We start from the raw sequence: 56,003 nt of genomic DNA on the forward strand, positions 1-56,003 counted from the left end.
CCACCTGCCGACGGGCCTTGCTGTGGCCTCGCAGGTCACGCGCAGCCAGATCAAGAACCACGACATCGCCCTCCAAATCTTGAAGCAGCGCCTGTATGACATCGAGGTCAAGAAGCGTGAGGCCGAGGAAGCCAAGGCGCGCGGCGAGCAGAAGAAGATCGAGTGGGGCAGCCAGATTCGCAGTTATGTGTTGGACAAGCAGTACATCAAAGACCACCGCACCGGCGTCATGAAGCACAATCCCGCCGACGTGCTGGACGGCGATCTGGACGATCTGATGTGGGCTGGCCTGGAATGGATGGCTGGCAAACGCGTCGCTGAGGAAAGTACCGACGACGAGTGACCAGCATTCATCCTGAGCAGAGAGTGGGCAGTGATTCAGCCCACTCTCCCTTTATTATCAGTCTGGCATGAGATGCCTCCTGCACGCTGTTTCGTGCGAGACAAGCCGTGGGTGACTCATACTGTCACGGTCCAGTCAGGATAAGAATGGTTTAATAGGACCTGATCCCCACTTCAGAATCTCCTGCCACTTCTTTATTCTCATCACGCCTGACCCTGCCTCAAGAGTTGCCCCATGACTGAATCCGATACCCGCACCATTCCTGGCTACACCCTGAACCGCACCCTGGGACGTGGGAACACCTCTCTGGTGCGGCTGGCCGTGGGCCGGGAAGGCCAGGAGGTGGCGCTCAAGATTCCGCACGAGGTAACCCTAGGCAATCAGGAGGCGGCGGAGCGCTTCGGCAACGAGGTCCGGCTGACCCTGCAATTCCGCCACCCCCATGTGGTCCAGGGCTACGCGGGCACAGCTTTTGGGCCAGGGGCGTTTCTGGCCATTCGCTACTACCCGGAGGGCGCGCTGAATGAGCAACTGGCCCGCATTCCGGGCCGGACCTTGCCGTTCAAGGATGGTCTGCGGGTTCTGGCAGATCTGGCCTCGGCGCTGGCGTACCTGCACCATCTGGGAGCAGTGCATCAGGACCTCAAAACACATAACGTTTACGTGGACGAAGAGGGACGGGCGGCGCTGGGCGATCTGGGCAACACGTATTTCGTGGCGCAGGGCGGACAGGTCAGCGGCAGTCCGTACTACATGGCCCCGGAGATCTACCACGGCGAGAGCAGCAGCGCCGCCAGCGACGTGTACAGCCTGGGAATTCTAATGTACGAGTTGCTGTCGGGAGACCGCCCCTACCAGGGCAACTCCTACGAGGAACTGATGGTCTCACACATGACCCGCTTTCCCGCTCCACTGACCCACCTGAATCCGGCGGTCTCCCGGCCCCTTTCGCGGCTGGCCGAACAGGCGCTGGCCAAGCGCCCCGGCGAGCGCCCACGCGCCGACGCCATCCGGCGCGCTCTGCTCACCGATCTGGGCGAAACTCCCCACGACGAGGTCTATGAGGATTCCCGAGGCTCGCAGGCAACGCAGGATATGGATACGGGCCGCACCACGACGGCGCTGATGGGGCGACATGGACCGTCACAGCCGCGCAGCGCCCCAGCCGAGACCAAGCCGGAAGCCCAACCCGAAGCTCAGCGCGGCGCGGGCTGGAATCCGTTCAAGCGGCGCAGCAAATAGTCGCCGGACATTCACTTTTTGGGTGCAGACCTGCTGGAGAATTGACGGTGGGGCGACAGGCAGGCATTGAACCTTTTGCCGCCCGTGTCCCGTACCCCTTCTCAGGAGGTTCCACCATGACCTACAAGACTGTTTCCGCCCTTGCTGTCGCCCTGCTGCTCGCCGCCGCCGGGGCAAGCGCCACCAAGCCCACCGAACCCAAAATGATGGACGCCAAAATGGTCCATTACCTGCCCTACACCAAGGCCGCTTACGATGCCGCCAGCGGGATGAAACGGGTGCTGTTCTTTCACGCCACCTGGTGCCCCAATTGCAGGGCCGCCGACGCCGATATCCTTAAGAAACTGGACGAGATTCCAGCGGACGTGGTGATCTTCAAGACCGATTACGACAAGGAAGTCGCACTGAAAAAGCAGTATGGTATCACCGCCCAGCACACTTTCGTGCTGGTGGATGAGGGCGGCAAGGCCCTGAAGAAGTGGGCGGGCGGCAAGCTCAGCACCATTATCAGCAAGACCCAGAACTAGAGATGTTGCTGCTGCTGGTGGCCTTTGCGGGCGGCTTGTTGACCGTGCTGTCGCCGTGCGTGCTGCCCGTGTTGCCGGTGCTACTGTCCGGCGCGGTGGGCGGGCGTGGGCGGCCCCTGGGCATCATCGCCGGGTTCATCGGCTCGTTCGTGCTGCTGACGCTGTTTCTAGCGACGCTGGTGAACGTCCTGGGCCTGAGCGTGGAGGCGTTGCGCTGGGGCGCGGTGGCGCTCCTGCTGCTGTTCGGCCTGACGCTGGCCGTGCCCGCCCTGCAACTGCGCTTTGAACTGCTGGCGGCGCGTGCCCTGCCGCAAGGCACAGGCAAAGGCGGCGACGGCTTTCTGGGTGGCGTGCTGGTGGGTGCCACCCTGGGCGTGGTCTGGACCCCCTGCGTCGGCCCGATCCTGGCGGGTGTCACGACGCTGGCCCTCAGCGGACAGGTGACTGGCTTCGCGGCTGCCGTCACGCTGGCCTACGCACTGGGCGTGGCAATCCCGATGCTGGGCGTGATGTGGGGAGGCCGCAAGCTGCTGCACCGCCCAGCCCTGATGAACCGCCTGAACCAGATTCAACAGGCGTTCGGCGTGGTGTTGATGCTGTTCGCCGTGGGCATGGTTTTTGGCGTGGACCGCCAGATCCAGACCGCGCTGGTGGACAATCTGCCCGCGCTCCAGCAACTGACCTTTCTGGAGGAGACGCCCGCCGTGCAGCGGCAGTTGGAACAGACACTCCCGTAAAGCAACAAGAGGGCGGCCCCGGCAATTCAACGCCGGGGCCGCCATCTTGTTGCCGTATTACTTCTGGACGAGGTAAGCGTTCTGGATCACGTCGGTGGTTCCAGGCATGCCGGGCTGGATGCGGGTCAGCTTGTCCAGCACATCCAGCCCCTCCACGACTTTGCCAAAGACAGTGTGCTTGCCGTCCAGGTGCGGGGTGGCGGTAAAGGTGATGAAGAACTGGCTGCCGTTGGTGCCTGGTCCAGCGTTGGCCATGCTCAGCACGCCCTTGCCGCTGTGGCGGTGCGAGGAACCGAACTCGTCCTCGAACTTGTAGCCGGGGCCGCCGGAGCCGGTGCCGGTGGGATCACCGGTCTGGGCCATGAAGCCGTCGATGACGCGGTGGAACTTGATGCCGTCGTAGTAGTGGTGACGCAGCAGGTACGCAAACGAGTTGACGGTCACGGGGGCGTCGTCGGGGTACAGCTCGACAACCAGACGGCCCTTGCTGGTTTCCAGCACGGCGCGGTACTCCTTGCCGGGTTCGATACCCGCACCCAGTTCGGGGGCGCTGGAAAACTTGGTCTGGCGCTCGGCGCTCAGTTCGGGGGCTTGCTGAAATCCATCGGCGGTGTAGGTGTCAGACATGGGATGCATTGTAGCGGGGGAAGGTTGAAGCGCGCGAAAACGGTTCCCTCACGTGGCCTCATCCAGAAAGATGTCCAGAAACTGTCACTGGATCACTCAACCAGAGTCTGGAAATCCCCTGATAGCCACTCCCACCAGCGAACGTTCGAGGCTCGCCGCATCCAGCGCCGTCAAAACCCGCGAGGTCATCCAAGATAGGTAGGGCGCAGCTACGTCGCGGCCTCGTGGCGGTCACCGCTCATCCGAAGCTAGGAAGAGTTGAGCGGTTGCGCGTGTGCCAGAACCAGAAAAAGCACCAGAACAGTCAGATCAAGGCTGCCAGCCTCTCCTCTCAGATCACCCATTCCCCGCCGCGCATCAGCGGCTCGCGTTCGCCGGATACCGTGATTCCGTCCACATCTGTCTCGGGCGTGCCGATCATCCAGTCCACATGGATCAGGCTGTCGTTGCCGCCCGCTGCACTCAGAGTCTGCTCGTCCTCGCCGCCCTGCACGTTGGTGGGGTAGCAGCGTCCCAGCGCGATGTGGCTGGCGGCGTTCTCGTCGAACAGGGTGTTCAGGAACAGCGTACCCGTCTGCGCCACGGGGGCGGAGGCAGGGACCAGCGCCACCTCGCCCAGCCGGGCCGCGCCGTCGTCGGTGGCGATCAGGGCTTTGAGGGTGTCCTCGCCCCTGTCTGCGCTGACCTCCACGGCCACGCCATTCTCGAAGCGCACGCGAATACCCTCAATCAACTGTCCACGGGCGCTGAGGGCCTTGGAGGCCACCGCCACGCCATCCACCCGGTTCTTATGGGGCGCGGTGAAGACTTCATCGGTGGGCAGGTTGGGCACTCCATAAATGCCGTTTCGGGCCGCCTCTCCCCCGCCCTGCCAGATGTGGTTTTCGGCCAGCCCCACGGTCAGATCGGTGCCCAGTTCGCTACGGAAATGGACGGCGGTGTACTGCTTCCCGGTCAGGAGGTCAGTCAGGCGTTTAAGCTGCGCCAGATGCGCGTCCCAGGCAGCCACCGGATCGGGGGTGTCGGCGCGCGTGACCTTGAAGATATCGCCCCACAGGCGCGCAACAGCCTCCGCCTCGGCAAGCTCGGGGTAGACACGGGTGGCCCAGGCGGGGGTGGACATGGCGGCCACAGTCCAGTTGACATGAAACCCGCCGATGGCCTCGCTGACCTTGCGGGTGGCCCCGGCCTGCAATTTGCTGCGCCGCGCCACGCGCTCGGGGTCGACGCCGGACAGCAAAGAGGGATCGCTGCCGATGATCGAAATAAAGGCATACCCGTCCTCCACCATATGCAGGGACTCTTCCGAAATCCAGGAAGGCAGGTACTCCACCGCCGCCTCGCTGCCGTCCTCATACAATGCGAGGGCCAGATGCTGATCGTTGTAATCGACGCGCACGTTCTCGGCTCCGGCCCGGTATGCCTCGCGCGCCACCAGCCGGGCCAGTTGGGCGGCCTCGACGGGCGCGTTAATCAGCACCTTGCCCCCTGCGGGCAGGTTGACGCCGGTGCGGACCAGCAGTTCAGCGTAGCGGGCGAGGAGGCTCTGGAAGGCTTGCGAGCCGTCATGGACTGGGGAAGTCATGGCCCCATTCTACGGCTGGGAGGATGCGGCCAGGTTCGCCGTGACGCGCCGCCCCACACCGACTAGCTCCTTCGGCCCACCTACAACCAGCGGTCCCCACCCGCCTGTTTGGCGGCATACATCCGGCGGTCCGCCAGATTAACCAGCTCATCGCGCACCTGGGCTTCGGAGGCGAAGGCCAGCCCGGCACTGACCGTTAGGCCCAGCAGCCCGCCCACCCGGAGTGTTCGGATGGCCTCCAGCAGGCGGCTGGCCGCCGCATACGCTTCCTGGGGTTCCAGATCCGGCCACACCACCAGAAACTCCTCGCCGCCCCAGCGGGTGACCGTGGCCTCCGGCCCTGCCGCGGCCTGCACCGCACGCGCCACCTGGGTCAGCACCTCGTCACCCAGCGCGTGTCCATGGGTGTCGTTGATGCCCTTGAAGCGGTCAATATCCAGCAACATGGCCGCTGCCCGTGTGCCAGACCCCTGTGTGCCAGACCCTTGGGCCAGCACTTCGTCCAGATGTTGCCCGCCCCCCCGGCGATTGAGGACTCCCGTCAGGGGATCGGTATGGGCCTGGGTGCGGAGCAGTTCACCGCGCACCCGTTCAGTGTGAACAGACTGGCCATACAGCGCCAGAAAGGCGATCATGCCCACCAGAAAGAGGGCGTACAGCAACAGCGGGATGTCCAGCGGCGCGAGCAGCAACACCGCCGCGCCCACACCCGAGAGCATCAGGGCCGTGACCACGAAGGCTCGGAGGGTGGGCAGCGAGCTGAAGATCACCACGGTCACAATGCCCACCGTCAGGTAATACTCCTGCGGGATCCCCTGTCCAGTCAGGGCACTGCGCAGCACCTCCGCCACCAGCCACAGCGGCAGCCCGTAGGACAGCAGCACCGCCAGCAACAGGGCCGGAACCCGGCGCAATGCGATCAGGGCTGCCATGACCACGCTGACACCCAGACCGATACCCAACACGCCGAGTTGCTGACGGGCGTGGGTCAGCTCGAACAGCAGCAGCGCGGCGTGGGTCGCCGTGGACAGCAGCGCCAGCGTCAGGTGCGCGCGCCGGACTCCATTCTCCAGATCGGTGGGCGGCGGTGAGAGGCGAATGCGGGGGGCCATCTGAACCAGAGTGTACGGCGGGGACTCTTACGCTCTCCTGCCACCTGCTGCCTGCGTTCCCATGAAGCCGGATTTCCACCAACCCAGATCTACAGGAATCCAGACCTACCAGCCCTCAATCTGCCGCCCAGCCTCGAAAGCTGCCGCACCCGCCGCCACCGCCAGATTCAGGCTGCGGCCCACGCCCGGCTGCGGCAGCTTCAGCGCACTCAGACCCTCGCGCAACCACACCGGCAGGCCACGCGATTCCGGGCCGAACAGCAGATAATCGCCGCGCCGGAAGCCCGCCCGCGTGTGCAGCGTAGTGGCGTACGTGGAAAAGGCAAACACCCGTGCCCCCGCCTCCAGCCCAGCCTGAAAGGCGGTCCAGTTGACGTGTTCGTGCAGGGTCACGCCCTCCAGGTAATCCATCACCGCCCGCCGGAATTCGCGGTCATGCAGGTGGAACCCGAAGGGACGGATCAGGTGCAGTTCCGCACCCAGCACAGCGCAGGTACGCGCCACGTTGCCCACGTTCCCGGCTTTTTCCGGCTCGTACAGGACGATCCGCAGCAGCGGCAGACTGGACGACGGCCCGCTGGGACTCAGCTCGCTCAACCCCCAGTCCGCGACAGCAGCGCCGTGGCCCGCGTCTGCACATGCGCCGGGGCCAGCCCCTCGGAGGTCTTGAAGCTGACGCCGACCTCGCTTTCCGGGAGGCCCAGCAACGCCGCCACGTTGCAGGCGATCTGGGCGCGCAGCGGCCCCAGCTTGGGCTTGTCCAGGGTAACCACCAGGGCAATGTTGACCGGCGCGTACCCGCGTTCGCGCACCAGATCCAGCACCCGGCCCAGGATCGCGCGCGAGTCCAGCCCGGCCCACAGTGGATCGGTGTCGGGAAAATAGTCACCGATATCGCCCAGCGCCAGCCCCGAGAGCAGCGCGTCAGCCACCGCGTGCAGCACGGCGTCACCGTCACTGTGGGCCACCGTTCCCAGGGCCGCGCCAGGAATGGAGACGCCACCCAGAATCAGGGAGTGACCTGCGGCCAGTCGGTGCGCGTCCTCGCCGTAACCGACGCGAAGCAGGGGTCCTGTCGGGTCAGGTGAAAAAACCATGTGAGAAAGATAGTCGAAATGTGGATTAGAAGATATTCGTTGCGGAGCGCACTTCATGGGCTGGGGCAGGACTGCGCCTGAGCATGGAAGCGAGGAGGCAACCTCCCACGGCATCTTTGCCGCAGTTGTCAATATGCCGCCGCTCTCGCAGCCTGTTCAGTGCTGGACAGAACTGCGGGTTGCACGGGCTTGCAAGGCATCACCATAAATCTTGATCAATTGCTCGTAGTTGCGCTCGGGCGAATAGGTATCGTGGAAGGTCTGGAGCGCGCCGTCCCGCATGCGCTGGCGTTCTCCGGGATGCTCCCACAGCCAGCGCACCTGGGCGGCCAGATCGCCCGCATCTCCGGGCCGGAACAGCAGGCCGTTTTCTCCGGGCCGGATCATGGACGACATCGCGCCCAGATCACTGGCCACCGCTGGCAAGCCCACACCCCAGCCCTCGATCATGGTGAGCGGTCCGCCCTCGTACCACACCGAGGGCACCGTCAGGACAGCGGCTCCGCGCATCTGCTCGCGGACCTCGGCAGAGTCCAGTTTGCCCAGCCAGCTCACGCCCGGGACCGTTCGTGCGGCCTCTGCCACCTGATCCGCCAGCGGACCGTCGCCCACAATCCGCAGCGGAATGGTTGCGCCCAGTTCAGCCCAGGCTTGCAGCAGGGTCTCGATTCCTTTTTCCGGCGACAGGCGGCCCACGAACAGCGCGTAGCCCCCGTCTCCGGTGCCAGGAGCCGGACGCTCCTCCAGAAAGTTGGGCTTGACTGCGATGCGCTCAGGAGGCAGCCCCCCCGCGATGAACTTGTCCCGTGCAAATCCGGTCAGGGCGATGTAGACGTCCACGCCTGTACGGTACGTCCCCGCCGCGCGGTGAACCGTCTGCATGGCCGCCACCACTGCCGACGCACTGCGGCTGCCCCGGTAACAACTGTGCTGCACAGCCGCAAGAGGCAGCTTGCCAAGACAGTCCTCGCAGATCTGGCCGTCACGCAGCAGCAGGGCATTGGCGCAGAGCAGCCGGAAGTTGTGCAGGGTCTGCACCACGGCGGCTCCGCCCACATGCGCCCCCTTGTACACGGCAGGCGAGAGCATGGGAAAGGTATTGTGAAAATGCACGATCTCTGAGCTGTGTTCGCGGACCAGCGCCGTGACTTTGCGCGCCATCCGGGCATTCCAGACCGTCTGGGCAGCGGCCTGAAGGCGGGGAGTCTGCTCGATCAAGTCATTGCTGACGGCGAAGGTCTGCACGTCGTGGCCGTGGCGGCGCAGCAGGGCTGTTTCGGCGCGGAAGACCACGTCCTCGCCGCCCGCCTGCTGATAGAAATTGTGAACCGTCAGAATCTTTACGGCCTCTCTCCTCTCTGAGCAGCTTGCTTCTCCTGACCCGCCTCCTGTTTCTGGCCACCTTGCAGGACGCCCAGATAGCAGCGGCGGTATCCCTGCGCCATTCCCTCCAGATTGAAGCGCTGAACGATCCCCGGCTGCTGTGCGGCCACGACCCCGGCGTAATGCTCATACGCCCCGATAGCTTCGGCCAGCGTGCGGGCCAGCGCGGGCACGTCACCTGAGGGGCACAGCAGCGGGTATCCAGGGGGAAAAATCTCGTTCAGACCCCTGACCCGCGTGGCGATCACGGGCATGCCCGCCATTAACGCCTCGACGGCCACCAGACACAGTCCCTCGAAGCGCGAAGGCACCAGCATCAGATCGTAGTCGCCCAGATGTGCGGCCAGATTGGCCACCGGCTCGGCCAGTGTGATGGTCCAGGGCAGGGTCTGGGTCCGGGTCCACTGTTTCAGCGTTTCTTCCAGCGAACCGCGTCCCAGGAGGGTCACCTCCACCGGACGGGTGGTCAGGGCCGAGGCGGCGGTCAGCAGTTTGGGCAACAGGTCTACACCCTTCTGCGGCTCTAGCCGGCCCGCGAACAGCACCCGGATGGGACGGTCCGCCGGACGGGCATCCTGCCGTGACACGGCGCGCTGCGGAGTCGAGACGCCGTTGTAGACCACCCGCGTCTGGTCCCCGGGGGTCAGGGGCAGGTGCTGGGCCGCCTGAAATTCCCACAACCCGGCCAGACAGGCTTCCGAAACCCCCACCGCCGTGGCGCGGCGCAACCGGGGTTCTACCAGCCGCCCGATCCGCTGCCACGCGGGCCAGATTTCAGAGTTGTGGACCGTGCGGACGATCCGGGTCCCGGCAGGCAGGCCCAACACAGAGGCGACGGCGAAGGTGGTCTCAGGGATCTCGGTGTGCAGGTGGACGATCTCGGGCCGCGTCTTCCAGATCAGGCGGTTCAGGCGCACTCCGGCCTGGGCCAGTCCACCGCGCTTGAAGCCCAGGGCCGTGCCGCTGTGGACCGGAATCTGCAAGCGCTCCAGTCGCCGGGCCATCTCCTGGCCCACCGGGTTATCGGCCACACCGCCCACCGCGAAGAAAGAGAAGTTGAATTCGGGATGCAGCGCCTCGGACAGCGAGATCGCCACATTCTCGGCCCCGCCCATATCCAGATGGGTAATGACCTGCAAGACGCGGGGGTGGGCCGGATGCGGCATGGCGGTCATTGGAGAACAGGCACAGAATCACGCTGCCACAGCCAGGAAAAGTGCAAAACGAGGGAGGACAGAATCATCATGACAGAGGGTACCGTCTCAGTACGCCCCGGAACCGCGCAGGACCACGCCCACGGTCCGCATCAGGATCACCATGTCCAGCCAGATCGACCAGTTGCGCACGTAATACGGGTCCCAGCGTTCCATGCCCAGGTTGCCCGCCTCCGAGCGGCCCGACACCTGCCACAGCCCAGTCATGCCAGGGCGCACCAGCACGCGCAGGCGCTGGGCCGGGGCCGAGAGCTGGTCCTGGTGGTAAGCGGGCAGGGGGCGCGGTCCCACCAGCGACATATGGCCCAGCACCACGTTCACGAGCTGGGGCAATTCGTCCAGACTGGTCTTGCGCAGCAGCCCGCCAATCCGCGTGATGCGGGGATCGCGGCGCAGCTTGAAATGCGTTTCCCATTCCAGGCGCAGTTCGGCGTCCTCTTCCAGCTTGCGGCGCAGCGCTTCCTCGGCATTGGGCACCATGGTCCTGAACTTCCAGGTGGCGAAGGTCTGACCGTTCAGGCCCACGCGCCGTTGCAGGAACAGCGGGTTGGTGCGGTCCTCGAACCAGATCAATGCGGCCAGCAGCGCACATACTGGCAGCCACACCGGGGCCGACAGGACCACGGCCAGCAGATCGAAAGCCCGCTTGACCCCCTGGGCCAGTGGATCGACCAGATTGCGCGCCACTTCCAGCCCCAGCACGCCGCCGAAATCGTTGGCCGTGACCCACAGCGACTCGACCTCGAACAGATCAGGGACGATGATCACCTTGGGGTAATGCGCCAGTGGGCCTTCCAGAAGCTGCACCAGCCGTTCCCGGTCCAGGCCCGGCATCGCCACGATGGCCACCGGAGCCTGCTGCTCCCAGGGCTGCGGACTGCTGCCTACCGGCCCCATGACCGGCACGCCCAGCACGGCACTGCCATGCAGCAGTTCGTTGTCGTCCAGAATGGCGCTGGGCTGGTAGCCGTAGCCGGGGTTCTCGCGCAGCGCCTGCACCATCAGGGTGCCCGTCACGGCGGCCCCGTAGATCACGGCGGGCACGCCCCACAGGTCCGCGCTCAGCAGCGCCCGCTTGACCCCAGCCCGCGTGACCAGCACCAGCCCCCAGCTCAGGATCAGGCCCAGGGTCAATGAGAAGCGGCTGACCGTGTCGGTCTGCTGGGTCATGAACAGCACGCCGGTCACCGCCGCGAAGACCAGCACCGTCAACTGGGTAATGCGCTGCAACTCGGTGGGTGCGGCCAGACCCCAGCCGGGCAGCAGCCGCAGAAAACCAGCGCCTACCACCCAGGCCACCCACAGAAAGGGAATCAGGCCCGGCACCGTGCCGTCTCCGGCAAACCAGCCTCCAGCCAGCCAGGGACCGTCGGGGACATTGCCCAGCAGCGCCACGCGCACCCCTGAAGCCAGCAGCAGGGCCACCGTCAGGGCCAGCAGATCGCCGCCCACCAGCGCCGCTGCATTCATCAGCCGTCGGGTCAGCATCAAACGCACGGCCCCACGGCTGACCGGCCCGGAGAACGTGGAAGATGGGGTGCTGCGAATCGCTTGCATAGGGAAACTCCTGCGGAGACGAACCTGTTCAGAGGTGGGAGGGCGAGGAAAACGGGGCAGTTCAGGACAGAGTCTTTGCGAATTTGCGTACAGCGGTTCAGGGAAGTGGCCCGGTAAGCTGAGTGGCCTTTCAAGAAGAGCTTAGAGACTGCGGACGCATGATGGGCCGATCCATAATTTCTCCTGAATCTGACTGATCGCTGTCTGATCAGGCTGATCTGGACGTTAAGAATCGGGAGCAGGTGAGCAGAGGCAGTGGCTGAGCGTCGGGAAATATCCAGGCGAGTCTTTCGTCTCTGTCGGTCATCCCTGCCCCAGCACCTGTGCAGCATGGCGCCGATCTCGTTAAATGAACGTAAAACATTATCCCCGTGAAGGTCTGATCAAGGAAAGCCAGTTGATCAGACCCTCAACCGATCATGCCCAGCGCGCCGCGTAGGCGTCCGCGGCAAATTTGCGCTTCAGGCCACCCGCGTTCATGTAGCGCACCATGCCAAAGATCGGGCGGCGCGTCCACGGGCGGTCATGCAGACCCAGCACCCAGCCCATGCCCGCATAACTGTTCGGGTCGCGCCCGTCCTGCTCGTAGCGGTTGTTGAGCCAGACCATCTCGGCATGGGCGTCTCTGGGATTCGACGTCCATTCTAGAATTTTCTTGCCCCAGTACATCCGCATGTAGTTGTGCATCCGTCCGGTGCGGACCATCTGGTTCTGCGCGGCGTTCCAGTACGGATCGTGGGTCCGGGCAGCGTCGAACTCCTCGCGGGTGTAGAGATACTCGCGGCGGTCCCCGGCGTGTTCCTCCAGCGTCTTGCGCGCCCAGTCGGGCAGGCCGTCGTACTGGTCGTATTGCGGATTGAAGGTGCAGAGGTTGAAACTCAGCTCGCGGCGCACGATCAGTTCCTCTAGAAAGGCGTCCGCGCCGGGACCGCCGTGTTCGCGGGCGGCCAGCGCAGCGGTCAGCGGCGACAGGTGGCCATAGTGCAGGTACGCGCTCAGGCGGCTGCTGCCCTCCACGGTGGGATCGTTGCGCCGCGTGTCGTACTGGGCCAGATCCAGCTCGATGAACTCGGCCACCCGCTCCAGTGCCGCGTCCTCACCGCCCATTTCGGTACCAGGAAGGACACTGTGATCGACAGGCAGGGTCTCGACCAGCGCCGCTGGATCGCCCACATCCAGCCCGGCGGCCCAGTCGTCCGTCTGCACCGCCAAATCGTGAACTTCCAGCGGCACCAGATACTCATGCCACAGCCGGTGGATCTTGGGCCGGATGGTCCGCGCCGCGTATTCCTGCTTGCCGCTGACAGCGTGAACGGGAATCACGGCTTCGGACTCGACCTGCACAAAGGGCACTTCGAGCTGTGCCCTCAGCCAGTCGCGCCACGCCCGCTGGACGTTCAGGTAGCCCACGTCGGTCACCACCAGGGCCGCACCTTCCCGCGCCGCCTCCAGCGCCATTTCGGGCGGCTTGCCCAGCCGGATGGACAGCGGAATGCCGCGCACCGCCAGATTCACACGCAAGTCCCGCAGCCCTTCCAGCAGATACTGGAAATGGCGGGCGTTGGCCTCCGGGTAATCGGGGGTCAGGCCGAAAACGGCCACCAGCGGCAATTTTAGTTCGTTGGCTTGGCGCACGGCATATTCCAGCGCGTGGTTGTCGTGGGTTCGCACGCTGGCCTGCACCCACAGCAGCACGAATTTGCCCTTGCCAGGGGAGCCGGACCGCAGCGACTGGATACGTGAATCGTGAATCATGTATTGCTTTCTAGCGCGGCAGGGCCGGACAGACGGTGGGCCGGGCGGCAGAGGCCAGCTTCCGACACCCTCTTCACCCCCCTGGCAGCCGCCGCACGGGCAGGTTCACCCAGCCCCGGCGTGAGATCCAGCGCAGCACGATCACGGTCAGCACGCCGCCCAACTGCGACTGAAAGGGTGTGACATAGGGGTGCAGCGCCAACACCGCAAAGGCCCCCGCAGCCGCCGCCGTGGCGTAGAGCTGATCGCGGCGGTACATCACCTCTGGCACCTCGTTGGCGATCAGGTCACGGATGATACCGCCGCCCACGCCGCTGATGGCCCCGGTGAAGACCACCCCCAGCGGTCCCAGCCCGAAGTTGATGGCCCCCAGCGCCCCCGAAGCGGCGAACAGCGCCAGCCCCGCCGAATCGAACAGACTGATGGCGCGCTCGAAACGGGCCAGCCGCTCGCCGAAGCCGAAGGCCAGCACCGAACCCAGCAGCGCGGCGTACAGATACGATTCGTCCCGCAGGAATAGCGGCGGCGTCTGCCCGGTCAGGGTGTCGCGGATGGCCCCGCCGCCCACCGCCGTCACGCAGCCCAGCACCAGCACCCCGAACAGATCGAAGCGTTTGCGCACGCCCAGCAGCGCCCCCGACAGCGCGAAGGCCAGCACGCCGATCAGGTCCAGCCAGTGCAGCCCGGCTTGCAGGGTAATCTCTGGTGGCAGCAGCTCATGCACGCCGCGTACTTTAGCCTGTCCAGCTTTATCCCGTCCGGCTCAGCCCAGCAGTTCTGCCAGCCTCTGCACCGTGCGCCAGTTGCGGACCGTGGCGTGTTTAAGGTGGCCCAGATTCAATCCGCTCTGGCCCAGGCCGTCCGGGGTGTGCAGATAGACCTCACGCCCGCTGGCCGTCCAGACGTTGCCGGGGCGGGCACAGATGGTGGCGATCTGGGCCGGGTCAGGAACAGTGTTCAAAAAGGCGACGTGGACCAGTGTGCCGTCTGCCTCCTGTGCATAGGGGTTGCGCGACTCCAGACCGGCCCACCCGGCGGCGCTGCGGAGAATGACATTGACGCGGAAGCCGAACTCTTTTTCGATGGCGGCCTCAATCAATTCAACTTCGGGCGCACCGGCCTCGAAGACCACATTGCCGCTCTGGATGTAGGTCTGGACCACGGTGAACCCCAGTCCCTCGAAAACGACGCGGAGGTCAGACATCCGTATCTTGTGGTGGCCGCCGACATTGATTCCGCGCAGCAGGGCGACGTGTTTCATGCCCGTATTTTGAAGGGTCCAACCCGGCTCATCGGAAAAGTCGGGTGACGTGTCAGGCTGACGCCATGAAAACTTCGATCAGGGCGCTGACCCTCGTGCTGGGCCTGTCGGGACTGGGACTTCTGGGGCTGGCCGACGCCGCCACGGCCACCACCACCGCGAACGCCAACCTGCGCCGCCTGCCCTCGCCGCAGGGTCAGGTGTTGCGTGTGGTGCCCGGAAATACGCTGCTGACGGTGGCCTGCACAGGAGACTGGTGCCGCACGACCTACCAGGGACGCGGAGGCTACCTGGCCCGCTCGCTGCTGCGGCCCACCAGCAAAAGCTCAGCGCTGACCGGAACAGGCACGGTGTATTACGCCAGTTGCACGGCCCTGCGCGCCGCCGGGGCCGCGCCGATCCGGCTGGGCAAACCGGGCTACCGCACCGGGCTGGATTCCAACCGCAACAGCGTGGCCTGTGACCGGGGAGACCGCTAAACCCCAGCGTTTGTGCGCCATTTCATGCTTTGTTTTCTAAACTAGGATAGAATGACAGGCATGACTGCCACAGCCCCCAACCCATTCACGCCCTCCGCCCCCGGCAAGTTGCGGGTGGACATCTGGTCCGACATCGCCTGTCCGTGGTGTTACATCGGCAAGCGGCGTTTCGAGACGGCCCTACAAGACTTCCCGCAAAAGGACGAGGTGGAAGTCGTGTGGCACAGTTTCGAGCTTGATCCCTCTGCGCCTACCGAGAACCCGAATTCCATGCGCGACGGGCTGGCCCGCAAGTATGGCCGCACCCCAGCCCAGGCGCAGGAAATGCTGGACAGCATGACGGGCACGGCGGCGGTCGAAGGTCTGGAGTATCACTTCGAGAACACGCGCCTGACCAACACTTTTCTGGCCCACCAACTGATCCATCTGGCTGCCGAACACGGCCAGCAGGACGCCATGAAGGAGCGGCTGCTGCTGGCCTACATGTCCGAGGGCCAGAACGTGGGCAATCTGGATACGCTGGCGAAACTGGCACAGGAAGTCGGTCTGGACGGCTCAGAGGTCCGCGCCACCCTGGAGAGCGGCAAGTATGCCGATGATGTTCGGCAGGACGAGGCACAGGCGCAGGCCCTGGGCATCAGCGGCGTGCCGTTCTTCGTGCTGGGCGGCAAGTACGGCGTCAGCGGCGCACAGGGAGCAGAGGTGTTGCGCGGCGCACTCGATCAGGTCTGGGCCGAAACGCATCCTGCCCCACTGACCCTGCTGGGTTCCGCGAACGAGGCAGAGGGCTGCGAGGACGGGCAGTGCGCGGTGCCTTCCACGAACTGAGGCCATCTGTCAGGGCCGCACCAGCATGATCTGCTGTCTGGTGCGGCGGAAGTTCAACCGGGTATAGAACGCTTCGGCGGAGGAATCGCGGGTGGTCAGCAAGTACACGCTGTTCGCGCCCCGGCTCTCCGCCTCTGCCAGATACCGGGTCATCAGGGCGCGGCCCAGCACGGCCCCCAGACACTGACCCGCCTCCCATGCCACTAGACACGCGGCGCGCGGAGCGGCCAGCAGTCACTTAAGCAGGCAGAGGCACTTTCAATGCCACGCCTCGTTCCACAGCGTGGCATTGAAAGTCGCCATGAATGTCTGGGCGGCAGCAGGCAGGTCAGCGGGCACAACTCCAGAGCGAAAAGAATAGGCGGAAACCCCCATCAGGATTTCCGCCTTCTTCTTGCCGTTCAGTTCAGGGTCAGCCTCAGACTGAGGCGGGCGGCTCGTTCATCGGCGGCTCTTCTTTGGTCTTGATCAGGCTGACGATCACGCCGCCCGCCAGCAGGCTCAGGGTCACGCCCAAGCTGATCGCTGGGTCCAGTTTGCCCCAGATCTGCGAGTAAAAGATCTTGAGGCCGATAAAGACCAGCACCAGCGACAGCGCGGGCTGAAGGTACTTGAAGCGGTGGACCGCCGCCGCCAGCGCGAAATACAGCGCCCGCAGGCCCAGGATGGCGAAGATGTTGGAGGTGTAGACGATAAACGGGTCCTGCGTGATGGCGAAGATGGCCGGGATGCTGTCTACCGCGAACACCACGTCGGCAGTTTCCACCATGACCAGCGCCAGCAGCAATGGCGTGGCAAAGGTCTTCAGCCTGCCGTTCACCATCTGTTTGACCGTGAAGCGCTCGCCGTGCAGTTCATCGGTAATGCGTAAGCGCTTTTTCATCCAGATCAGGAGCTTGTTGCTGGAAAAGTCATGCTCGGTGTCGCCGTCTCTGAGCATCTTGATCCCGGTGAACAGCAGGAACGCGCCGAAGATCCACAGCACCCAGTCGAATTGCGTGACCAGCGCGGTGCCCAGCCCGATCATGATGGCGCGCAACACGATCACGCCCAGGATGCCCCACAGCAACACGCGCCGTTGCAGCTTCAGCGGAATGGCGAAGAAGGCGAAGATCAGGCTGATCACGAACACGTTGTCCAGCGCCAGCGCCTTTTCCAGCGCGAAACCGGTATAGAACTCGATGCCTGATTCGCGGCCCAATGTCAGCCACACCCACGCCCCGTAGATGAGGGCGATGGCGATATAGAAGGCCGACAGCCAGAGGCTCTGGCCTACGCCCATCACGCCGTCGTCGTCTGGCCCCAGCTTGCGCTTACGGCGTTTTTCCAGCACACCCAGGTCAAAGGCCATCAAGGCGATGACCACCGCCAGAAACATGACCCACATCCACGCGGGTTTGCCCAGCCATTCAGTCGCCGTCAGAAAGGAAAGATCCATGTCCATCTCCTTGCACGGAAGACCCCCTGTTAGGGAGATGGCCGGGAGCGCAAAGAACGACCCGGCACGCCTTCGCGTGCCGAGTCTCGCCGTTTCTGGAATGCACCGGGATTGCAGTCTGATTTGACTGGCCCGTATTGACGATGCATTCCCCTGCCTTATGGCAGATAGCTACTCCCTCGTTGTCGAAAAGTGTAACGGAGAGAGTGACCTGGAGTCTTAATGAAACATTTGTGCAGCTCAGGGGAACCAGATGCGTGTGTGGACCGGGCGGACAAGAGGAGAGAGGGAATCCCCGATCAGGATTCCCATCCCCAGTTTTACCCGTTACTGACTGGTGATCGGCGTGTCCACATGCAGGGTGTACCGCTGCACTCCAGCGCTTTCTAGACTGCGGATGTAAGTCTTGCTGCCCTCCGGCAGATACACGTAATGCTCGGCGCGGGACCAGCCCCCGCTGATGTTCCAAGTCTGCTGCATATCGGGCGTGGCGGTCCTGAAAATGGCCGTGAACGGCTGACTGGCATAGGCCACGCGGTCATGGGTCATCAGATCTAGGGTCTCGCCGTCGTCGCGGATGCCGTTGGCATTGTTGTCCTGCCACATGGCCCAGCGCAGGAAGCGGGCCATCGCGTCTCCGATACTGCCTTTCAGACTACCTGCCACAATTCCGGTGGGCAGCAGCAGCGTCACGTCCTGCGCGTTCTTCGCCTCAGCCTGCCATCTGGCCGGATCGACTTCCACGCTGGTGGTCCCGGCGGGCACGCTCAACTGGTACACGCTCTTGCCATCCTCGGTCAGCAGGGACAGGTAGGCGTTCGCGGGCGCGGCAGGAAAACGGACTTCCACGCCCGTCGGCAGCGGTGGGCGGCCACCATCGGGGGCGGCGGCGGGACTGGCCGAGCAGGCGGCCAGCAGCAGGCCCAGCCCGGCCAGGACGATCAGATTCAGGCGCTTCATTTCAGACCTCCCAGACCATTCAGGCCCATCGAGATCAGGCGGTTGGTCGGCTCGTGCAGGCGGATGGTCAGGGCCTCATCGGCGGCGGGCACGCTGTTCATGGTCACGCGGTACTGGCCGGGCGTGGCGGTGGGTTGCAGCACCTCGTGGCGCACCAGACTCCAGCCCGCAACACGCGTGCCCTTCTCCTGTGATTTGCCGTCCGTGCTGCTAAAGCTGTAGTTAAAGGCCGAGTCGGCGTAGCTGTAGATGTCGTGGGTGTTGAACAGTTCCTCGCCGCTCTCGGGCCTGCCGTTGCCGTTGGCATCGCGGAACAGCGTGAAGTACACGTTGCAGGTCTTGGCCGCCTCGGGCGTGACCACCACGTTGTTCAGGCCTTTGGCCTCGCCAGTTTTGAAAGGGGTCAGGCAGGCGACGTTCTTCTTGAGCGGATCGAGCAGGTAGGAGTCTAGCCGCAGGGTGCCGCCGTTCACCATGCCGCCCGAGTTGGGGCCGCCCGGATACGAAAATTGCCCGTCTTTGCCCAGGCCGCCCGTGGTCAGCACCTGCACGCCTGCCTTCTGCTGGGGATCGGAGCCGTCCAGAAAATAAATGGCGGCCAGGGTCAGCCCACCCGTCTGGGCCATGTCTGGAAAGCGGAAGTTCAGGGTGGTGGAGGTAATGGGCGGCGGAATGGGTCTGGGGCAGGCGGTCAGCAGCGTGAGCAGAATGATGCTGCCGCCCGCAGCCTGCACGGCGTTCTTATGATGGCTTTTCATGACCCCCGAATTGTAACCAATCCTGGGCTAGCGAGGCAGTGGCGACTGCGGGACTGTCGTCCGCCACTAGGCTTTTCCACTGCGCCCGGTGCGGCTCTGGATCACCACCACCAGCAGCAGAAAGCCGCCGCGAATGACGCTCTGCCAGTACGGCGACAGCGAGATGATGCCCTTGCCGTTCTCGAAATTCAGGATGTTGAAAATCAGCCCCAGCAAGAGCGCACCCACCAGGGTGGACCACACGCTGCCGGTGCCGCCCGTGAGCAGCGTGCCGCCCACCACCACCGCCGCGATGGCCGACAGTTCCCAGCCCAGGCCCTCGGTGGGTTGCCCCGCGCCCAGTTGCGCCGCCAGGATCATTCCGGCCAGCCCCGCCAGCGCGCCGGACAGCACGTACACGCCCATCAGGACGCGGTTCACGTTCAGACCCATCAGCTTGCTGGCATCCTCGCCGCCGCCGACGGCCAGCGCGTGCCGTCCGGACGGCGAGTAACGCAGCGCTATTCCGCCCGCGATAAAGGCGATCAGGAGAATCACACCCGGCACCGGCAGCCGCAGCAGGTCGCCCTGCCCCAGCCAGGTCAGCGCCGTGTTGTTCAGGTCTATGCCCACGCCGCCCTGGTTTCGCGCCAGCAGCAGCGCCATGCCGCGCGCCCCCAGCAACGTCGCCAGCGTGACGATGAACGGCTGGATATTCAGGCGCGTGATGATCAGGCCGTTGATCACACCCACCAGCGCCCCCGCCGCCACCGCGCCCAGCACCGCCACGATCACACCATAGGGGCTGAGCAGCGCGGCCACCACACTGGACATCGCCACCACGCTGCCCACCGATAAGTCAATGCCCCCAGTAATGATCACAAAACACATGCCCAGCGAGATCAGCCCGAACATGGCGTTGTAACGCAGGAAGGTGGAGAAGTTGTACTCGCTCATAAAGCCGGTGTAGCGCAGCGCCCCGAAGACGATCAGCAGGATGAAGGCGGCCAGCACGCCGTACTGGCCCAGTAGGCTGATCAGCCGGGCGCGGCGGGGATCACGGGTGAGGTTGGTGTTCAGCATGCTATTCCCTCCGGCGGCGCTGTTGCAGGGCCACCGCGATGATGATGATGGCGGCCTTGACCACCAGCGCGGCGGCGTCCGGGACGCCCTTGGCCAGCAGCGTGAACCGGATCAGTTGAATGATCAGTGCCCCGAACAGCGTGCCCAGCACCTGCGCGCGGCCCCCCGAGAGCAGCGTGCCGCCCACGGCCACTGCCGCGATGGCGTCCAGCTCCATGCCCTGCCCCACCTGATTGGCGTCGCTGCTGGAATTGATGGCAATGACGATGAGGCCCGCGATGCCCGACAGCAGCCCGGTAATGGCGTACACCGCCACCTTGACTCGCGCCACCGGAATGCCCGACAGCCCCGCCGCCGTCTCGTTGCCGCCCACCGCCAGCACCGAACGCCCGAACACCGTGCGCCGCACCGCCCAGTAGGTGAGCGCCACAATAACGAGCATCAGGATCACCTGAAAGGGAATCCCGAAGGGGCGGCCCAGCCCGATGTACGAGAACCCCGGCACGGTAAAGCTCTGGAGCTGCCCGTTGGTAATGACCTGCGCGATGCCGCGCCCGGCGATATACAGGACGAGTGTGGCGACAATCGGCTGCAACTTCAGCCGGGTGACAAACAGGCCATTGAGAATGCCGAAAGCCCCAGCCACCAAAACTGGAACAATAAAAGCCAGCGTGATTCCCAGCCACTGGGTATTCGCGAAAGCAGCATTCAGGAAAATGAGCGGGGCCAGCACGCCACTGATCGCCATTAAAGAGCCGACGGACAGGTCCACGCCCCCGGTGGCGATCACCAGCGTCATGCCCATCGCCACGATGATGATGGTGGCCACCTGCGTCAGATTGACGTTGAGGGTCTGCACGCTCAGAAAATACGGCGTGAACAGGGCGTTAAAGATCAGCAGCGCCAGCAGGATCAGGATGCTGGCCCGCACCTGTTTCAGGTCCGCGAGAAGGGTCTGCCAGCCGCCGCCAGAGCGGGACGGGCGGGCGCTGGAGGCCGCGCCGCTCACGGGCGCACCTGCGGAGCGGGAATGTCCTGCGCCTCGGCACCCTGCGCCATCGCATGCAGCAGTTCCGCCTCGGTGATCCTGTCGCCCGACAGCCGCGCCACCGAATGCCCGTCGTGCAGCACCGTGACCTCGTGGCAACCCTCGATCAGCTCTTCCAGTTCGCTGGAGATCATCAGGACGCCCAGACCGTCTTGGGCCAGCTCGCCGATCAGGCGCTGAATCTCGGCCTTCGCGCCCACGTCGATGCCGCGCGTGGGTTCGTCCAGAATCAGCAACCTTGGATCGATGGCCAGCCAGCGCGCCAGCAGCACCTTCTGCTGGTTGCCGCCCGACAGCTCACGGATGGGCTGATCGGGATTGCTGGTCTTGATGCCCAGTTGCGCCACGAAGCGGTCCACGATCTCGCTTTGGCGGGCGGTATCCACCACCCCGGCCCGTGCCAGACGCGGCAGGATGGCCAGCGTCAGGTTCTCGCGCACGCTGAGTTCGGGGATAATCCCCTCCGCCTTGCGGTCCTCGCTGCAAAAGCCCAGGCCCGCCTTAATCGCCTCAGCGGGGGTGCGGAAGTGAGCGGGCCGGCCGTCCAGCGTGACCTCGCCCGCGTCCGGGGTGTCCGCGCCAAAGATCACGCGCGCCAGTTCACTGCGGCCCGAACCCAGCAGCCCGGCCAGCCCCACCACCTCGCCCTGCCGCACGGCCACCGAAGCGCCGCTCAGCCGCTGGCCCAGGCAGATGCCCTCTGCCTTCAGCAACGGCTCCCCGGCCTTGCCCGCACCGGACTTCACAAATCCAGTCTGCGCGCCCTCGTTCTTGATCTCGCGGCCCAGCATCTGTTCCACCAGTTGCAGGCGGGTGATGTCGGCCATGTTTCCGGCGTAGACCGTTCGCCCATCGCGCATCACGGTAATCCGGTCACACACGGCGTACAGCTCGTCCAGGCGGTGCGAGACGAAAATCACCGACACGCCCCGGTCCTTGAGGCCCCGGATCACGCCGAACAGCGTGTCCACCTCGCGCTCGTTGAGGCTGCTGGTGGGTTCGTCCATGATCACCAGTCGGGCGTTGATGGACACCGCGCGGGCCAGCGCCACCATCTGCTGAATCGCCGTGCTGAAGGTGCCCAGCGGCTGCGTCACGTCCAGCCCGATGCCCAGTTCTTTCAACAGGCGGGTGGCCTCGGCGTTCATCACCGGCCACTGGATCAGGCCCCATTTCCTGGGTTCACGGCCCAGAAAGATGTTCTCGGCCACCGAGCGCAGGGCGATCAGATTGACTTCCTGGTAGATGGTGGCAATCCCGCCCAGTTGTGCGGCCAGCGGCGAGCTGAAGGCCGCCGGGCCGCCCGCGAAGGTAATGCTGCCGCCGTCACGCTGGTACGCGCCGGTGAGCACCTTGATCATGGTGCTTTTGCCTGCGCCATTCTGGCCGATCAGGGCGTGGACCTCGCCCGCCCCGACGGTCAGCGAGGCCTGAGCAAGTGCCGCGACGCCCGCGAAGCTTTTCTGAATGCCCTGCATGTCCAGCAGGGGCGAACCGCCGGAGGAGGTCGGGGCAGGCGGACTGGCACTGGAAGAAGGAAGAGTGGTCAACAGGGTGGCTCCTTGACGAGGGATTCAAAGGGGGTAAGCGGTATTGTGCGCCGCCCGGACATCAAAACCGCGCCACGCTTTAGGGGCGTGACGCGGCTGCGAAAACGAGCGGGTCAAACGGCGTTTCTACAAGCTCAGTACGCGCCTGCCAATCCGGTCTTGGCACTCTCGGGGGTGTAGTCGCGGTCGGCGTTGATGATCTTGGCGGGCAGCTTCTTGCCTGCTGCGTAGTCCTTGAGGGTGGCGAACGCCTGGGGGCCGAAGCGCGGGTTGCACTCCACGACGTAGTTGATCGTTCCGTCCACCACCATCTGCACGGCTTCCTTGCCGCCGTCGATGGACAGCACCAGGATGTCCTTGCCGGGAACCTTGCCCGCCGCCTTGATGGCCGAGACCGCGCCAATCGCCATCTCGTCGTTGTGAGCGTAGATCACGTTGGCTTCGGGGTGGGCCTGGAGCAGCGTTTCGGCCACCTGACGGCCCTTATCGCGGGCAAAGTCCCCGGTCTGGGACGCGACGATCTTGAACTTGGGGTTCTTGGCGATCACGTCGTCAAAGCCCTTCTTGCGGTCGTTGGCAGGGCTGGCACCGGTGGTGCCCTCCAGCTCGATGATGTTCATCTTGCCGCCCGCGTTCTTGACCAACCAGTCGCCCACGCGCTGCCCTTCTTTAATAAAGTCAGAGCCGATAAAGGTCACGTAGTCGGTCCCGGCCTTGGACAGCTTGGGATCGATGTTGCGGTCTAGCAGGATCACGGGAATTCCGGCCTTGCGGGCCTCGGCCACCACAGGAGCCAGCGGCTTGTCTTCACGCGGCGACAGGAAGATGGCGTCCACCTTCTGGGCGATCATGCTGCGCACGTCGGCCACCTGCTTGGCGGTGGAACCGGCAGCGTCGGTGTAGACGAGCTGATAGCCCAGCTTCTTGGCCTCATCCTGCATGCTCTTGGTCTGGGCCAGACGCCACGGGTTGTTGCTCTCCGTCTGGGCAAAGCCCACGCGGTAGGTGGCCTTGACGGGCAGCTTGGGCAGCATGGTCTGGGCCAGTACGCTGCCGGTGACCAGCGCAATCGCCAGCATTCCAAAAGTTACGGTTTTCTTCATGTCTGTTCCTCCAGGGGAGTGGATCTCGAAATCGGGCACCGTCATGTCGATGAAGATATGTTCGGCCCCCTGATGAGGGAAAGGTGCATCGCGGTCTGCCCCGCCGGTGCGGGGGCTGCTGTGCAGGAACTGTGCTGTATTCGAGGGGAGTGTGCCAGACAAAACTACCAATACGGACTCATGATGTCAACTTTTTTTGACCTAAAGCGAATCTCGCCCGTCTGGAGAGGGGATGATTTCCAGCGTTTCAACCCATTTGAGATTGAATATTTATCGTCTGACAAGTCGCTTACCTTGAAGAACAGCCTGCCCACCAGTGTCATTCAGACCCTGGCTTGCAATCCCACCATTAAACTTGTAGTTTTGGTGGGTATCGCCTCAAATCAACGGGAATCATTTGGAGAGACAAAAGGAGCAAGATGCCCATTGCCGGAAACCGGACCCTGATCGCCGAAGGAGAGCGGGCGCTACTGGTGGTCCACGCCGTCAACAGCGAGACACGCCTGTCGATGCTCAGCCTGCTGTCGCACAGCCCCATGAACGTCAGCGAACTGACCGCCGCGATGGGACTGCCGCACTCAACGGTCAATTTCAACCTCAAGCTGCTGGAGCAGGCCGGGCTGCTGGAAGTGCAGTACATGCCCGGCACACGCGGGCGGCAGAAGCTGATCAGCAAACGCTACGAGGAAATCCTGATCAAGCTGCCCGGTGCGGCGGTCAGTGCCCAGTCCAACGTGGTGGAAATCTCCATGCCCATCGGCAATTACCGCCGTTCGGATGTGACTTCGACCTGTGGTCTGGCCACCGAATCCAAACTGATTGGGATGGTGGACGACCCCCGCTCATTCTTCGAGCCGGAGCATGTGTTCGCCCAGATCATCTGGTTCCGGCACGGCACGCTGGGCTACGACTTTCCCAACAACCTGCCGCACGGCGCGGAGGCCAGTGAGCTGGAACTGTCGGTGGAACTGTGTTCCGAGGCCCCCGAACACGATCTCGACTGGCCCTCGGACATCACGGTCTGGGTCAACGACACTGAGATCGGCACCTGGACCAGCCCGGCGGATTTCGGCGGCGTGCGAGGCCGCCATACCCCCCTGTGGTGGCCGATCAACCACACCCAGCACGGCCTCCTGAAGCGTTTCAAGATCAACCATGAGGGCACCTTCATCGACGGCAAGCAGGTGGGCGACACGTCCATCAAGCAGCTCAAACTGGGCGACCAGCCCCAGATTCAGGTACGGGTGGGCGTCAAGGACGACGCGCGCTACAAGGGCGGCGTCAACCTGTTCGGCCACAAATTCGGCAACAACGAGCAGGACCTGCTGATGCGCCTGTGGTACGAATTCCGCGAGGGTGAGCGCCCCTACGTGATCAAGTAGCAAATCCCCTGTACGTTGCTTCTACGTTGGAGCTATGCCATTCCCAGCCCTGCGTGGTGCGGGTTGTAGGGAGCTGTAAACGCCACACTTTGCAATTCCATAGACGCCAACGAGGAGGCAACTAAAGGCCGTCGGGCGCGATGCGGACGGGCCGCACGCAGCCAAGCGCCCGAGCAGGAACGCTGCCGACAACTCCCCCCATAACGCCCGTAAACTCGTGCCCAGTGCAACGTTAGTTCCCCCAGCCCCCTGGGGTAGGGGGCTGGGGGGTGGGGCTGCCTGAATGACACCTCAACCTGAAACCCCCGCAGCCTTCCCGCCCTAAAACCCCGGATTCACCGACGCGCCGCCTAAACGGTACTGAAACGCCATGCGCTGCGGGCCGATAATCTGCGAGCCACCCACCGTGCCCAGCGGCGTGCCGAGAGAGACGCGGCTCCCCACGCTGACCAGCGGCTCAGACAGGCCAAAATAAGCGCTGATGGCACTGGAATGGTCCACCAGCACCACCCAGCCCAGCGAGGCGTAATACGTCACCGCCAGCACGTTGCCCTCCCGCGCGGCCACCGCTTGCGAACCATCTGATGCGGCAAGGACCACCCAGGGAGAGCCACCTGTTCCGTAGGGAGCGCTGACCCGCCCGCCCGGCAGCGGAAAGCCCAGCGGGCCACTGACGGCGGGCAGCGGCGAGAGTTCCTGCGCCACGCGGTCCTGGGCGGCCTGGACCTGCTGACTGCGCTGCTGCAAAGCGTCCCGCTCACGCTGAAGCTGTTGCTCGCGGGCGCGCTGCTGCTGCTCACGCACGGCCTGCTGCTGGGCTTCGCGGGCGGCCTGCGCGCGGGCCTGGGCCTCGGCCTGCTGCTGAGCCACCTGACGGGCACGTTCGGCGGCCTCGCGGGCGCGCTGGGCCGCCTGCTCCCTGGCAATGCGCTCCTGCTCGGCGCGGATCGCCGCCAGCCGGATGGCCTCCTGGCGGGCGCGCTCCTGGGCCACGCGAATCCGCAGGGCCTCGGCCTCGCGGCGTTTGCGTTCCTCCTCCAAGCGGCGCTGGCGCTCGGCCTCGATCCGCACTTTCTCTGCCGTGACCTGGGTGATCAGCCCGTCGATGGTGCGGGCGGTCAGGGCACGCTCGGCCTGCCGCTGGGTGGCCAGGGCACGCTGGCCCTGCTCGCTGTCGCGCAGCCCCGCCAGCAGGGTGTTCTGCTCGCCTCTGCGCACCTTCAGGCGGCCCAGGGCGGCATTGCGCTGCGCCCCGATGTCCTTGAGGGTCTGGGTCTGCTGGGCCTGCTGCGCCCGCTGCTCGTCCAGGGTCGCCACCTCACCCTTGAGGTTCTGGATGATGCGGTTGTTGTACTGCCCGGCCATATTGGCGTAGCGCAGGCGGATCAGCAGGTCCGAGAGGCTGCGCGACTGGGACAGCAGCCCCAGGTAATCGTTGCTGCGGCTGCGGTACTGGAGACTCAGGATCTCGCGCACGTCCCCCTTCAGGCGCTCGACGCGGGCGGTGGTCACGCCCAGTTGGGAGGTCGTGTCGGCCAGTTGCCCCTCGGCCAGTGCGGTGCGGGTGTTCAGGACCGCGAGCTGGTTTTCCAGGTCCGAAACCTGGGCTGCCAGCGCGTCCAGCCGGTCCAGCGCCTCCTTCTGCTGCGCACTGAGGTTCTGGATGCTCTTGCGGATACGGTTCAGCTCGCCCGCCTGCGCCGTGCTGAGCTGCTTTTGCTGCTGCAACTCCTGCTGAAGCTGCTGCAACTTCTGGGAGGTGGTCTGCGCCCCCACACCCTGTCCCAGCAGGGCAACGCTCAGAACGGCGAGCAGACCCGCGCGCCGCAGACCTCCAGTGACCGGTCCTCCGGCCACTACTCCAGCTCCTGCAAGTAGCGGCGGCTGGCGAAGATGCTGCCCAGCAGGCCAATCAGGATGCCCAGCGCCGCCACGCCGCCCAGCACCGGCAGCAGGGTGTTCCAGTCGGTGACCACCGGAAACACCGGGGCCAGCTCACGCACGCGCCCGGCCAGCCCCAGGTAGGCGGGGGTCAGCAGGGCCAACGCCAGCGCGGCGGCCAGCACGCCCACGATCAGACCCTCGATGACGTGCGGCATGCGGATAAAGGCGCGGGTGGCCCCCAGCAGCCGCATCACGCTGATCTCGTCGCGGCGGGCGTACATCGCCACCCGCACGGCGTTCAGGATGTTAAAGAGCGTGCCCAGCAGCAGCAGCCCCACCAGCACGTAGCCTGCACCACGCACGGCGGTCAGGGTCTTGACGGTGGGGTCCACGTAGCCCGCCCCGTACTCCACGCCGTCCACGCCGCTCAGGGTAGAAACGGTATTCGCCAGCGTGCGCGAGTCCTCTACCCGGCTGACCTTCATCCGCAGGGTGTCGGGAAAGGGGTTGCCCACCAGCCCCGCCGCGTCGCGGGTGGACGGCGAAATCTGGCTCATTTCCTCCAGCACCTGCGTGCTGGTGACCAGCCGGGCCTCGCGCACCTGCGGCAGCGCCCTGACCTGTGAGAGCAGCGCGGCGTCGTCCGCGTCCGGGGTCAGGAAGGCGGCCACCTCCACCTGCGATTCCAGTTGCTCCAGCGTGCGGTCCACGTTCAGGGTCAGCAGCAGCACGAAGCCCAGCATCAGCAGGGTCAGGGTCATGGTCACCAGCGTCGCCAGCGTGGCCGTGAAATTGCCGCGCATGGCCAGCAGCGCCTGACGCAAGTGATAGGTCATGGCCGTCCGCTCACAGCGCGTACCCGCCGTACGGATCGTCCCGTACCAGCTTGCCCTTCCGTAGCGTCAGGGTGCGGTGGCGGTAGCTTTCCACCAGATCGCGGGCGTGGGTGGCCACGATGACGGTGGTGCCGCGCAGGTTGACGTTTTGCAGCACCTTCAGCACTTCACGGCTGTTCTCGGGGTCCAGATTTCCGGTGGGTTCATCGGCCAGCAGTAGTGGCGGATCGCTCACGATGGCACGCGCAATCGCCACCCGCTGCTGCTCGCCCTGCGAGAGTTGCACCGGCAGCGCGTATTTCTTGTGTTCCAGGCCCACCGTCCGCAGCGCCGCCGTGACCCGACTGGGCCATTCGCGCTGATGCACGCCGGTGACGCGCAGGGCGAAGGCCACATTGTCGTAGGCATTCAGGTGAGAGAGCAGCAGGTTGTCCTGAAACACCGTGCCCATGCGGCGGCGCAGCAGGGCGGTGCGGCGTCCCCGGTAATGCTTGAGCGACATGCCCGCCACCATGACCTCGCCGCGTGTGGGCAGCGCCCGCTTGAGGACCAGATTCATGAAACTGCTCTTGCCCGCCCCCGAATGTCCCACCAGATACGCGAATTCCCCCTTGCCGATCTGGAGGCTCACATCGTCCAGTGCCAGGGTGCCGGTGATGGGATAGGACAGGGTGACGCTGTGAAACTGGATCACGCCGCCGCTCTGATGTGGTCACCTATAGGGTCAAGAGGGGAAGGAAAGTGGCTGCTCATCGTCACTGCCCAGCATAGCCCAGACCATGAAGATCGGCTCAGGGCGGCTCTCAGAATCGTGGGGAGATAGCCCGATCAACCCCCAGTCCACCCCATCCCCTGAGTTTTTTCTAAGTTGCGCCTGTCACCTGCATTTCAATAAGCCGTCATGTGGGCGCACTATTCTGATCCGGTGAATGTCAAACGCCTGACCATCGTCGGGGCGGCCCTCGCGGCCACCGCCGCCGTCGCCTACGCCCAGCTCGGCGGGTACTCGCAGGCCAATCTGACCAGCACTTTAGAGGGCAAGACGCTGCTGAACGTCATCGGGAATCTCAAGCAGTACTACCTGTACCCCATCGACGACGACAAGTTGCTGCGCGGCGCGATCAACGGCGCGGTCGGCAGCCTCAACGATGAATTTACCTACTACAGCCAGCCCGAGGACAACGCCATCGATCAGGAAAATCTGGCGGGCAATTTTTACGGCATCGGCGTGCAACTGATCGCTGCCAACGCGGACGGCACCGGCGGCAAGATCGACAACGTGTTCAAGACCGGGGCGGCGATCGGCGCGGGCGTGCAGATCGGCGACGTGTTCGTCAAGGTGGACGATACCGAGGTGATCACCAGCAAACTGAACGACCTCGTGCGGCTGGTGCGCGGCAAGCAGGGCACCACCGTCACCATCACCTTCGCCCGCAACGGCAAACCCTACACCGTCAAGATGGAACGCCAGCCCGTCACCATCGTGGACGTGGAAGAAACCATCCTGCCCGGCAACATCGGCTATATCGCCCTGAATACCTTCTACAACGAGAAGGTCAGCCAGCAGTTCCGCGCCGCCGTGGCCGACATGAAAAAGAAGAACGTGACCAAGCTGATTCTGGACCTGCGTGACAACGGGGGCGGGTTGCTGAACGCCGGGGTGGACGTGGCCGATCAGTTCCTCCAGAGCGGGCCGATTGTCAGCCTGCGGGACCGCAATAAGAAGACCGAGGTGTTCGGCAAGGCCAGCAACCAGAAGACCGATTACACCGGCAAACTGGTGGTGCTGGTCAACAAGAACAGCGCCTCGGCCAGCGAAGTCGTCTCCGGCGCGCTCCAGGACGAGAACCGCGCCCAGATCATCGGCGAGCAGACCTTCGGCAAGGGCGTGGCGCAGATTCCGGTCAGCCTGCCCGACGGCGGCAAGATCGCCATCGTCGCCAACGAGTGGCTAACCCCCAAGGGCCGCCAGATCCACAAGAAGGGCATCACCCCCGACATCGTGGTCAAGGACACCCGCTACACCGCCCCGCTGAACTTCTCGGGCAGCGGCATCAAGGCCGGAGACAAGATCACGCTGACCGTGGCAGGCAAGCCCGTGACCGTGACCGCCGACAAGGACGGCAAATTCACCTATACCGGCGAGGCCAAGCGCCCCAGCAAGAGCGCCACCCAGGGCGAGGCCGTGGTGGACGTGCAGAACGACGCCATCCTGAGAAAGGCGCTGGAAGTTCTGAAGTAAAGTTAGGCAAGCGGAGCCTCTCCCCCGGCTGGGTGGAGGGGCTTTTTTTGGGGTTGGAGAAAGGGAAAACCCTCTCCTGCGGAGCTGTACCAACCAGCCTACTTTGCAGCCAGCTCCCCTCGAAAGGGAGCCAGAGGGACGCTGTTGGACGAGCAATTCCACACCTCTTGCTTTCCTTCTAAGGGGAGATCCCCCGAAGGGAGGAAGGGGTTAAACTGTGGAAACCACCCCAGAGCTACAAAGAGATTTTTTTTCCATCCCTCTAGCACTCCCCACCCCGCTCTGATAATGTGGTGAGTTGCGCTGTGCGGCGAGGCCAGACCTTGCCCGGATTCGGCGTGAAGAGAGGTGAATTATGAACCAGTACGACCTGAACCTGATCCTGAACCCCAACCTCAGCGCCGAGCAGGTGCAAATCGAGAAGGAGTACATCGAAACCACGTTGAAGAACAGCGGGGCCGAGATGAGCAACCTTGACGACGTGGGCAACCGCCGCCTGGCTTATGCCATCGAGAAGGACCGCGAGGGCTATTACCTGATGTACACCATCAAGGCCGGTGGCAACCCCGAGAAGGACATCGCCAGCACCCTGCGTCTGCGCGACCACGTGCGCCGCGTCCTGGTGGTCAAAGACCGCCCGGAATGGAAGACCAAGAAGGCTTAAGCTACCCTTTGACCGCGCCAATGTAAATATGCTATTGACGTAATCATAGAGTTCAGTTATTCTTGAGTTGACCCGCACAGGGCCACACCCGCCAGCAACGTTAAAGCCCCCAGTACGGACGCCACTGCGCGCCCAGCCAGCCACCAAGGAGAACACTGTTATGGCCCGAGGCATGAACCATGTGTATTTAGTGGGCGCACTCGCCCGCGACCCCGAACTGCGTTACACCCCCAACGGAACTGCCGTTTTCGAGGCCACTGTGGCCGGAGAAGACCGGATCGTCGGTACCGACGGACGTGAGCGGAACCTGCCGTGGTACCACCGCGTTTCTATTCTGGGCAAGCCCGCCGAATGGCAGGCCGAGCGCAACCTGAAGGGCGGCGACGCCGTGATGGTTGAGGGAACCCTGGATTACAGCTCCTGGGACGCCCCGGAAGGCGGCAAACGCAGCGCAGTGAAAGTCAAGGCCCTCCGCATGGAAGGTCTGGACGCCCAGCCCGAACTGATCCAGGACGCCGGAGGCGGCGTTCGCATGGGCAACGGGATGAACGAAGTGGCACTGATCGGTAATGTCGTCCGCGACCCCGAACTGCGCTACACCCCCGCCGGAGACGCTGTGCTTGGGATCGGCCTGGCCGTGAACGAGACGTGGAATGACCGTCAGGGGAACAAGCAGGAAAAGACCCACTGGATCGACGTAACCTTGTGGCGCGAAATGGCCGAGGCCATGAAAGAGCTGCGGAAGGGTGACCCCGTGATGGTCAAGGGCCGTCTGGTCAACGAAAGTTGGACCGACAAGGACGGCAACAAACGCAACTCCACCAAAGTAGAGGCGACGCGAGTCGAAGCTCTGTCCCGAGGCGCAGGAGCCGGTGCTTCTGCTGCCACCCCCGCCGGACCTCGCACGCAGACCGCGAGCAGTGCGGCGCGCCCCCAGGGCAACGGTTACGGCCAGAGCCAGAATCAGGCGGCGAACACGGGGAACCGTTCGGGCGGCTTAGATATAGACCAAGGTCTCGACGATTTCCCACCGGAAGAAGAAGACCTGCCGTTCTGAACTATTTGTAGGAACCGTGCAGGCACAAGGAACCCATGACGCAATCCAGCGACCGCAAACCACGTGGCAAGGGGCCGAAACGTCCCCGCAAGCCCAAGGTTGACCCCTTCTCCATCGGGGAACTTGAAATTACCGATTACAAAGACGTGAAGATGCTGCGCCGTTTTGTCTCTGACACCGGCAAGATCTTGCCCCGCCGCCGCACCGGCCTCTCGGCCAAGCACCAGCGCCGCATTTCGCAGACCATCAAGGTCGCGCGTCAGCTCGCACTGCTGCCCTACACCGAGAAATTGGTTCGGAAGTAAGGAGGGCTGCCAATATGCAAGTCATTCTGATGGAACCCGGCAAGCTGGGCAAAACCGGCGACATTGTGGAAGTCAAGAACGGGTACGCCCGCAACTGGCTGATTCCGCAGGGCATCGCCACCAGCGCCACCGCCGCCAACATGAAGAGTCTGGAAGCCCGCATCCGCGCGCGCCAGAAGATTCAGGCCCAGGAAAAAGCCACCGCCGAGGACCTCGCCAGCCGCCTGAACGGAGTCGCCATCGAAATGAGCGTCCGTGCGGGTGAAGGCAAGATCTACGGCGCCGTGACCCACGCCGATGTGGCGGGCGCGCTGGACCAGCTCGGCTTCGACATCGACAAGCGCAAGCTGGAGATGCCCAAGACCGTCAAGGAAATTGGCGAGTACGACATCGCTTACCGCGCCCATCCCGAAGTGACGATCCCCATGAAACTGGTGGTCCACGCGCAGAAGGAAAGCTGAGTTCAAGTCCCGATCTGAACTGAGTTTAGAAAGGCCCCCGCCCGCTGTGGTGGGGGTTTTTTCGTTTCATAACACAAAAGGATTGCTCTACATTGGCGTCATGCGAAAACTGCCGACTCTGGCTCTGGTGACGCTGACCCTTGCAGCTTGCGGCGAAAGCCCCGGCCCTCAGCCTGTCAGCGAACCCGTGCTGAATGTTTCGGTCAATCCAGCCACACCCCAGGCAGGGCAGGACATCACCTTCACGGTCAGCTTGATGGGCGGCTCAGGAACGTGGAATGTGGCGCTGTTCAACCAGAACCCGGATGGCAGCGTCAATCAGGTTTACCCCAATCGGCTGCCAGAGGGTCAGCCCACGCTGACGCCCGGCGCAACGCTGAACTTTCCACCGCCCGACGCCAAGTATATTTTTGTCGCTGCTGGACCAATGGGAACCAACACGCTCCTGGCTTATGCCACACAGAAACCTCTGGATCTGGAAGGCGAAGGTCTCAGTCGATACGACAATTCACAGGCCCAATTTGCCAACGTAGTGGGCCAGGGGTTTGACACACTCAGCTCACTGCGGGCAAAACTGAAACTGGTTTTCTCAGGGATCTCAAAGGTCATCCAGTACGAGGTCACCAGCCCAGCGTCCACTCCCTGAAGATTCCTTCGTCTGACAGTCCTCCCCACCCCACACTCTCCACTGTCCCGTTAAAGTGGACATTGGAGGATTCACCCATATTGACTAAAGTGCTGACCCTTTCGGCTCTTGCCCTTTCCTCTCTCACGCTAGGACAGGCAGTGAAAGGCGCTGATCTGGAAGTGACCAGCGACGGCAAGGCGTACAAGAGCTATCTGGCTGCCCCCGCCAGCGCTGCGCACAAGGCCGCCGTGATCCTGCTGCACTCCTTCAACGGGCTGGAACAGGGCTATAAGGATCTAGTGGACGAGATGGCCGGGGCAGGGTACGTGACGCTGGCACTGGGCTGGCAGACCTTCGACAAGCAGCCCAGTGATGATGTGGTGAGGGCACTGGTGGAAGACGGCCTGAAGACGCTGGCGGCCCGCAAGGACGTCAACATGAATGCCGTGGGCCTGACGGGCTTCTGTGCGGGCGGGCGCTACACCATGCTGCTGCTGCCGCAGATGAAACAGTTTAAGTCGGGCGTGGCGTGGTGCGGCTTCCCCGATTCGGGTGGCACGGCCACGCAGCCCAAACCTCCAGCCGACTTTATTGGGGACCTGACCGCCCCCATGCTGATCCTGCACGGGACCAAAGATGTCGCCAGCTCGATTTCCAGCATTTACAGCTACGCGCAGAAACTGGACGCGGCGGGCAAGAACTTCAAGCTGACGGTCTATCAGGGTGCGCCGCACGGCTTCCTGCTTGCAGACAGCAAGATCACTGACACCTATGCCAGCCGCGACGGCAGGCGAGAAATGCTGAACTACTTTGGCAACACCCTGAAATAAGCCCCCACAGTAACCCCGCACCTCATCCCGTAGCGCCCTCCTGACACGCACCCACAACCCAGAGCATTTCCAGGTGAATCGTCCCTCTGGAAACGGCAGCGCTTTCAAACTTCATGTTTGGGGCTAGACTGCGAGGCGAACGTCCGAATCAAGAGCGGCGTTCGTCTTTTCTCACTTTTTTGCGGGGCAGGACGGACCGTGTGAACGGTCAAGAGTGCCTTGAAACAGAACCACAAGGAGCGATATGCCAACGATTGTCTGGTTGATCGTGGCGCTCCTGATCGGATTGGTCGGAGGGTTTCTCGGGGGGCAGTCGCGGGGCTTGCGGGAGCGGGCCGCAGTCGATGACCGCCTGCAACGGGAGGCCCGCGCAGAGGCAGAGCGCATTCGCGCGGCGGCGGAAGCCGAGGCACGCTTAACGCGGGAGCAGGCCGACCAGGCCAGACAGGACGCCACAAGAAGGATTCAGGAAGCTGGGGAGCGCGAAGCCCAGGTCACGGCGCTGGGCGCACAGTTCGGCGCAGAGCGCGAGGCCATCGCCAAGTTACGCACGCAGGCCGAGGCCGAACGCACGGCGGCCAAAGCGGACGTCACGCGTGACCGCGAGGCCCTGAGCGCAGACCGCAAGGAAACGCGGGCCGAGCGCGAGGAGCTGAAACGCGAGATTGAACGCCTCAACCGCCGGGCCGAGCAACTCGACGCGCGCGGCGACAAACTCGATTCGCTGGAAGAACGGGTGGAGGAACGCTCGCGCATCCTGGCCGAACACGAGGCCGATCTGAGCGAACGGGGTCGGGCGGTGGACCTCAAGCTGTATGAGGTCGCCAACCTCTCGCCACAGGCCGCGCGCGACGAGATCATGGGACGGCTGGACAACGAGCTGGAAGAAGAAAAGTCTATTCGCGTTAAAGCCATGCAGGAGCGCACAGTCGCGGAGGCCAAGCGGCACGCCCGCCATGTGATCGCCCAAGCCATCCAGCGCAGCGCATCGGAAACAAGCGCTGCGCTGAGCGTGTCGGTGGTTCCCATTCCCAACGACGCCATGAAGGGCCGCCTGATCGGGCGCGAAGGCCGCAACATCCGGGCCTTCGAGGCGCTGACGGGCGTGGACCTGATCATCGACGACACCCCGGAAGCGGTGATTCTCTCCAGCTTCAACCCGGTGCGGCGCGAGGTGGCCAAGCATGTGCTGGACGCTCTGGTGGCCGACGGGCGCATTCACCCCACCCGCATCGAGGAAATGGTGCATAAGGCGCAGGATGAGATGAAGACCTTTATCCACGCGCAGGGTGAGGAGGCGGCCATCGAGGCGGGCGTGATGGGCATCAAGCCGGGGCTGACGCAACTGCTGGGGCGCATGTACTTCCGCACCAGCTACGGCCAGAACGTCCTGAAACACAGCATTCAGGTGGCGCACCTGACCGGCATCATGGCCGACGAACTGGGGCTGGACGCGGGGCTGGCCCGCCGCGCTGGCCTGATGCACGACGTGGGCAAGAGCATTGACCGCGAGATCGACGGCACACACGTCGAGATCGGGATCAATCTTGCCAAGCGCTTTGGCGAGGCGCACGAGGTCATCGACGCGATTGCCCACCACCATGACCCGGAAAACGGCGAGACGCTGTACAGCGTGCTCGTGGCCGCCGCCGACGCCATCAGTGCGGCCCGGCCCGGTGCGCGGCGCGAGGAGCTGGAATCCTACGTGCGCCGTCTGGAGCAACTGGAGCAGATCGCGGTGTCGTTCCCTGGCGTGCAGCAGGCCTACGCCATCCAGGCCGGGCGCGAGGTCCGCGTGATCGTGCAACCCGAGAAGGTCACGGACGCGCAGGCCATCCTGCTGGCCCGCGAGATCGCCGGGCGCGTGGAGCAGGACATGGAATATCCGGGGCAGGTGCAAGTCACGGTGGTCCGCGAAAGCCGCGCGGTGGAAGTGGCGCACTAACGTAGCGTGGGAAAGAATGGGGGCGGTCAGGCGAAAGCGGGCCGCCCTCGCTTTATGCAATTTCGGGTTGGATACAAGGCGAAAAAGCACGCTCTGGCACAGGAATTCCAGACCCGGCGCATAAAGTTGACAGTGCCCGCATTTCGCGCTATATTTTTCTTATCACCGTCCGAGAGGGCGGGCTTTTTGTTTTGGGGTAGCGGGGTGGAGGCGGATTCGCTGCTGAACTGCCCCCTCACCCCCCGCCGCTGCGCGGCTCCACCCTCTGCTTCGCAGCTCTACGAGTCACCCACAGGTGGAGAGGGGAAGGGAAGGGCAACCGACTTCGGCTCAGGGTATGCAAGAGCAGCCAGCCAACGGTGAGCATTACGCCCTCCCAGCGCAGAAATTCCAGGCCCAGTGCATAAGTTTGACAATCCGCGCATTCCGCGCTATATTTGTCTTATCACCGTCCAAGAGGGCGGATTTTTCATTTCTACCCGTTGAGTGGCTGGATTCGTCAATGATTGCTCTTCCCTGCCCCACGGGAGAAAAAAGCGGGCAGGATAATTTGCTGGGCTTTAGCCTATGCAGCTCCGGCAAAAGAGCATTCCGATTTAGGCTGTCCCAGTGCGGCAATTCCAGATCCAGTGCATAGATTTGACATCCGCCGCATTCCACGCTATATTTCTCTTATCACCGTCCGCGAAGGGCGGCTTTTTTATTATCTGCCCATTTGGACCGTCAGCATCAGAAGTTTTAGCGTTTCGGCCCCTGCTTTTCGCCTTTCGCGTTCTGCATGGCCTTCCAGTCCTCGTAGGCCAAGGCGGGGAGCAGGGAGAAGCTGCCCACCGCCAGCGAGGCCACTGCCGCCGGGATACGCACCCGCGATTTGCCGTTCAGGGCCAGATACAGTGCCCCCAGCGTGCTGAGTGCGCCGATATCCATAAACATGATCCGCGCAAACGAGCTGCGTTTCAGGGTTTCCACCGTGCCCAGATCGCCTTCGCGCTTTTTCCCGACGATGGCGGTCAGCACCAGCATCAGCAGCAGCGAGAAGTACAGGCGCAGGCGGGTGGGCGTGGGACGGCGGTAGTCGTCGAGGTTCATGGCTCAGGGTAGCCGATTGCGGCAGAATTAAAAATGCAACTGGGAAGAAAGAAGAACCAGGGTGCCTCCATCCCGACGCCCCTCCCAGCCTCAAGACAACCGCAGGCCAGCCTAGAGTCAGGACTGGGGACAGTCAGGCTGTTGTGTCGCCCATCTCATCTGCGGTGCTTATGGTGGGGCATGACTCAATTCACCACTGTTTTCCGCGTTCTGCTGCTGGCCCCGCTGTGTGCCGGAGTCGCGTCCGCGCAGGTGGAGACACCCGCCAGCCCCAGCGCGTGCGGGAAACCGTCCTACGTGTTGCAGGTGGGGTCAGGCCGGGACCGGACCCCCCTGACCGTCAAGCTGAACAGCAAGGCTATCGATCTGGGCAAGCCGTATCAGGCTGCGAGCAAGAACGTGAGCGCCAGTGTCACGGACCAGAACCGGATTCAAGTGGACTGGACGCCCAAGCAACTCTCGGATGCGGGCCGCATGTACGGCGTTCCGGTGACCCTGAAGATGCTGTACGGCAGCCGGGCCACCACCCTGTTTCAGTTTGACCCGAAGAACTATCCCAACCAGCGGCAGGTGGCGGTCAAGTTCGCGGCCCCACCCCCGAACAATCTGGCCTGCGACAAGAACCTGTACACGGTGAAACTCGGTTACAGTAACGCTTTTGGCCCCTTCGAGTGGACGATTGCCGTGGACGGGAAATACTACGCCTACATCCTGGGCGACGGCGATGTGAACCTGCGCCCGTTCCTGAAGAAAGGTGCCAACAAGGTCACGCTGGGCTGGCGGGTGATCGGGGGCAGCGGCACGAACAACCTGGGCAAGAACAAAGTCGCCCAGGTCATTTCCACGGTGGACGGCAAGACCAGCAACCTGCTGACCTTCGGGTTCAAGAACACCGTGGGCAGCAGCGGAAGCAAAAGCGTGACGATCACCGTGCCATGATGCGGGGAAGAGAATGCGCCTGCTTTTGACAGGCTGAGGCGTGGGAACTGGCGGCAGTTGGCATCCATAAAATCGCCCCCGCCCGCCCAGTTTCAAGAACACCGTGGGCAGGGGCGGAAGCTGGAGCCTAAAAAAGATGTTCAATACTTCAGGGTAAAACAAGAAGAAAATAACTAATTCAGCGCAGTAGATTAACCATCACTAAAGGCGTCTCGCTATTTAAATACTCGAAATAAGGTTAGAGAGCTAATGTATCTGCTGAACCAGCCTAGTAATCTCTCCCTTATCATCCTCTGGCAAGATATAAATAGCTCTACCGGCCATATCTTCTCCTGAGTGCTTAAGATGACGTTGAAGATACTCTTGAATATTTTGTACTATAATCATATTCCTTTTCATAGCAGGATCAAGAAGTTCGCTGTTGGTCAAATAATCTTTTGCATCCTCTATAGACTTTAAAACCTCATCGGTAAAATACAGACTCTCATTCAAAATCTGCGTTATTTCGAACTTTACTAACCCTACAGATGTTGGTATTTTTGCATCTACCTTCTTTAAATAATTATTTATAATTGCTTGTATTAAATCTTTTCTAAAGTAAAAAACAATAAATATGAATACCGTTAAAACAATCGAATAAGTTTGAAGGAAGGCCAAATTGTGAAATATTTTAACAATATAATCATTCCACAAGTTAAATAGTGGCTCCTTAATTAAGTCAAGGAATATATCCATCAGGGAGCTACGCCCTGGGTATATGCAATCATTTGAATATATGCACGCATAAGCGGGTCAGTAAACTTGTATCGTTTTTTCCGACTATTACCATAGCAGATTAGAACGTTACCGCGTTCAGGAGAAGACAGCTTAGTTAAATGGCGTGCAAATTGCTGGACTTTCGCTTGTCTGCCTAAAATTCTGGAGAGTATACGTTCTAAGTCACTCGCCTGAAAATATCCATGTTCATCAGTGTTACAAATAGCACAAGCGTACAACACCTCTTTGAAGAAATTCTTCTGGTTCGCCATCGTCGCACCCTGAAAAGTGTGCCGAATAGTTTCCTTGCTGTCTTGAATAGTTTGCCCAATTGAATATTTTATAGCGGCATCGTCTAAAAAGATTTTGTCGCTTCCAATCGCCATATAACAAGCATGGTAGCAAATTTGATGAGTATAATAAGGATATCCAGCAGATAATTCCACTATTGTAGACAAGTTTTCGTCAGATATTCTTAAATCTAGCAAGCTTAAGCCTTTAAGCACAATCTCCCTCAACTCAGCGGGTGGCATCAGAGGCATATTTACTTCTTTTAGATTTCTTCTGATAGATTCATGCTGTCCTACTAAACTATTCACGTCGTCACTTACTCCAACGATTATTATTTTGATATTTTGGTGAGCGTCCGAGACGTTTTTAATAACATCAGCAAAAAGCTTTTTATCGAACCGAGAATCCAGTCTATCAAACTCATCAAGTATGATTACTACTTTATCAACTCTAATGTTTGAAAGAGTCCGAACTATCTCTCTCGACGTATATGTATAATCATCTTTAATGATGGAAGAAAGTCGTGTATATCCATCTAGTCTCGCAGCCGGTCTCTGACTCCTATCCTCGCCCACCATAAATCGATTGGGAATTTTTATCTCTTGGAAAATCTTTTTCCACACTTCTTCAAAGTCGTCTTGCGAATAACAGCTATGCTTAGCTACAATCAAATCCTTCGCCGTCTGTGATGCCTCAAGTATTATTTTTAAAATATTGATTAGAGATGTTTTTCCGACGCCCCTTTCTCCATACAAGATTCCGTGCATGCCCCTTAAATCTAAAACTTGCCATAAAGAAGCCAGTTGCTCCAATCGTCCAGCAAATAGACTTCTATCTTCTACAGGTGATGCGGGCGTGAAAACTTTTGCCAACTTTTGATATTTTTCACTATGTGTCATATATATTTTTACCAATAGAAATATAAATATTCATCTACTTTACCCGCACTTGCTATAGCCGCACGCCTGGCACTTCAAACAACCCTCTTCACGAATCACGGCCCGCTCCTCGCAGACGGGGCAGCGTTCGCGGGTTGCGCCGTCCATCCCCTCAACGCTGACGCCGCTGCCTCCGGCCAGGGGCGGCAGGCCCGCCGCTTCCTGCACGGCAATCTGCCCGGCGGCCATGTCCTTCTGGAAGGTTTCCAGCGCCACGGCGATCAGGTCGGCCTTGCTGCCCACCAGTCGCCCGTTGTAGCTGCCGTACAGCCCGCCGTTGATGCCGCGCAGGGTCTTGATCAGCGCCTGGGCCGGAACGCCGTGCTGGAGGGCAATGGACACCACGCGCCCCAGCGCCTCGCTGTCTGCGTTGGCCTCGTCGCCCGCGCGCCCGCTGATGACCATGACCTCCACCGGCTTGCCGTTCAGGTGGTTGACCGTGACCAGGAACGAGCGCCGATGTCCGCTGGTGGGATCGGTCAGCTTGACCATGTCGGTGATGCCAGAGAGGCGGGCGGGACGGTCATATTGCGGCTTGGCGGGCGCGGAAGGCTGCGGCTTGCTGGCAACGGGGGCAGCGGGAGCGGCGACAGGCTGTGCAGGGGCATCCTGTTCAGACACCGTCTCGCCCATCACTTCAGCGGCGGCCTGCGCGGGGGCGTCCTCGGTCTTCTCTTCTTTGGTCTTGCTGGTACTCAGCACCTGAAACTGGCGCGAGCCGTCGCGGTAGACCGTGATGCCCTTGCAGCCGGTGCGGTACGCCTCGCTGTAGGCGTCCTGCACGTCCTGCACGGTGGCGTCGTTGGGCAGGTTGATGGTCTTGGACAGGCTGTTGCCCGCGAATCCATCGGCATCAAAGGCCCGCTGCACGGTGCCCTGCATCCGCACATGATCCTGCGGCGCGATGTCGTGGGCGCACACGAAGACCTGCTGGAGCGCGTCGGGGATAAAGGGCAGGCCCACTACGCTGCCGTGGTTCTCGCTGACGGCTTCCGTGACCTTGTCCCAGTCCCAGCCGCCGTCCTTCTGTACGCCGTCGGGGGCCGGGTAGGTTTCCAGCAGCTCCACGAAGAGGGGGGCCAGCAGCGCCCGGTACTCGCTGCCGATCTTGCGCCAGATAAAGGGCGAGAACACAGGTTCAATGCCGGAGCTAACGCCCATCAGCATGGAGGTGGTGCCGGTGGGGGCCACGGTCAGCACCGCCACGTTGCGCCGGGGCGGGTGCGGCATCTTGGCCTCGTTGCGGGTGTAGACCGGGTAGACGCCGCGCTCCTCGCCCAGGCGTTCGCTCTCGGCCACTGCTTCCTCGCGCAGCGCCGACATGATTTCCATGATCGTCTCGCGGCCCGCCTCGTTGTCGTAGCGCAGCCCCAGCTTGATCAGCGCGTCGGCCAGACCCATCACGCCCAGGCCCAGGCGGCGCAAATCCTGACTGGCCACCCGGTTGTCCTCCAGCGCAAACACGTTCACGTCCAGCACGTCGTCCAGAAAACGCACGCAGGTACGGACATCGGCCCGGAAGGTGGCGTAATCGAAGCGGCTGTTGTCTACGTAGGCCGCGAGGTTGATTGCGCCCAGATCACAGGGTTCTCCAATGGTAAGTGGAATCTCGCCGCAGGGATTCGTACTCCGAATCTCGTACCGCTCCCCCAGGTTCTTGAGGGCGCTGAATTCGTTCACGCGGTCATTGAAGATCAGGCCGGGTTCGCCGGTACTCCACGCATGCTGCGCGATCTGATCCCACAGCCATGCGGCGGGAATGCCGCTCTGGGCGTTCTTGCCTTTGCCTGTGCTGTAGACGGGCACGCCGCGCGCACCGTCCTGGGCGCGGTCTGGCAATTCGGGGAACTGACCGTCAAAGCTGCCCTCCTGCGCCGCGAGGTAATACTTGCCCGGCACTTCCTGCGCGGTCATGGGCCACACGCCGCCCGCCTGAAGGGTGTCCCAGAACTTCTCCGTGATCAGAATGGAGATGTTGAAGGTGCTGATGTCCCCCTCGGATGCCTCGCGGTCCAGATCCTTGGCGGTCAGGAAATCCAGCACGTCCGCGTGCGCGATGGAGATGGTGGCCATCCCAGCGCCGCGCCGCGTGCCGCCCTGCCGCACGACACGCAAGACAGGCGCATACACGAAGCGCAACGTGTTGATCGGCCCCGCATCCTCCGCGCCCCGGTTGGCCCACTCCAGGAAGTTGTCGAAGATCTCCATCAGAAAGCTGACCGGGCCGCTGCTGGTGCCGCCCGAACCCTTGATCGGCGCACCCTCGGCGCGCATCTCGGACAGATCCAGGCGGGGTTCCAGGTTCAGCTTGGCGTCCTCGGCCACCTTGCGGGCCGCGTCCACGATACCGCCCATGTCGTCGGGGACGCTCTGCACGCCCTCGGGCAACGCACGCACGATCTGCACGCCGTTGGCGCGGGCCAGCGCCACCAGCTCCGGCGCAATCGCCTGACCGTAGACCACGCGCGTCCAGTTGCGAACGGCCACTGGCTGCTTGTCGCCGTCCGGCTGGGTGGGTGGGCGCATCAAGCCCTGAATAAAGTCGGTCACGTCAGCATGGGCAGCGGCCATGTAGACCCAGCCACGCACACCCGCATCGGGGCGGCTGCCCTCGGCGCGGGGACGGTACACGTCCAGATTCACGCCGTTGCCGCCGCCCACTTTCGTCACCAGCGCCAGTTTCTTGGCTACTTCCATCACGCCCTCGAAGGAGGCGGGATCGTTTTCGGTTGCGCCCTGCACGAAGCAGTTCAAGACGTTGCCATGCTGCGTTCCGGCCCCTGCCAGCACGCGCCCGCCGGGGCAGAACTTCTTGCCCGCCATCAGGTCGTAATACTTCTGCGCCCACGCCAGCCGCGCTTCGGGCTTCTCCGCTCCGGCCACCCAGTTCGCGATCCGCCGGAACATGCCGCCAATATCGCCGTCGCTGGGCTGCAAATACTGCCGCTTAGCGATGTGCTGGGCGTTCTCGTCGAAAGTGGTCAGCGGCTGGGCATCGAGAATGGTCATGGCGGAACTCCTTGGAATGGGGGGCGAACAGGAAATGGACGGCAGCAGACACTCTCACCTTCCCGTGGGGCGGCGAGTTTGCAGGGAGCTAAGAACTCAGATGAGTATGCGGTGTCCGGCTAGGGCCTGACTGTACCACTGGCCCCCAGCGGGTACAAGGGCTTGTATCCACCTTCCAGAAGTTGTACAAGATACGGCGTTTCTTATCCTTCTACAGAGACCATCAAAACAGCCGTAATAGACGCCGAAACGACACCTTATTCGCATTGCTGCCGTTCAGCAGAGCCAAACAGAAGTCCAGACCGCCTCAGCCCTGCTCCTCAGCCTTGGCGTCCCGCTCCATCAGACTGGTGATACCGGTCTCCAGGGTCCACGCACCCGACGCCACCCGCGCTACCGCACGCACGATGGGCAGATCGTGGCCGTGCGCCGTGGCCCAGGCGTCCAGCAGGCCCGCCGTCCGCAGGCCCTCCACCACCTGTCCGCCGTGGCCGGGCTGCTGACCGCGTGCAATGGCCTCGCCCGCCGAGCGGTTGCGGCTGAGGGGGCTGGTGGCGGTGGCGAACAGATCGCCCAACCCGCTCAGACCGTACACGGTGTCCTCCTGCGCGCCCAGGGCCAGGAGGTAACGGCGCATCTCGCGCAGGCCACGGGTGATCAAAGCGGACTTGGCGTTGTCGCCCAGTTCCAGACCGTCCACCAGACCGGCGGCCAGCGCCATCACGTTTTTCAGGACGCCGCCCAGCTCCACGCCCACCTCGTCGCTGCTGGTGTACACGCGCAGGGCCGGGGACATCAGGGCCGACTGCACCGCCAGGGCCAACGCCTGATCCGAACTGGCCACCACCGTGGCGGCAGGCAACCCCCGCCCAATCTCCGAGGCGAGGTTGGGACCGCTCAGCACAGCCACACGCGTAAACCCCATCTGGCGGGCCAGAGTGCTGAGTTGCCCGCCATCCGGCGCGAGGCCCTTGGCGCACAGCACCACGCCCAGCTTGCGCGGCAACCCCTCCAGCAATTCCGGCACGCCCACGCTGGGCACCACCACCAGTGCAAAGTCGGCCCCATCCACCGCTTCTGCAAGGTCAGAGGTGAAACGCAGGGCTTCCGGCAGTGGCACGCCAGGCAGATAATCGGTATTCATGCGGGTCTGCGTCAGTTCGGCCACCAGCTCAGGCCGCCGCGCCCACAGGATCACGTCCTGCCCGCGCCGCGCCGCGCCTACTGCCAGCGCCGTGCCCCAGCCACCCGCCCCCAGGATCGAGAGTGCGCTCATTCCTCAGCCCAGGCAAAGACCCACACGCGCGGTACATCGGGCATGGGCGGGGCGTAATCGGGGTATTCCACGATTTCCCAGCGGGCAAAACCCGCCGCCCGCAGCGGTTCCTCCAGATCGGCGGGGTCATAGCCACGTTCGCGGTGGGTTTCGACGAACTCGCGCAGATCGCCGCCTTCCTCTATGCGGCAGAACGCCTGCACCACGCCCAGATCGGCTCCGGCGTCGTGGTGGTGGGACCAGTGGTAATGCACCTCGCCGCCGCCGGGCAACGGGGCCAGCCCTTCTATGGCGTCGCCCTCCCACAGCTCGCGCACGCCCAGCCGGGTGTTCACGTCAAAGGCCAGCAGGCCGCCGGGTTTCAGGTGCGCCCGCGCGCGCGTCAGGGCCGCTGCCAGGTCTTCAAGACTCAGCAGGTTATTCAGGCTGTCGAAAACGCAGGTGATCAGGTCAAAACGCCCTGGGAGGGCAAAGGTCCGCAGATCACTTGCCACGAACTCCACCTCCGGCTGCCGCACCCGTGCCTCGCGCAGCATGTCCTCGCTACCGTCCAGGCCAGTCACGCGCAGGCCCGCCGCTGTCAGTTCGCGCGTAAAGCCCCCGGTGCCGCAGGCGAGGTCCAGCGCTGCCGCATCTGCCAGTTCCAGCCCCCCGTCGCGGGCATAGGTCAACACGAAATCAGCCCAGTGGTCGTACTCCACGTCTGCCATGATCGCGTCGTACACGGCGGCGAGGGCGGTAAACGGTGGGCGCTGCATGGGGGGAAGTATAGAGTCGGCCCCCGGTCCAGATGCCCCCCTGCATCAAGGCCGCGTCAGGTTTCCGGCGCAAATCTACCCTGCGTGAGCCGGCCATGAGCTGAGCGGGAAGGCTTTTGCTGTAGCCACACCTGCCCCTTCCCGCTACGGTAGGGGGATCAACTCTGTATCCCATCCCACTGGAGGTCCACCCATGAACAAGTTTCTGATTCCCCTCGCCCTCGGCACCCTCACCCTCAGCGCCTGCACCCTGGCGGGCAACCCCACCAAGAAGGACGTGACCGGACAGATTCGCGGTTTCGCAGCCAACCAGAATCTGGGACTGGCGCTGGTGGGCTTCAACGACGGCAAGTACACCGCCGACGGCACTGAGAGTCAAGTCATCGACAAGTTCCTGACCGGCGGTTTTGCGCTGGACCTGCCCAGCAACGTGCCCTACGGTACCTACCGCGTGATCGTGTTCCGCGACGCCAACAACAACAACCGTTACGACGCGGGCGACACCGTACTGAGCAAGGACAATGGCAAGCGGCTGGCGCTGGCCCAGAACGACAACCAGTTCTTCGCGGGAACCAAAAAGGGCTGGAATCTCGTCAGCTCCGATGGCAACGTACAGACCACCGTGCTGAACAACTACGATCTGGACGCTCAATAAGCAAATGAAGCGACGAAACGGGGAGGCCACGCGCCTCCCTTTTTTCATGCCCTCAGCAAACGCTCCAGTTCTTCTCGCCGCGCCTGCAATTCATCCTCGGCCACCACTGCCTCGCCCGTTTCCACCTGCACGTCGCCCAGCGGCACCCAACTGACACAGCCCAGCAGGTCCGGCGTTTCCGTCAATGTCAGCGGCGCACTCAGCGGACGCACCCGCAGCAACAGGGCGTGAATCCAGGGGCGACCCCGGTAATGGAACCGCCGTTCGATGGCCCCAGCGTTCAGCGCTTGCAAGGGTTCCAGACGGAGGGCTGCCGCCAGCGACTCCACCTTCTGCACGGCCACCACCTCGGCCAGCGCGGGCAGGACGATCTGACCAGGGGCAGGGTCCGGGCGAAGCAAAGGCTGATAATCGGGCTGCAACTCGGCGGCATTCTGGTGCAGAAAGGTGGGATACAGCAGAAACTGGCGGTGTTCGACTTCAAAGCCGTCGTGCGTTTCCATGATGCCGCCCTTGCGGAGCAGCACCGACAGGCGGCCCGTGGTCAGGAGCTGGCACTGGGCGTCCCATTCCTTGAGGGCGCTGAGCGGCTGGGACGGGGGATTGTGGGGGCGGGTCATGGGGAGAGGGTAACGCGGGTGGGGTTGCAGAACGTCCCTGGATCGAGAGGGAAGCGGGCAACCAACCTGAACAGTGGCTCACCTTCCCAATCCACCCCAGCTTGCGCGTGGGCTGGGGCGTGGCGAAGCAGCAAAGTAATGAAAGCGGGCCACTTCCAGTTAAGGAGCGGCCCGTTTATATAGGCACGAGCTGTCTAATTTCGAAATTGAAACTCGTTACCTGTGCGAGAAGTGACTTTGATACCGTAAGCATCTGCGCCCAATTTTTGTACTTCACAGGCAGAGACAGAAACTGGAAATATGCTTTCTGCACCTTCGGCCACATAAGTAGCGTCCAGGCAAGCCGTCTGTAGATCAGAGACTTTATGGGTGGGTTCATCAGCTAACCAGGCGGTGGCATGAGTGAGCATATTGCGACCATAGATAATAGAGGCGGTATCATGGGCCTTATCACGCGCCCCCACCAAGTTTGGAATGAGGAAGAGGGCAAGGATAACTACCACGGCGAGGACAATCAAAAGTTCGAGTATTGTGAATCCGGCGTCTTTTTTCATATTTTTAGCCCGGTCAAATTGATAAGAAGAGAAGGAAGAGGCGTACCCCTTCCTTCTCTCTAAACTGTTAAGCGATTAAGATCAGCTCTTCTTGGTTTCCTTGCCATCGTAGTCGAACTTGGTGCCGTTCTGCATGGTGACGTTGATGGTGTAGTCGTCGGCGGTTCCGTAGGTGACAGCACAGCTTGCGACGCCAGCGGGGAATGCGGTTTTATCCTGAAGGGTCAAGCAATTAGTTACGGCGGTCAGCTTGCCGGTCACGGAATCGCGGCTGGTTTCCACAGCGGTGATGGTGTTGCGCAGGAAGCTGGAGGCGGCGCTCTCGTTGGCCTTGGTACGCGCGGCCAGCAGGTTGGGGATCAACACGGCAGCCAGAATCCCGATGATGGCGATGACGATGAGCAGCTCGATCAGGGTAAAGCCCTGGGTGTTGTTCTTCATGCCGTGGGTGCTGTTCTTCATGGTGGTTCTCCTTGTGCGCTTCGGCCTGCCGGATAATGTATGTATAGGTCCGGCCCGCCTAATTATGGCTGGCAGGTGCGGGTGTCTCCCGTCCTTGCTTGGCTATAGATTAGCGAGGGGCTGGTTACAGGATTCTTACTAAAGAGTAGATGAACCAGGATCAATTTGTATCAGCGAATCTATATGAATTTTCAAACTATAAAAATATTTTTATAGTTTGAACATTCACAACCAGATTTTTGATTTCAAATTTAGAAACAAAAACTCAAAATCACATATTAAGACGGCTTTCGAGTCAATCAATTAAATTAAGAAGTTAAATAAAAAGAAGGAGGAGGCAAGCCCCTTCCTTCACTTTGAGCTGTTAGGTTAATCAGATTAGCTCTTTGCGATTTCCTTGCCGTTGTAGTCGAACTTGGTGCCGTTCTGCATGGTGACGTTGATGGTATAACCGTCGCTCGTGTTGTAGGTGACGAGGCAGCTCGTGACGCCAGCGGGCAGAGCAGTCTTGCCCTGGAGAACTAGGCAATCGGTCTTGGTGGTGTCCAGCTTGCCGCTCACGGTGTCACGGCTGGTTTCCACAGCAGTGATGGTGTTGCGCAGGAAGCTGGAGGCGGCGCTCTCGTTGGCCTTGGTACGCGCGGCCAGCAGGTTGGGGATCAACACGGCAGCCAGAATCCCGATGATGGCGATGACGATGAGCAGCTCGATCAGGGTAAAGCCCTGGGTGTTGTTCTTCATGCCATGGGTGCTGTTCTTCATGGTGGTTCTCCTTGTGCGCTTCGGCCTGCCGGATAATGTATGTATGGGTCCGGCCCGCCTACTTATGGCTGGCAGGTGCGGGTGTCTCCCGTCCTTGCCTGGTTACACATTAGCGAGAGGTTTCTTACAGGATTCTTTCACAATTGCAGGCAGGTCAACCATTCAGACAGCGGTACTATCAGACCGTATTGCCCGTGTAGGCGCGCGTTTCCGCTTCTGTAACGCCCGGAATGATAATTGTCAGAAGCGAGCGGGCGGACCGTCTCCCGGCGGCGTGCGGGTGCTATGCTGCTTCTCAGTTCAGCCGGACTCCGGTCTGGCGAATGGGACCGCCCATCCGTCCCCACCCCGTATTTTCACCGCGAATTGACCCCCGCGTGTGCCGCGCGTCTCCGCTTTCCGGGAGCAGCGCTGGCTGGCACGACCGGGCGAAGGAGACACGATTTTGGAACTCACGCCGCGCGTTCCACCGCACAGCAACGACGCTGAGATCAGCGTGCTGGGCAGCGTATTGCTGGACAACGACACCATGAGCAGCCTGGGCGACACGGTGTCTCCTGAGATGTTTTACCGCGAGGGCCACCGCAAGATCTTTACCGCCATGCGCGATTTGCAGGAGCGCGGCGAGCCGGTGGATCTGGTAACCCTCAGCGAGGACCTCCGCAGCAAGGGCACGCTGGATGAAGTGGGGGGGCTGACCTACCTGATCGGTCTGTCGGACCAGGTGCCCACCGCTGCCTACGCCGAGCATTACGCGCGCATCGTGCAGGAAAAGCACACGCTCCGTATGCTCATCAGCGCATCGGGTAAGGCCATGCAACTGGCCTACGACGCGCAACTCCCACTGGAAGACCTCCTGGACCGCGCCGAGAAGATGATCTTTGAGGTGGCCGAGCAGAAGCAGAAGGGCGAGCAGTATCAGGCAATGGGCGAAGTGGTCCACGACACCTTCGAGTACATCACCCTGCTGCACGCCAACAAGGGCATTCCCGACGGCGTGAGCAGCGGCTTCAAGGATCTGGACGAGCAGATCTCGGGCTTGCAGAAGGGGAGCTTGAACGTGCTGGCAGCGCGTCCCTCAATGGGAAAAACGGCCTTCGCCCTGTCCATCGCTCAGAACGTCGCCCTGCGCGGCGAGAAAACCGTGGCGGTGTTCAGCCTAGAAATGCCCAGCGTGCAACTGGCGCTGCGAATGCTGTGTTCCGAGGCCCGCGTGGACATGAACCGCATCCGCAGCGGGCAGCTCAACGAACGGGATTTCGAGCGGCTGGCGCACGCGGCGGGCCGACTGGCCGAGGCCCCCATGGTCATTGACGACGAGCCGGATTTAACGCTCAACGGCCTGCGCTCCAAGCTGCGGCGCATCGCCGCGCAGCACGGGCAACTGGGGCTGGTGGTGGTGGACTACCTGCAACTGATGTCGGGGGGCAAGAGTAGCGGCGGCAGCGACAACCGCCAGCAGGAAATCAGCATGATCTCGCGCGGTCTCAAGAGTCTGGCGCGTGAAATGGAAGTGCCGATCATGGTTCTTAGTCAGCTCAGTCGTGCGGTGGAACAACGCCCCAACCACAGGCCGATGCTGAGCGATTTGAGAGAATCGGGCGCGATTGAGCAGGACGCGGACATCGTGATGTTCATTTACCGCGACGAGTACTACAACAAGGAGACCGATCAGCAGGGAATAGCCGAGATCATCATCGGTAAACAGCGCAACGGGCCGGTGGGCACGGTCAAGCTGCAATTTCACAGCTCGCACGTCCGCTTCAATGACCTCGCGCCGGAGGGCGTGTAATGACCGGCGACGGCGGGGGCAAGAGCGCGGCGGCGGGTGGACAGCGCAGGCGGCGGCGGCGGCGTACGCCCAGCAACACGCCGGGGCCGGGGCAGGTCACCAACACGGTGGCGGTGCCTGTGCCCGCCCCGCCCAGCAAGCGCGGACAAAAGCGTGTGGTGGAGGGGCCGCGTATCGCCGTGGGCTGCATCGTGCTGCGCGGCGACGAGATTCTGCTGGTGCGTGAACGGGGGCGCTGGTCTCTGCCCAAAGGCGGTCTGGAAGGCGGCGAGCTGATCCAGGACGGCGCACGGCGCGAAACCTTCGAGGAAACCGGGCTGGTGGTGGAACTGCGTGATCTGGCCTTTATGGTGGAGTTCAAGGCGCAGACCTGGGGCCACCACCTGCAATTCTTCTACACCGGGCGCGAGGTCAGCGGCAAGCTGGAGCCGCGAGATCCGGACCGCGACGTACAGGAAGCCCGATTCGTACCGATCCGGCACCTGCGCGAATTCATCCGCTTCCGCCCGCGTCTGGTGGCGCTGGAAACCTGGCTGCGCGAACGCCGCCCGCGCCATTTTGTGTTCAATCTGGACCAGGAACCCGCCATGCTCCGCAAACGCCGCCGCGTGGGCGAGGGCAGCGTGAGCATCTCCGAACCAGAATTCAGCGACGAGCCGGATTTGTAGAACGTGGCAGACTGAAAAAACACCCTGAGCTGGACTGTAACGTCTGTCTGCTCAGGGTGTTCGGCTGTGTGGGTGGCCCTTTGATCAGGAACCGATCAGAAATCTGGCCAAGGCGGGCGTCCCCTCTTCAAGCTGGGTCAGTCGAGGGAAGACGTTGCGTCATACGGATATGGGACGGCAGTCTATTTTGCTGGGAACAGCAGAAAAAAATGGATTCCAGGCACGTATCAATCAAAGCTGTCCGGATTCCTGCACGAGAGAAACAGAATCCTTGTCAGGCCAGCACGTCAGGCCATGTTGCCGCCGCGCATTCCAGTCCTGACCGTGATCGGTCCGGTGGCCGAGAAGTTCTCCATCAGAAAGAGGCAGGCGTGGGCCGGGTCCTCGGCATAGAGTTGGTCGCGCTGCCACATCGCGGCGCTGTCCTGCAAGGCAGCCGGGCCGCTAACCGACATCTGGCCCAACGACGGCTGCCCCAGCGGCGCGCTGCCTGACAGGGAGGCCGGAACCGAACCAGACAGAGTTGACGGAACTGCACCGTCCTCGCTGGGGGTGGCGTCCAGATGGAACACCACCGAGATAAAATCGCAACTGTACTGGCGGCGGTAGCGGTCGCACAGGCCCGTGACCATCGAGCGCGTCAGGTGATCGCTATCCTGGCCCTCTTTCTGGTAAGCCTGGATGGCAAAATCGTCGGCCTCGTAGCGCAGGGCTTCCAGGTTGAACTGGCAGTCGATGATGCTCAGCAGCTTGCGAACCTCGTACAGATACGAGGCGTGAATCACGTTGAAGGCACCCATGACCTTGCCATATAGCGATTCGGCGGGACGCAGCAGGCCGTCAAGGACGTGTTCGCCCGCCAGCGTCGCCAGGAACACGTAATCGGGAAGCTCCTGCTCGAAAAAAGACTGAACAGCCACCTGGTCGCGCAGATCGAGATCCTCGGCGCTGCGCGTGATGATATTCCAGTAGCCCAGCTCTTCCAGCTTGCGGCACACCACCGCGCCGATCAGGCTGTCATGCCCGGCCACGTAAATTTTGGCATTCACTGGAATTCCCATTCTCATCGTTGGTCCCACCCCGCGCCCCGCCGCATCCAGCAGCGTGCTGGATAAGGTTGTGCCAGCAGACAGGTTGATCCTGCCCCGGCGTACCGGATGACCCTGCGCGGCAGGCCCTGAACCGGACCTGGCGCGAGGGGGTCACCCTGATCCGTGCAGTGTCGTTGGAACGGCGTTACTGCGGCGCTAATACAGTGGGGGAAGTGTGAGACAGGACGGATGTCCCCCAGCGAATCGCTCTCCGCCAGCACCTCAAACCCACACCGGATTCAATCTATTGATATGGACAGAATGCGGAGTGGGAAGGCGGCCACCGGAGACGAAAGACAGCAGCGGCATGCGCCACTCATGAGTTATCAGGATCAGCCCCGACCCTCACACCCGTTTTTCAGTGCCGCACGGCCAGCGACCTGGGTACAGGAGAGGAATCCTGACTCCCAGCACCGCCCAGGCGTTCAGGGGCAGCAGTCAGCGGCAGGATGGTGTGCCCGTTCAGGCTGAGTTCACCAATGGTCAGGGCCAGATCCAGGGCGCGCACATGCAGGTCCAGCCGCTCGGCAGCCTGACCCGCCATGTTGAAATGCAGTTCATGCTCCATCCAGCCGCCCAGGGTCACGTCCGCGCCTACCAGTTGACGCTGGCCTTCCTCGGTGTAGTCGCCTGGTGCGTCGGGCGTCAGCACCCGCGCGCCGTCTGCGCCAGGAACCGCGAAGCGCAGCGGAAAGGCCATCTGATGTGGCCCCAGTTCATATCCGGCGTGGAAAACGTCCAGCCGCCAGACCAGCCTCAGGATGAGGGTTGGGGCGTCGCGGAGATTTGTGGGCACCGGCAGATGAACCCGCAGGGTATGCGGATGGCCGTAGCGCCCCTGACTCAGGATGCTGAGCCAGCCGCCCTGCTCCCAGGACAGCAGGTAGCCCTGCCAGGACACGGCGGGACTGGCGCCAACGGGCAACTGCCGGGGTTCAAGGACTGGGCGGGACGGCGGCGCGATCAGGGCCGGGGCCGACAGCATCTGCGCTGCCCTGATCTGCTCTGGCTTGACGTGAGTGGATGCCGCCGGATGGAGCGAACGCAGCAGCGGGCTGCCTGCGGGCAGGCGGGAACGGTAGGCCACACGCAGGCGTTCGGCGTCCGCGTCAGCCCCGGCACGTTCGGCGTAATACAGCGCCAGCCCCGGCTGGCTGGCCTCCAGTTCTGCCGCTAGATGACGCCGCAATTCCTGCCGCTCGGCCTGGGGCAACTGGCCCGACAGGGCGATCCGCAGGCCCTCGGCACGGAAGCGGTAACACGGCTCGCCGGGGGCAGCGTCTCCCACCGGACCAAAAGCAGGCCAGGACAGGGCGCTGGCCGGTTCAGTCTCTACCAGGGCGCGGCGTTCCAGGGCATCTCGTAGCAAAGCCGCCGGGGTCAGGCCGCGCCGCGCCGTTTCCGGAAAGGACCCGACCAGACCGAAGCTGAAATCCCCCTGGATCACGCTCAGACTGCTCAGGGCGTCGCGCAGGGGCGCAGGCCAGCCGTCGATCTCGCCCAGATACGTGTCGCGCATGGCGCTGGGCAGATGGCCTGCGGGAGGCAGGCGGCCCACATCCCCCTGTTCCAGTCCGTTCTCCTGCAACAGCGAAAGGAGATGCAGCGCGTTGCCACCGCTCCGCTGCACCAGGACAGCGGCCCGCGCGTGCAGATCAGCGTCGCCACGGGACAGGCCGTGCGCCCCCAGCGCCTGCACCACACTGCCCAGCGATAGAGGAGCGACTTCCAGCACCAGCGACTGCGCTATTGCAGACTGCGCGCCCGAGGACTGTGCCGCTCCAAAGCGTCGCAGCAGCGCGCGGCACAGCGGGGCCTGGGACGGCGGCGTGCGGCTGAGCATCACCAGCGCACGGGGACCCGCCGAAGGAACATTCAACAGGAATTCCAGCACCGAGGCCAGTTCCACCGGGCCGTTGTGGGCGTGATCCAGCACAATCGCCACCGGACGCGGCACCGTGGCCAGCACCGTCGCCACCTTGACCACGTCCTCTTCCAGGCTGCCGGGGCGCAGCAGCACACCTTGCAGGGTCTGAACGCTGGCGGACTGGTGACCAGCCGCAGACATCCCGGCGTCGGGGGAAACGGGCTGTTCGCCGCCCTCACTGCCTGACGGTGTAGAAACTGACGGTGCAGGAAAAAACGGGTGCGCCAGCAGGGCCTGCGCCAGCGTCGCCACGATCAGGCGGCCTGCCCGGCTGTTGCTGATCCGCAGCGTCAGCCAGCCGCCTTCAGTCAGGGCGCGTCCGGCTTCGTGGGATTTACCGCTGCCAGTAGGGCCATGCAGGACCAGCACTTGTGGGGCGTGGGCGGCACGCTTCAGGCTGTCCCGAAGTGCGGCCTCGCGCTCCGGGATGCGGAAGTGCAGCGGGCCATCTGCCGCCGGGCTGTCCAGCACAGACCGCCCGGCGGTGGGGAGGGCCGGGACGGGCAGCGGGGCAGGACGGGCAGCAGGCAGGGCAGCCGCCAGTTCCGGCAGCTCCAGCCCGGCGTCGGCGTCCTCCATCAGAAATTCGCCGGGATGGGTAAAGCCCAGCGCCTCGGCCCGCGCGGCGATGGCGCGGGTGGCCCAGCCCTTGCCGCCGCGCTGGAACTGGCGGTAAGCCCGCGCCAGCACTTCCTCAGTCTGCTCGGTCAGCACCCAGCGCTGGTGGTCGATCCATTCCTGAAAGGCCGGGCTGCCCAGGTCTTCCAGACCGCTCAGCGGCACCCCACGCAGGGTAGACAGCCACTGGGCCAGCCCCGCCTGATCCAGATCACTGCCCAGCCCCGCCAGCCAGCCGTTCAGGTCCGTCTCGACGTTTTCCAGGTACAGGAGCTGACGGCTCAGCGGAAACAGATTCAGCCCGGCGGAGCGAATCCGCGCCAGCTCGACGCGCAGGTTCTTGCGGGCCTCGGGGGTGTTCCACAGCAGATCGGCCAGCCGCTCACGGTGCTGGGGCAACTTCTCAATGGTCAGGTACGTGATCAGCGCCACGGCCTTGGCTGACAGCGGCACCGGGCGGTTGTTATAGGTCACGTGCGCGTGTCCCAGCAGATGTACGGTGAGCATAGCTAAACTCCGTGCGGGGCGGGCGAGGGGGAACGGTCACCAAATGAAGCTGCTCTGAAATGGCCTGGCAGCGGGCGTGGCAAGAAGGAGCGGGTGTGAAAAGAAATAGAGCGTCAGGCTAGAACTTTCGTTTTACTCCCCAGGACACCCATTGTGCAGTTCAAGATATCCTCCAGCGATCAGGTCATGTTAAGTTTTCCTCATTCGCCGTCAGCCTGGGGTCAGTTTGCGCGGTATGTGGCTGGGGAAAAGATCCGGCTCCACGCTGAGCAGCAGACTAGAGAAGGGGCTATGCCAGAGAACTTACAGACCGTGTTTACGGTTCTGAAACGCCGCGCCGTGCAGGCTGCCGCGACAGGCTGGAGAAAAGCCCCCCGAACGGTGGATGATCTCCGGCACAGTGGCTGATATATCTCTGGAAGAGTGGCTGACATATAGAAAGTGGCAGGATGGAAGACACCACAAGTGCAGTCGAGAGTGGCCGGAGTAGCGGCTGGGGCCGAGACGCCGCACGAAGGAAGACCTTATGAAGAAAGCATTGATCACGGGCATCACCGGGCAGGACGGCAGTTACCTCAGCGAACTGCTGCTGGACAAGGGCTACGAGGTTCACGGCGTGATCCGCCGCGCCAGCACCTTCAACACCGAACGCATCGATCACCTGTATAACGATCCGCACGACCCGGACGCCCGGCTGTTCCTGCACTACGGCGATCTGGCCGACGCCTCGGGCATCCGGGCGCTGCTGGAAAAGGTGCAGCCGGAAGAGGTCTACAACCTGGGCGCGCAGTCGCACGTCAAGGTCAGCTACGATCAGGCCGAGTACACCGCCGACGTGACCGGGCTGGGCGCGCTGCGTTTGCTGGAGGCCATCCGCGATGTGGGCGGGCGCACTGGCAACCCCATGCGCTTTTATCAGGCGTCCAGCAGCGAGATGTTCGGCGCAGCGCCACCTCCACAGGGGCTGAACACCCCATTTCACCCGCGCAGCCCCTACGCGGTGGCCAAGGTTTACGCCTACTGGCAGACCGTCAACCACCGCGAGGCGTATGACCTGTACGCCTGCAACGGCATTCTCTTTAACCACGAAAGCCCCCGGCGCGGCGAGACCTTCGTGACCCGCAAGATCACCCGCGCGGTGGGCCGGATCAAGATGGGCCTGCAAAAGAAGCTGTACCTGGGCAACCTGGACGCCAAGCGCGACTGGGGCCACGCCCGCGACTACGTGGAGGCCATGTGGATGATGCTCCAGCAGGACGCCCCGCGCGACTACTGCATCGCCACCGGCGAGGCCTACAGCGTGCGCGAGTTCGCCGAGCGCTCTTTTGCGCTGGCCGGGCTGAGGGCCGAGGACTACGTGGAAATCGATCCGCGATATTTCCGCCCCGCCG

General features: G+C 62.8%; 55 protein-coding genes (2 of these 55 cut by a window edge). 21 read left to right on the forward strand and 34 right to left on the reverse strand.

Features of this window, described 5'->3' with window-relative positions; genetic code table 11:
* The 4 genes from prfB to DAAJ005_RS16825 all read left to right on the forward strand — a co-directional run.
* The gene (prfB, locus tag DAAJ005_RS16810; protein WP_151848640.1) for a peptide chain release factor 2 occupies positions 1-343 on the forward strand (it extends 753 nt beyond the left edge of the window). Within the gene, positions 1-343 belong to an annotated coding region that runs on past the window's edge; the region does not span the whole gene.
* Between the two features lie 234 nt (positions 344-577).
* Entirely contained in the window at positions 578-1,585 is a 1,008-nt protein-coding gene (locus DAAJ005_RS16815; RefSeq protein ID WP_151848103.1) for a serine/threonine-protein kinase, read from the forward strand.
* Positions 1,586-1,701: 116 nt separating this feature from the next.
* The gene (locus DAAJ005_RS16820; protein WP_151848104.1) at positions 1,702-2,112 is read left to right on the forward strand and encodes a thioredoxin family protein; all 411 of its coding nucleotides are present in this window, start codon (positions 1,702-1,704) and stop codon (positions 2,110-2,112) included.
* A 2-nt stretch (positions 2,113-2,114) separates the two neighbouring features.
* Positions 2,115-2,849, forward strand: coding sequence for a cytochrome c biogenesis CcdA family protein (locus tag DAAJ005_RS16825; RefSeq protein WP_151848105.1), 735 nt, complete (start codon positions 2,115-2,117; stop codon positions 2,847-2,849).
* A 57-nt stretch (positions 2,850-2,906) separates the two neighbouring features.
* Here DAAJ005_RS16825 and DAAJ005_RS16830 read toward each other — a convergent pair whose 3' ends face one another.
* The 11 genes from DAAJ005_RS16830 to DAAJ005_RS16880 all read right to left on the reverse strand — a co-directional run bounded on the left by DAAJ005_RS16830 (position 2,907) and on the right by DAAJ005_RS16880 (position 14,440).
* Positions 2,907-3,476 (reverse strand): peptidylprolyl isomerase, encoded by a 570-nt coding sequence (locus DAAJ005_RS16830; protein ID WP_192930813.1) that lies wholly within the window; start codon positions 3,474-3,476, stop codon positions 2,907-2,909.
* Positions 3,477-3,807: 331 nt separating this feature from the next.
* Positions 3,808-5,061, reverse strand: coding sequence for an aminopeptidase (locus tag DAAJ005_RS16835; RefSeq protein ID WP_151848107.1), 1,254 nt, complete (start codon positions 5,059-5,061; stop codon positions 3,808-3,810).
* A gap of 80 nt (positions 5,062-5,141) precedes the next feature.
* Entirely contained in the window at positions 5,142-6,173 is a 1,032-nt protein-coding gene (locus DAAJ005_RS16840) for a diguanylate cyclase (RefSeq protein ID WP_151848108.1), read from the reverse strand.
* 105 nt (positions 6,174-6,278) lie between these two features.
* Positions 6,279-6,770, reverse strand: coding sequence for a TrmH family RNA methyltransferase (locus tag DAAJ005_RS16845; protein ID WP_370519737.1), 492 nt, complete (start codon positions 6,768-6,770; stop codon positions 6,279-6,281).
* Positions 6,767-7,270, reverse strand: coding sequence for a 2-C-methyl-D-erythritol 2,4-cyclodiphosphate synthase (gene ispF / locus DAAJ005_RS16850; protein WP_151848109.1), 504 nt, complete (start codon positions 7,268-7,270; stop codon positions 6,767-6,769). Before ispF ends, DAAJ005_RS16845 begins: the two co-directional genes overlap by 4 nt.
* A gap of 156 nt (positions 7,271-7,426) precedes the next feature.
* Positions 7,427-8,563, reverse strand: coding sequence for a glycosyltransferase family 4 protein (locus DAAJ005_RS16855; protein WP_226342503.1), 1,137 nt, complete (start codon positions 8,561-8,563; stop codon positions 7,427-7,429).
* A 47-nt stretch (positions 8,564-8,610) separates the two neighbouring features.
* The gene (locus DAAJ005_RS16860) at positions 8,611-9,819 is read right to left on the reverse strand and encodes a glycosyltransferase (protein ID WP_151848111.1); all 1,209 of its coding nucleotides are present in this window, start codon (positions 9,817-9,819) and stop codon (positions 8,611-8,613) included.
* A 96-nt stretch (positions 9,820-9,915) separates the two neighbouring features.
* Entirely contained in the window at positions 9,916-11,424 is a 1,509-nt protein-coding gene (locus DAAJ005_RS16865) for an exopolysaccharide biosynthesis polyprenyl glycosylphosphotransferase (protein ID WP_151848112.1), read from the reverse strand.
* A gap of 417 nt (positions 11,425-11,841) precedes the next feature.
* Positions 11,842-13,179, reverse strand: coding sequence for a deoxyribodipyrimidine photo-lyase (locus tag DAAJ005_RS16870; protein WP_151848113.1), 1,338 nt, complete (start codon positions 13,177-13,179; stop codon positions 11,842-11,844).
* Positions 13,180-13,252: 73 nt separating this feature from the next.
* Positions 13,253-13,903 carry a trimeric intracellular cation channel family protein gene (locus DAAJ005_RS16875; protein ID WP_151848114.1) on the reverse strand — a complete coding sequence of 217 codons (651 nt, stop codon included), beginning with the start codon at positions 13,901-13,903 and terminating at the stop codon, positions 13,253-13,255.
* A 39-nt stretch (positions 13,904-13,942) separates the two neighbouring features.
* Entirely contained in the window at positions 13,943-14,440 is a 498-nt protein-coding gene (locus tag DAAJ005_RS16880) for a DUF1697 domain-containing protein (protein WP_151848115.1), read from the reverse strand.
* Between the two features lie 65 nt (positions 14,441-14,505).
* Between DAAJ005_RS16880 and DAAJ005_RS16885 the strand changes: the two genes are divergently transcribed.
* Both DAAJ005_RS16885 and DAAJ005_RS16890 read left to right on the forward strand, forming a co-directional pair.
* On the forward strand, positions 14,506-14,919 hold the full coding sequence (locus DAAJ005_RS16885; RefSeq protein ID WP_151848116.1) for an excalibur calcium-binding domain-containing protein: 414 nt from the start codon (positions 14,506-14,508) through the stop codon (positions 14,917-14,919).
* 60 nt (positions 14,920-14,979) lie between these two features.
* Positions 14,980-15,747, forward strand: a complete 768-nt coding sequence (locus DAAJ005_RS16890) for a DsbA family oxidoreductase (RefSeq protein ID WP_151848117.1) — start codon at positions 14,980-14,982, stop codon at positions 15,745-15,747.
* 9 nt (positions 15,748-15,756) lie between these two features.
* Here DAAJ005_RS16890 and DAAJ005_RS16895 read toward each other — a convergent pair whose 3' ends face one another.
* The 8 genes from DAAJ005_RS16895 to DAAJ005_RS16930 form a co-directional block, all read right to left on the reverse strand.
* Positions 15,757-15,918 (reverse strand): GNAT family N-acetyltransferase, encoded by a 162-nt coding sequence (locus DAAJ005_RS16895; RefSeq protein WP_151848118.1) that lies wholly within the window; start codon positions 15,916-15,918, stop codon positions 15,757-15,759.
* 247 nt (positions 15,919-16,165) lie between these two features.
* Positions 16,166-17,185 carry a TerC family protein gene (locus DAAJ005_RS16900; protein ID WP_226342504.1) on the reverse strand — a complete coding sequence of 340 codons (1,020 nt, stop codon included), beginning with the start codon at positions 17,183-17,185 and terminating at the stop codon, positions 16,166-16,168.
* Positions 17,186-17,512: 327 nt separating this feature from the next.
* Positions 17,513-18,145, reverse strand: coding sequence for a hypothetical protein (locus DAAJ005_RS16905; protein WP_151848120.1), 633 nt, complete (start codon positions 18,143-18,145; stop codon positions 17,513-17,515).
* Positions 18,142-18,903 carry a hypothetical protein gene (locus DAAJ005_RS16910; protein ID WP_151848121.1) on the reverse strand — a complete coding sequence of 254 codons (762 nt, stop codon included), beginning with the start codon at positions 18,901-18,903 and terminating at the stop codon, positions 18,142-18,144. The genes DAAJ005_RS16905 and DAAJ005_RS16910 overlap by 4 nt, the downstream gene beginning before the upstream one ends.
* A 66-nt stretch (positions 18,904-18,969) precedes the next feature.
* Complete coding sequence (locus DAAJ005_RS16915) at positions 18,970-19,965, reverse strand: ABC transporter permease (RefSeq protein ID WP_151848122.1); 996 nt, start codon at positions 19,963-19,965, stop codon at positions 18,970-18,972.
* Position 19,966: 1 nt separating this feature from the next.
* Positions 19,967-20,974 (reverse strand): ABC transporter permease, encoded by a 1,008-nt coding sequence (locus DAAJ005_RS16920; RefSeq protein WP_151848123.1) that lies wholly within the window; start codon positions 20,972-20,974, stop codon positions 19,967-19,969.
* Complete coding sequence (locus tag DAAJ005_RS16925) at positions 20,971-22,563, reverse strand: sugar ABC transporter ATP-binding protein (RefSeq protein WP_226342505.1); 1,593 nt, start codon at positions 22,561-22,563, stop codon at positions 20,971-20,973. Before DAAJ005_RS16925 ends, DAAJ005_RS16920 begins: the two co-directional genes overlap by 4 nt.
* Before the next feature lie 134 nt (positions 22,564-22,697).
* Entirely contained in the window at positions 22,698-23,666 is a 969-nt protein-coding gene (locus DAAJ005_RS16930; protein WP_151848124.1) for an ABC transporter substrate-binding protein, read from the reverse strand.
* Positions 23,667-23,684: 18 nt separating this feature from the next.
* On the opposite strand from DAAJ005_RS16930, the gene DAAJ005_RS16935 reads away from it, so the two are divergent.
* A complete protein-coding gene (locus tag DAAJ005_RS16935) occupies positions 23,685-24,113 on the forward strand; it encodes a hypothetical protein (RefSeq protein ID WP_151848125.1) in 429 nt (142 codons plus the stop codon).
* Complete coding sequence (locus tag DAAJ005_RS16940; RefSeq protein ID WP_151848126.1) at positions 24,086-25,048, forward strand: transcriptional regulator; 963 nt, start codon at positions 24,086-24,088, stop codon at positions 25,046-25,048. Before DAAJ005_RS16935 ends, DAAJ005_RS16940 begins: the two co-directional genes overlap by 28 nt.
* Positions 25,049-25,369: 321 nt before the next feature.
* Here the strand turns inward: DAAJ005_RS16940 and DAAJ005_RS16945 are convergent, their stop codons facing one another.
* Genes DAAJ005_RS16945 through ftsE form a run of 3 tightly spaced genes read right to left on the reverse strand, consistent with a single transcriptional unit; the run spans position 25,370 to position 28,462 of the window.
* A complete protein-coding gene (locus DAAJ005_RS16945; protein WP_226342506.1) occupies positions 25,370-26,905 on the reverse strand; it encodes a murein hydrolase activator EnvC in 1,536 nt (511 codons plus the stop codon).
* Complete coding sequence (locus tag DAAJ005_RS16950) at positions 26,905-27,768, reverse strand: ABC transporter permease (protein WP_151848127.1); 864 nt, start codon at positions 27,766-27,768, stop codon at positions 26,905-26,907. Before DAAJ005_RS16950 ends, DAAJ005_RS16945 begins: the two co-directional genes overlap by 1 nt.
* A gap of 10 nt (positions 27,769-27,778) precedes the next feature.
* Complete coding sequence (gene ftsE, locus DAAJ005_RS16955) at positions 27,779-28,462, reverse strand: cell division ATP-binding protein FtsE (protein ID WP_075831275.1); 684 nt, start codon at positions 28,460-28,462, stop codon at positions 27,779-27,781.
* A gap of 231 nt (positions 28,463-28,693) precedes the next feature.
* Between ftsE and DAAJ005_RS16960 the strand changes: the two genes are divergently transcribed.
* The 8 genes from DAAJ005_RS16960 to rny all read left to right on the forward strand — a co-directional run bounded on the left by DAAJ005_RS16960 (position 28,694) and on the right by rny (position 35,900).
* The gene (locus DAAJ005_RS16960) at positions 28,694-30,010 is read left to right on the forward strand and encodes a S41 family peptidase (protein WP_151848128.1); all 1,317 of its coding nucleotides are present in this window, start codon (positions 28,694-28,696) and stop codon (positions 30,008-30,010) included.
* Positions 30,011-30,365: 355 nt separating this feature from the next.
* Complete coding sequence (gene rpsF, locus DAAJ005_RS16965) at positions 30,366-30,674, forward strand: 30S ribosomal protein S6 (RefSeq protein ID WP_029482873.1); 309 nt, start codon at positions 30,366-30,368, stop codon at positions 30,672-30,674.
* 160 nt (positions 30,675-30,834) lie between these two features.
* Entirely contained in the window at positions 30,835-31,731 is an 897-nt protein-coding gene (locus DAAJ005_RS16970; protein ID WP_151848129.1) for a single-stranded DNA-binding protein, read from the forward strand.
* Between the two features lie 35 nt (positions 31,732-31,766).
* Positions 31,767-32,036 (forward strand): 30S ribosomal protein S18, encoded by a 270-nt coding sequence (gene rpsR, locus DAAJ005_RS16975; RefSeq protein WP_029477417.1) that lies wholly within the window; start codon positions 31,767-31,769, stop codon positions 32,034-32,036.
* 14 nt (positions 32,037-32,050) lie between these two features.
* Complete coding sequence (gene rplI, locus DAAJ005_RS16980) at positions 32,051-32,497, forward strand: 50S ribosomal protein L9 (protein WP_151848130.1); 447 nt, start codon at positions 32,051-32,053, stop codon at positions 32,495-32,497.
* Positions 32,498-32,597: 100 nt separating this feature from the next.
* Positions 32,598-33,143: a DUF4384 domain-containing protein gene (locus tag DAAJ005_RS16985; protein ID WP_151848131.1), complete on the forward strand. Its 546-nt coding sequence runs from the start codon at positions 32,598-32,600 to the stop codon at positions 33,141-33,143.
* 140 nt (positions 33,144-33,283) lie between these two features.
* A complete protein-coding gene (locus DAAJ005_RS16990; protein ID WP_151848132.1) occupies positions 33,284-33,955 on the forward strand; it encodes a dienelactone hydrolase family protein in 672 nt (223 codons plus the stop codon).
* Between the two features lie 244 nt (positions 33,956-34,199).
* On the forward strand, positions 34,200-35,900 hold the full coding sequence (gene rny / locus DAAJ005_RS16995; RefSeq protein WP_151848133.1) for a ribonuclease Y: 1,701 nt from the start codon (positions 34,200-34,202) through the stop codon (positions 35,898-35,900).
* A gap of 738 nt (positions 35,901-36,638) precedes the next feature.
* Here the strand turns inward: rny and DAAJ005_RS17000 are convergent.
* Positions 36,639-36,989, reverse strand: coding sequence for a hypothetical protein (locus tag DAAJ005_RS17000; RefSeq protein WP_151848134.1), 351 nt, complete (start codon positions 36,987-36,989; stop codon positions 36,639-36,641).
* Between the two features lie 180 nt (positions 36,990-37,169).
* Here DAAJ005_RS17000 and DAAJ005_RS17005 point away from each other — a divergent pair, with 180 nt between their 5' ends.
* Complete coding sequence (locus DAAJ005_RS17005; protein WP_151848135.1) at positions 37,170-37,928, forward strand: hypothetical protein; 759 nt, start codon at positions 37,170-37,172, stop codon at positions 37,926-37,928.
* A gap of 246 nt (positions 37,929-38,174) precedes the next feature.
* Here DAAJ005_RS17005 and DAAJ005_RS17010 read toward each other — a convergent pair whose 3' ends face one another.
* The 5 genes from DAAJ005_RS17010 to DAAJ005_RS17030 form a co-directional block, all read right to left on the reverse strand.
* Positions 38,175-38,585, reverse strand: coding sequence for a hypothetical protein (locus DAAJ005_RS17010; RefSeq protein ID WP_151848136.1), 411 nt, complete (start codon positions 38,583-38,585; stop codon positions 38,175-38,177).
* A gap of 77 nt (positions 38,586-38,662) precedes the next feature.
* On the reverse strand, positions 38,663-39,874 hold the full coding sequence (locus DAAJ005_RS17015) for an AAA family ATPase (protein WP_151848137.1): 1,212 nt from the start codon (positions 39,872-39,874) through the stop codon (positions 38,663-38,665).
* Between the two features lie 39 nt (positions 39,875-39,913).
* A complete protein-coding gene (locus DAAJ005_RS17020; RefSeq protein WP_151848138.1) occupies positions 39,914-42,922 on the reverse strand; it encodes an adenosylcobalamin-dependent ribonucleoside-diphosphate reductase in 3,009 nt (1,002 codons plus the stop codon).
* 307 nt (positions 42,923-43,229) lie between these two features.
* The gene (locus DAAJ005_RS17025; protein ID WP_151848139.1) at positions 43,230-44,198 is read right to left on the reverse strand and encodes an NAD(P)H-dependent glycerol-3-phosphate dehydrogenase; all 969 of its coding nucleotides are present in this window, start codon (positions 44,196-44,198) and stop codon (positions 43,230-43,232) included.
* Positions 44,195-44,956, reverse strand: coding sequence for a trans-aconitate 2-methyltransferase (locus DAAJ005_RS17030; protein ID WP_151848140.1), 762 nt, complete (start codon positions 44,954-44,956; stop codon positions 44,195-44,197). The genes DAAJ005_RS17025 and DAAJ005_RS17030 overlap by 4 nt, the downstream gene beginning before the upstream one ends.
* Positions 44,957-45,149: 193 nt before the next feature.
* Between DAAJ005_RS17030 and DAAJ005_RS17035 the strand changes: the two genes are divergently transcribed.
* Positions 45,150-45,611 (forward strand): hypothetical protein, encoded by a 462-nt coding sequence (locus DAAJ005_RS17035; protein WP_151848141.1) that lies wholly within the window; start codon positions 45,150-45,152, stop codon positions 45,609-45,611.
* 44 nt (positions 45,612-45,655) lie between these two features.
* Here DAAJ005_RS17035 and DAAJ005_RS17040 read toward each other — a convergent pair whose 3' ends face one another.
* From DAAJ005_RS17040 to DAAJ005_RS17055, 4 genes are all read right to left on the reverse strand, one after another.
* On the reverse strand, positions 45,656-46,231 hold the full coding sequence (locus DAAJ005_RS17040) for a DUF1802 family protein (protein ID WP_151848142.1): 576 nt from the start codon (positions 46,229-46,231) through the stop codon (positions 45,656-45,658).
* Between the two features lie 194 nt (positions 46,232-46,425).
* Entirely contained in the window at positions 46,426-46,785 is a 360-nt protein-coding gene (locus tag DAAJ005_RS17045) for a type II secretion system protein (protein WP_151848143.1), read from the reverse strand.
* A gap of 81 nt (positions 46,786-46,866) precedes the next feature.
* Entirely contained in the window at positions 46,867-47,247 is a 381-nt protein-coding gene (locus DAAJ005_RS17050) for a prepilin-type N-terminal cleavage/methylation domain-containing protein (protein WP_370519738.1), read from the reverse strand.
* 378 nt (positions 47,248-47,625) lie between these two features.
* Positions 47,626-47,988: a prepilin-type N-terminal cleavage/methylation domain-containing protein gene (locus tag DAAJ005_RS17055; RefSeq protein WP_151848645.1), complete on the reverse strand. Its 363-nt coding sequence runs from the start codon at positions 47,986-47,988 to the stop codon at positions 47,626-47,628.
* Between the two features lie 466 nt (positions 47,989-48,454).
* Between DAAJ005_RS17055 and dnaB the strand changes: the two genes are divergently transcribed.
* Both dnaB and DAAJ005_RS17065 read left to right on the forward strand, forming a co-directional pair.
* The gene (gene dnaB, locus DAAJ005_RS17060; protein WP_151848144.1) at positions 48,455-49,801 is read left to right on the forward strand and encodes a replicative DNA helicase; all 1,347 of its coding nucleotides are present in this window, start codon (positions 48,455-48,457) and stop codon (positions 49,799-49,801) included.
* Positions 49,801-50,469, forward strand: a complete 669-nt coding sequence (locus DAAJ005_RS17065) for an NUDIX domain-containing protein (RefSeq protein WP_151848145.1) — start codon at positions 49,801-49,803, stop codon at positions 50,467-50,469. Before dnaB ends, DAAJ005_RS17065 begins: the two co-directional genes overlap by 1 nt.
* A gap of 287 nt (positions 50,470-50,756) precedes the next feature.
* Here the strand turns inward: DAAJ005_RS17065 and DAAJ005_RS17070 are convergent, their stop codons facing one another.
* Positions 50,757-51,518: an NAD-dependent epimerase/dehydratase family protein gene (locus DAAJ005_RS17070; protein WP_192930814.1), complete on the reverse strand. Its 762-nt coding sequence runs from the start codon at positions 51,516-51,518 to the stop codon at positions 50,757-50,759.
* A 400-nt stretch (positions 51,519-51,918) separates the two neighbouring features.
* The gene (locus DAAJ005_RS17075) at positions 51,919-54,612 is read right to left on the reverse strand and encodes an AAA family ATPase (protein WP_151848147.1); all 2,694 of its coding nucleotides are present in this window, start codon (positions 54,610-54,612) and stop codon (positions 51,919-51,921) included.
* A gap of 526 nt (positions 54,613-55,138) precedes the next feature.
* On the opposite strand from DAAJ005_RS17075, the gene gmd reads away from it, so the two are divergent.
* A protein-coding gene (gmd, locus tag DAAJ005_RS17080) for a GDP-mannose 4,6-dehydratase (protein ID WP_151848148.1) crosses the window boundary here: on the forward strand, positions 55,139-56,003 show its 5' portion. 182 nt of this gene lie beyond the right edge of the window; the window shows 865 of its 1,047 coding nt (coding positions 1-865); the start codon lies at positions 55,139-55,141; its stop codon lies beyond the right edge, outside the window.

Origin of the sequence: Deinococcus sp. AJ005 (assembly GCF_009017495.1) — a bacterium.
Taxonomy (GTDB): domain Bacteria; phylum Deinococcota; class Deinococci; order Deinococcales; family Deinococcaceae; genus Deinococcus.

Excerpts from the sequence above, each read along its gene's own strand:
- DAAJ005_RS16815 (WP_151848103.1), top strand. The coding sequence starts at position 578 with ATGACTGAATCCGATACCCGCACCATTCCTGGCTACACCCTGAACCGC.
- DAAJ005_RS16820 (WP_151848104.1), top strand. The coding sequence starts at position 1,702 with ATGACCTACAAGACTGTTTCCGCCCTTGCTGTCGCCCTGCTGCTCGCC.
- DAAJ005_RS16825 (WP_151848105.1), top strand. The coding sequence starts at position 2,115 with ATGTTGCTGCTGCTGGTGGCCTTTGCGGGCGGCTTGTTGACCGTGCTG.
- DAAJ005_RS16830 (WP_192930813.1), bottom strand. The coding sequence starts at position 3,476 with ATGTCTGACACCTACACCGCCGATGGATTTCAGCAAGCCCCCGAACTG.
- DAAJ005_RS16835 (WP_151848107.1), bottom strand. The coding sequence starts at position 5,061 with ATGACTTCCCCAGTCCATGACGGCTCGCAAGCCTTCCAGAGCCTCCTC.
- DAAJ005_RS16840 (WP_151848108.1), bottom strand. The coding sequence starts at position 6,173 with ATGGCCCCCCGCATTCGCCTCTCACCGCCGCCCACCGATCTGGAGAAT.
- ispF (WP_151848109.1), bottom strand. The coding sequence starts at position 7,270 with ATGGTTTTTTCACCTGACCCGACAGGACCCCTGCTTCGCGTCGGTTAC.
- DAAJ005_RS16860 (WP_151848111.1), bottom strand. The coding sequence starts at position 9,819 with ATGCCGCATCCGGCCCACCCCCGCGTCTTGCAGGTCATTACCCATCTG.
- DAAJ005_RS16865 (WP_151848112.1), bottom strand. The coding sequence starts at position 11,424 with ATGCAAGCGATTCGCAGCACCCCATCTTCCACGTTCTCCGGGCCGGTC.
- DAAJ005_RS16870 (WP_151848113.1), bottom strand. The coding sequence starts at position 13,179 with ATGATTCACGATTCACGTATCCAGTCGCTGCGGTCCGGCTCCCCTGGC.
- DAAJ005_RS16880 (WP_151848115.1), bottom strand. The coding sequence starts at position 14,440 with ATGAAACACGTCGCCCTGCTGCGCGGAATCAATGTCGGCGGCCACCAC.
- DAAJ005_RS16885 (WP_151848116.1), top strand. The coding sequence starts at position 14,506 with ATGAAAACTTCGATCAGGGCGCTGACCCTCGTGCTGGGCCTGTCGGGA.
- DAAJ005_RS16890 (WP_151848117.1), top strand. The coding sequence starts at position 14,980 with ATGACTGCCACAGCCCCCAACCCATTCACGCCCTCCGCCCCCGGCAAG.
- DAAJ005_RS16900 (WP_226342504.1), bottom strand. The coding sequence starts at position 17,185 with ATGGATCTTTCCTTTCTGACGGCGACTGAATGGCTGGGCAAACCCGCG.
- DAAJ005_RS16905 (WP_151848120.1), bottom strand. The coding sequence starts at position 18,145 with ATGAAGCGCCTGAATCTGATCGTCCTGGCCGGGCTGGGCCTGCTGCTG.
- DAAJ005_RS16910 (WP_151848121.1), bottom strand. The coding sequence starts at position 18,903 with ATGAAAAGCCATCATAAGAACGCCGTGCAGGCTGCGGGCGGCAGCATC.
- DAAJ005_RS16915 (WP_151848122.1), bottom strand. The coding sequence starts at position 19,965 with ATGCTGAACACCAACCTCACCCGTGATCCCCGCCGCGCCCGGCTGATC.
- DAAJ005_RS16930 (WP_151848124.1), bottom strand. The coding sequence starts at position 23,666 with ATGAAGAAAACCGTAACTTTTGGAATGCTGGCGATTGCGCTGGTCACC.
- DAAJ005_RS16940 (WP_151848126.1), top strand. The coding sequence starts at position 24,086 with ATGCCCATTGCCGGAAACCGGACCCTGATCGCCGAAGGAGAGCGGGCG.
- DAAJ005_RS16950 (WP_151848127.1), bottom strand. The coding sequence starts at position 27,768 with ATGACCTATCACTTGCGTCAGGCGCTGCTGGCCATGCGCGGCAATTTC.
- rpsF (WP_029482873.1), top strand. The coding sequence starts at position 30,366 with ATGAACCAGTACGACCTGAACCTGATCCTGAACCCCAACCTCAGCGCC.
- DAAJ005_RS16970 (WP_151848129.1), top strand. The coding sequence starts at position 30,835 with ATGGCCCGAGGCATGAACCATGTGTATTTAGTGGGCGCACTCGCCCGC.
- rpsR (WP_029477417.1), top strand. The coding sequence starts at position 31,767 with ATGACGCAATCCAGCGACCGCAAACCACGTGGCAAGGGGCCGAAACGT.
- rplI (WP_151848130.1), top strand. The coding sequence starts at position 32,051 with ATGCAAGTCATTCTGATGGAACCCGGCAAGCTGGGCAAAACCGGCGAC.
- DAAJ005_RS16985 (WP_151848131.1), top strand. The coding sequence starts at position 32,598 with ATGCGAAAACTGCCGACTCTGGCTCTGGTGACGCTGACCCTTGCAGCT.
- rny (WP_151848133.1), top strand. The coding sequence starts at position 34,200 with ATGCCAACGATTGTCTGGTTGATCGTGGCGCTCCTGATCGGATTGGTC.
- DAAJ005_RS17000 (WP_151848134.1), bottom strand. The coding sequence starts at position 36,989 with ATGAACCTCGACGACTACCGCCGTCCCACGCCCACCCGCCTGCGCCTG.
- DAAJ005_RS17005 (WP_151848135.1), top strand. The coding sequence starts at position 37,170 with ATGACTCAATTCACCACTGTTTTCCGCGTTCTGCTGCTGGCCCCGCTG.
- DAAJ005_RS17015 (WP_151848137.1), bottom strand. The coding sequence starts at position 39,874 with ATGACACATAGTGAAAAATATCAAAAGTTGGCAAAAGTTTTCACGCCC.
- DAAJ005_RS17020 (WP_151848138.1), bottom strand. The coding sequence starts at position 42,922 with ATGACCATTCTCGATGCCCAGCCGCTGACCACTTTCGACGAGAACGCC.
- DAAJ005_RS17025 (WP_151848139.1), bottom strand. The coding sequence starts at position 44,198 with ATGAGCGCACTCTCGATCCTGGGGGCGGGTGGCTGGGGCACGGCGCTG.
- DAAJ005_RS17030 (WP_151848140.1), bottom strand. The coding sequence starts at position 44,956 with ATGCAGCGCCCACCGTTTACCGCCCTCGCCGCCGTGTACGACGCGATC.
- DAAJ005_RS17035 (WP_151848141.1), top strand. The coding sequence starts at position 45,150 with ATGAACAAGTTTCTGATTCCCCTCGCCCTCGGCACCCTCACCCTCAGC.
- DAAJ005_RS17040 (WP_151848142.1), bottom strand. The coding sequence starts at position 46,231 with ATGACCCGCCCCCACAATCCCCCGTCCCAGCCGCTCAGCGCCCTCAAG.
- DAAJ005_RS17045 (WP_151848143.1), bottom strand. The coding sequence starts at position 46,785 with ATGAAAAAAGACGCCGGATTCACAATACTCGAACTTTTGATTGTCCTC.
- DAAJ005_RS17050 (WP_370519738.1), bottom strand. The coding sequence starts at position 47,247 with ATGAAGAACAGCACCCACGGCATGAAGAACAACACCCAGGGCTTTACC.
- DAAJ005_RS17055 (WP_151848645.1), bottom strand. The coding sequence starts at position 47,988 with ATGAAGAACAACACCCAGGGCTTTACCCTGATCGAGCTGCTCATCGTC.
- DAAJ005_RS17065 (WP_151848145.1), top strand. The coding sequence starts at position 49,801 with ATGACCGGCGACGGCGGGGGCAAGAGCGCGGCGGCGGGTGGACAGCGC.
- DAAJ005_RS17075 (WP_151848147.1), bottom strand. The coding sequence starts at position 54,612 with ATGCTCACCGTACATCTGCTGGGACACGCGCACGTGACCTATAACAAC.